This is a genomic window from Pseudomonas sp. NPDC088429 (genome assembly GCF_044753305.1).
GTDB lineage: Bacteria > Pseudomonadota > Gammaproteobacteria > Pseudomonadales > Pseudomonadaceae > Aquipseudomonas > Aquipseudomonas rustica.
On the sequence record NZ_JBIVMX010000034.1, the window covers coordinates 1 to 52491 of the forward strand.

The 52491-nt window shown below is 58.6% G+C and carries 56 protein-coding genes and 1 pseudogene; 34 read left to right on the top strand and 23 right to left on the bottom strand.

Annotated elements, in window-relative coordinates; genetic code table 11:
- Window positions 1–313 precede the first annotated feature (313 nt).
- Window positions 314–784 (top strand): DUF1289 domain-containing protein, encoded by a 471-nt coding sequence (locus ACIP66_RS17450; RefSeq protein WP_053121344.1) that lies wholly within the window; start codon window positions 314–316, stop codon window positions 782–784.
- A gap of 86 nt (window positions 785–870) precedes the next feature.
- On the opposite strand, the gene ACIP66_RS17455 is transcribed toward ACIP66_RS17450, so the two are convergent.
- Entirely contained in the window at window positions 871–1734 is an 864-nt protein-coding gene (locus ACIP66_RS17455) for a universal stress protein (protein ID WP_053121342.1), read from the bottom strand.
- A 158-nt stretch (window positions 1735–1892) separates the two neighbouring features.
- Here ACIP66_RS17455 and ACIP66_RS17460 point away from each other — a divergent pair, with 158 nt between their 5' ends.
- The 9 genes from ACIP66_RS17460 (at window position 1893) to dapF (ending at window position 8981) form a co-directional block, all read left to right on the top strand.
- Window positions 1893–2501 (top strand): tRNA-(ms[2]io[6]A)-hydroxylase, encoded by a 609-nt coding sequence (locus ACIP66_RS17460; RefSeq protein WP_159814136.1) that lies wholly within the window; start codon window positions 1893–1895, stop codon window positions 2499–2501.
- Between the two features lie 196 nt (window positions 2502–2697).
- Window positions 2698–3405 (top strand): response regulator, encoded by a 708-nt coding sequence (locus ACIP66_RS17465; protein ID WP_053121339.1) that lies wholly within the window; start codon window positions 2698–2700, stop codon window positions 3403–3405.
- A complete protein-coding gene (locus ACIP66_RS17470) occupies window positions 3406–4692 on the top strand; it encodes an ATP-binding protein (RefSeq protein WP_400649447.1) in 1287 nt (428 codons plus the stop codon).
- 133 nt (window positions 4693–4825) lie between these two features.
- The gene (locus tag ACIP66_RS17475) at window positions 4826–5173 is read left to right on the top strand and encodes a metalloregulator ArsR/SmtB family transcription factor (RefSeq protein ID WP_400649449.1); all 348 of its coding nucleotides are present in this window, start codon (window positions 4826–4828) and stop codon (window positions 5171–5173) included.
- A gap of 20 nt (window positions 5174–5193) precedes the next feature.
- Window positions 5194–5664: an arsenate reductase ArsC gene (locus ACIP66_RS17480; RefSeq protein ID WP_400649452.1), complete on the top strand. Its 471-nt coding sequence runs from the start codon at window positions 5194–5196 to the stop codon at window positions 5662–5664.
- Window positions 5665–5673: 9 nt separating this feature from the next.
- Complete coding sequence (gene arsH, locus ACIP66_RS17485) at window positions 5674–6372, top strand: arsenical resistance protein ArsH (RefSeq protein ID WP_400649454.1); 699 nt, start codon at window positions 5674–5676, stop codon at window positions 6370–6372.
- 117 nt (window positions 6373–6489) lie between these two features.
- Window positions 6490–7752: an MFS transporter gene (locus tag ACIP66_RS17490; protein ID WP_400649456.1), complete on the top strand. Its 1263-nt coding sequence runs from the start codon at window positions 6490–6492 to the stop codon at window positions 7750–7752.
- A gap of 155 nt (window positions 7753–7907) precedes the next feature.
- On the top strand, window positions 7908–8123 hold the full coding sequence (locus ACIP66_RS17495) for a DUF4287 domain-containing protein (RefSeq protein ID WP_212549220.1): 216 nt from the start codon (window positions 7908–7910) through the stop codon (window positions 8121–8123).
- A 42-nt stretch (window positions 8124–8165) separates the two neighbouring features.
- Window positions 8166–8981: a diaminopimelate epimerase gene (gene dapF / locus ACIP66_RS17500; RefSeq protein ID WP_400649460.1), complete on the top strand. Its 816-nt coding sequence runs from the start codon at window positions 8166–8168 to the stop codon at window positions 8979–8981.
- A 110-nt stretch (window positions 8982–9091) separates the two neighbouring features.
- Here the strand turns inward: dapF and ACIP66_RS17505 are convergent, their stop codons facing one another.
- Both ACIP66_RS17505 and ACIP66_RS17510 read right to left on the bottom strand, forming a co-directional pair.
- A complete protein-coding gene (locus ACIP66_RS17505; protein ID WP_400649462.1) occupies window positions 9092–9565 on the bottom strand; it encodes a GNAT family N-acetyltransferase in 474 nt (157 codons plus the stop codon).
- A gap of 785 nt (window positions 9566–10350) precedes the next feature.
- Entirely contained in the window at window positions 10351–10497 is a 147-nt protein-coding gene (locus ACIP66_RS17510) for a hypothetical protein (protein WP_400649465.1), read from the bottom strand.
- Window positions 10498–10715: 218 nt separating this feature from the next.
- Here ACIP66_RS17510 and ACIP66_RS17515 point away from each other — a divergent pair, with 218 nt between their 5' ends.
- From ACIP66_RS17515 to ACIP66_RS17540, 6 genes are all read left to right on the top strand, one after another.
- A complete protein-coding gene (locus tag ACIP66_RS17515) occupies window positions 10716–11009 on the top strand; it encodes a GNAT family N-acetyltransferase (protein WP_400649538.1) in 294 nt (97 codons plus the stop codon).
- Window positions 11010–11446: 437 nt separating this feature from the next.
- On the top strand, window positions 11447–11806 hold the full coding sequence (locus ACIP66_RS17520; RefSeq protein ID WP_400649468.1) for a DUF6124 family protein: 360 nt from the start codon (window positions 11447–11449) through the stop codon (window positions 11804–11806).
- A gap of 139 nt (window positions 11807–11945) precedes the next feature.
- Entirely contained in the window at window positions 11946–13487 is a 1542-nt protein-coding gene (locus ACIP66_RS17525; protein ID WP_400649471.1) for a phospholipase effector Tle1 domain-containing protein, read from the top strand.
- Window positions 13487–14143, top strand: coding sequence for a DUF2931 family protein (locus ACIP66_RS17530; RefSeq protein WP_400649473.1), 657 nt, complete (start codon window positions 13487–13489; stop codon window positions 14141–14143). Before ACIP66_RS17525 ends, ACIP66_RS17530 begins: the two co-directional genes overlap by 1 nt.
- Window positions 14144–14154: 11 nt before the next feature.
- Window positions 14155–14814: a DUF2931 family protein gene (locus ACIP66_RS17535; protein WP_400649476.1), complete on the top strand. Its 660-nt coding sequence runs from the start codon at window positions 14155–14157 to the stop codon at window positions 14812–14814.
- Window positions 14815–14841: 27 nt separating this feature from the next.
- Entirely contained in the window at window positions 14842–15498 is a 657-nt protein-coding gene (locus ACIP66_RS17540; protein WP_400649479.1) for a DUF2931 family protein, read from the top strand.
- Between the two features lie 592 nt (window positions 15499–16090).
- On the opposite strand, the gene ACIP66_RS17545 is transcribed toward ACIP66_RS17540, so the two are convergent.
- Together ACIP66_RS17545 and ACIP66_RS17550 are read right to left on the bottom strand one after the other, a co-directional pair.
- On the bottom strand, window positions 16091–17194 hold the full coding sequence (locus tag ACIP66_RS17545; protein WP_400649482.1) for a DNA alkylation repair protein: 1104 nt from the start codon (window positions 17192–17194) through the stop codon (window positions 16091–16093).
- Window positions 17195–17196: 2 nt separating this feature from the next.
- Window positions 17197–17802 carry a glutathione S-transferase gene (locus ACIP66_RS17550; RefSeq protein ID WP_400649484.1) on the bottom strand — a complete coding sequence of 202 codons (606 nt, stop codon included), beginning with the start codon at window positions 17800–17802 and terminating at the stop codon, window positions 17197–17199.
- A gap of 576 nt (window positions 17803–18378) precedes the next feature.
- Here ACIP66_RS17550 and ACIP66_RS17555 point away from each other — a divergent pair.
- The 3 genes from ACIP66_RS17555 to ACIP66_RS17565 all read left to right on the top strand — a co-directional run bounded on the left by ACIP66_RS17555 (window position 18379) and on the right by ACIP66_RS17565 (window position 20931).
- The gene (locus tag ACIP66_RS17555; protein ID WP_007907888.1) at window positions 18379–18783 is read left to right on the top strand and encodes a TraR/DksA family transcriptional regulator; all 405 of its coding nucleotides are present in this window, start codon (window positions 18379–18381) and stop codon (window positions 18781–18783) included.
- 607 nt (window positions 18784–19390) lie between these two features.
- Complete coding sequence (locus ACIP66_RS17560) at window positions 19391–20614, top strand: methyl-accepting chemotaxis protein (RefSeq protein ID WP_400649540.1); 1224 nt, start codon at window positions 19391–19393, stop codon at window positions 20612–20614.
- Between the two features lie 113 nt (window positions 20615–20727).
- On the top strand, window positions 20728–20931 hold the full coding sequence (locus ACIP66_RS17565; protein WP_053120974.1) for a hypothetical protein: 204 nt from the start codon (window positions 20728–20730) through the stop codon (window positions 20929–20931).
- A 6-nt stretch (window positions 20932–20937) separates the two neighbouring features.
- On the opposite strand, the gene ACIP66_RS17570 is transcribed toward ACIP66_RS17565, so the two are convergent.
- Window positions 20938–21174 (bottom strand): DUF2789 family protein, encoded by a 237-nt coding sequence (locus ACIP66_RS17570; protein WP_053120972.1) that lies wholly within the window; start codon window positions 21172–21174, stop codon window positions 20938–20940.
- Window positions 21175–21223: 49 nt separating this feature from the next.
- Window positions 21224–21475: a hypothetical protein gene (locus ACIP66_RS17575; protein ID WP_400649489.1), complete on the bottom strand. Its 252-nt coding sequence runs from the start codon at window positions 21473–21475 to the stop codon at window positions 21224–21226.
- A gap of 423 nt (window positions 21476–21898) precedes the next feature.
- Between ACIP66_RS17575 and ACIP66_RS17580 the strand changes: the two genes are divergently transcribed.
- From ACIP66_RS17580 to ACIP66_RS17590, 3 genes are all read left to right on the top strand, one after another.
- The gene (locus ACIP66_RS17580) at window positions 21899–22348 is read left to right on the top strand and encodes a hypothetical protein (RefSeq protein WP_053120970.1); all 450 of its coding nucleotides are present in this window, start codon (window positions 21899–21901) and stop codon (window positions 22346–22348) included.
- A complete protein-coding gene (locus tag ACIP66_RS17585) occupies window positions 22345–22542 on the top strand; it encodes a hypothetical protein (RefSeq protein WP_053120968.1) in 198 nt (65 codons plus the stop codon). The genes ACIP66_RS17580 and ACIP66_RS17585 overlap by 4 nt, the downstream gene beginning before the upstream one ends.
- Before the next feature lie 127 nt (window positions 22543–22669).
- The gene (locus ACIP66_RS17590; RefSeq protein ID WP_400649492.1) at window positions 22670–23683 is read left to right on the top strand and encodes an ABC transporter substrate-binding protein; all 1014 of its coding nucleotides are present in this window, start codon (window positions 22670–22672) and stop codon (window positions 23681–23683) included.
- 107 nt (window positions 23684–23790) lie between these two features.
- Here ACIP66_RS17590 and ACIP66_RS17595 read toward each other — a convergent pair whose 3' ends face one another.
- Window positions 23791–25923 carry a TonB-dependent receptor gene (locus ACIP66_RS17595; RefSeq protein ID WP_400649495.1) on the bottom strand — a complete coding sequence of 711 codons (2133 nt, stop codon included), beginning with the start codon at window positions 25921–25923 and terminating at the stop codon, window positions 23791–23793.
- Window positions 25924–26016: 93 nt separating this feature from the next.
- Complete coding sequence (locus ACIP66_RS17600) at window positions 26017–26406, bottom strand: DUF2946 domain-containing protein (RefSeq protein ID WP_159815167.1); 390 nt, start codon at window positions 26404–26406, stop codon at window positions 26017–26019.
- Between the two features lie 95 nt (window positions 26407–26501).
- On the opposite strand from ACIP66_RS17600, the gene ACIP66_RS17605 reads away from it, so the two are divergent.
- Complete coding sequence (locus ACIP66_RS17605; protein ID WP_053120960.1) at window positions 26502–26942, top strand: DUF3995 domain-containing protein; 441 nt, start codon at window positions 26502–26504, stop codon at window positions 26940–26942.
- Between the two features lie 187 nt (window positions 26943–27129).
- On the opposite strand, the gene ACIP66_RS17610 is transcribed toward ACIP66_RS17605, so the two are convergent.
- Window positions 27130–27744, bottom strand: coding sequence for a DNA-3-methyladenine glycosylase family protein (locus ACIP66_RS17610; protein ID WP_400649499.1), 615 nt, complete (start codon window positions 27742–27744; stop codon window positions 27130–27132).
- Between the two features lie 38 nt (window positions 27745–27782).
- Window positions 27783–28865 carry a bifunctional transcriptional activator/DNA repair enzyme AdaA gene (locus tag ACIP66_RS17615; RefSeq protein WP_400649502.1) on the bottom strand — a complete coding sequence of 361 codons (1083 nt, stop codon included), beginning with the start codon at window positions 28863–28865 and terminating at the stop codon, window positions 27783–27785.
- A 211-nt stretch (window positions 28866–29076) separates the two neighbouring features.
- On the opposite strand from ACIP66_RS17615, the gene ACIP66_RS17620 reads away from it, so the two are divergent.
- Window positions 29077–29490, top strand: a complete 414-nt coding sequence (locus tag ACIP66_RS17620) for a VOC family protein (RefSeq protein ID WP_400649504.1) — start codon at window positions 29077–29079, stop codon at window positions 29488–29490.
- Between the two features lie 3 nt (window positions 29491–29493).
- On the opposite strand, the gene ACIP66_RS17625 is transcribed toward ACIP66_RS17620, so the two are convergent.
- Entirely contained in the window at window positions 29494–30114 is a 621-nt protein-coding gene (locus ACIP66_RS17625) for a LysE family translocator (protein WP_212545909.1), read from the bottom strand.
- Between the two features lie 275 nt (window positions 30115–30389).
- Here ACIP66_RS17625 and ACIP66_RS17630 point away from each other — a divergent pair, with 275 nt between their 5' ends.
- The 3 genes from ACIP66_RS17630 to ACIP66_RS17640 all read left to right on the top strand — a co-directional run bounded on the left by ACIP66_RS17630 (window position 30390) and on the right by ACIP66_RS17640 (window position 34009).
- On the top strand, window positions 30390–31004 hold the full coding sequence (locus tag ACIP66_RS17630; protein ID WP_400649507.1) for a biliverdin-producing heme oxygenase: 615 nt from the start codon (window positions 30390–30392) through the stop codon (window positions 31002–31004).
- Window positions 31001–33238 carry an ATP-binding protein gene (locus tag ACIP66_RS17635; RefSeq protein ID WP_400649510.1) on the top strand — a complete coding sequence of 746 codons (2238 nt, stop codon included), beginning with the start codon at window positions 31001–31003 and terminating at the stop codon, window positions 33236–33238. Before ACIP66_RS17630 ends, ACIP66_RS17635 begins: the two co-directional genes overlap by 4 nt.
- Before the next feature lie 183 nt (window positions 33239–33421).
- Window positions 33422–34009 (top strand): LysE family translocator, encoded by a 588-nt coding sequence (locus ACIP66_RS17640; protein ID WP_400649513.1) that lies wholly within the window; start codon window positions 33422–33424, stop codon window positions 34007–34009.
- Window positions 34010–34113: 104 nt separating this feature from the next.
- Here the strand turns inward: ACIP66_RS17640 and ACIP66_RS17645 are convergent, their stop codons facing one another.
- From ACIP66_RS17645 to ACIP66_RS17665, 5 genes are all read right to left on the bottom strand, one after another.
- Window positions 34114–34947 carry an AraC family transcriptional regulator gene (locus ACIP66_RS17645; RefSeq protein ID WP_400649515.1) on the bottom strand — a complete coding sequence of 278 codons (834 nt, stop codon included), beginning with the start codon at window positions 34945–34947 and terminating at the stop codon, window positions 34114–34116.
- 35 nt (window positions 34948–34982) lie between these two features.
- Window positions 34983–35486: a VOC family protein gene (locus tag ACIP66_RS17650; protein WP_053119343.1), complete on the bottom strand. Its 504-nt coding sequence runs from the start codon at window positions 35484–35486 to the stop codon at window positions 34983–34985.
- Between the two features lie 92 nt (window positions 35487–35578).
- Window positions 35579–37936: a TonB-dependent siderophore receptor gene (locus ACIP66_RS17655; protein ID WP_400649541.1), complete on the bottom strand. Its 2358-nt coding sequence runs from the start codon at window positions 37934–37936 to the stop codon at window positions 35579–35581.
- A 141-nt stretch (window positions 37937–38077) separates the two neighbouring features.
- On the bottom strand, window positions 38078–39055 hold the full coding sequence (locus ACIP66_RS17660) for a FecR domain-containing protein (protein WP_400649518.1): 978 nt from the start codon (window positions 39053–39055) through the stop codon (window positions 38078–38080).
- Window positions 39048–39572, bottom strand: a complete 525-nt coding sequence (locus tag ACIP66_RS17665) for a sigma-70 family RNA polymerase sigma factor (RefSeq protein ID WP_159815664.1) — start codon at window positions 39570–39572, stop codon at window positions 39048–39050. The genes ACIP66_RS17660 and ACIP66_RS17665 overlap by 8 nt, the downstream gene beginning before the upstream one ends.
- A 289-nt stretch (window positions 39573–39861) precedes the next feature.
- On the opposite strand from ACIP66_RS17665, the gene ACIP66_RS17670 reads away from it, so the two are divergent.
- Window positions 39862–40113 carry a transmembrane sensor/regulator PpyR gene (locus ACIP66_RS17670; RefSeq protein ID WP_212549246.1) on the top strand — a complete coding sequence of 84 codons (252 nt, stop codon included), beginning with the start codon at window positions 39862–39864 and terminating at the stop codon, window positions 40111–40113.
- Window positions 40114–40232: 119 nt separating this feature from the next.
- Here ACIP66_RS17670 and ACIP66_RS17675 read toward each other — a convergent pair whose 3' ends face one another.
- Window positions 40233–40901: a class I SAM-dependent methyltransferase gene (locus tag ACIP66_RS17675; protein ID WP_400649521.1), complete on the bottom strand. Its 669-nt coding sequence runs from the start codon at window positions 40899–40901 to the stop codon at window positions 40233–40235.
- Window positions 40902–41118: 217 nt separating this feature from the next.
- Between ACIP66_RS17675 and ACIP66_RS17680 the strand changes: the two genes are divergently transcribed.
- Window positions 41119–42234: a sensor histidine kinase gene (locus tag ACIP66_RS17680; RefSeq protein WP_400649523.1), complete on the top strand. Its 1116-nt coding sequence runs from the start codon at window positions 41119–41121 to the stop codon at window positions 42232–42234.
- A gap of 200 nt (window positions 42235–42434) precedes the next feature.
- On the opposite strand, the gene ACIP66_RS17685 is transcribed toward ACIP66_RS17680, so the two are convergent.
- The 3 genes and pseudogenes from ACIP66_RS17685 to ACIP66_RS17695 all read right to left on the bottom strand — a co-directional run bounded on the left by ACIP66_RS17685 (window position 42435) and on the right by ACIP66_RS17695 (window position 44610).
- Window positions 42435–43208, bottom strand: coding sequence for a carboxymuconolactone decarboxylase family protein (locus ACIP66_RS17685; RefSeq protein WP_400649526.1), 774 nt, complete (start codon window positions 43206–43208; stop codon window positions 42435–42437).
- Between the two features lie 93 nt (window positions 43209–43301).
- Window positions 43302–43624 (bottom strand): annotated as a pseudogene (locus tag ACIP66_RS17690) (hypothetical protein).
- Entirely contained in the window at window positions 43621–44610 is a 990-nt protein-coding gene (locus ACIP66_RS17695; protein ID WP_400649529.1) for an aldo/keto reductase, read from the bottom strand. The pseudogene ACIP66_RS17690 and the gene ACIP66_RS17695 overlap by 4 nt, the downstream one beginning before the upstream one ends.
- Window positions 44611–44806: 196 nt before the next feature.
- On the opposite strand from ACIP66_RS17695, the gene ACIP66_RS17700 reads away from it, so the two are divergent.
- Entirely contained in the window at window positions 44807–45199 is a 393-nt protein-coding gene (locus tag ACIP66_RS17700; protein WP_400649530.1) for a GFA family protein, read from the top strand.
- A 385-nt stretch (window positions 45200–45584) separates the two neighbouring features.
- Here the strand turns inward: ACIP66_RS17700 and ACIP66_RS17705 are convergent, their stop codons facing one another.
- Entirely contained in the window at window positions 45585–46415 is an 831-nt protein-coding gene (locus ACIP66_RS17705; RefSeq protein ID WP_400649533.1) for an alpha/beta fold hydrolase, read from the bottom strand.
- 267 nt (window positions 46416–46682) lie between these two features.
- On the opposite strand from ACIP66_RS17705, the gene ACIP66_RS17710 reads away from it, so the two are divergent.
- The 4 genes from ACIP66_RS17710 (at window position 46683) to ACIP66_RS17725 (ending at window position 50931) form a co-directional block, all read left to right on the top strand.
- Complete coding sequence (locus tag ACIP66_RS17710) at window positions 46683–47138, top strand: (2Fe-2S)-binding protein (protein ID WP_003224136.1); 456 nt, start codon at window positions 46683–46685, stop codon at window positions 47136–47138.
- 22 nt (window positions 47139–47160) lie between these two features.
- On the top strand, window positions 47161–49323 hold the full coding sequence (locus tag ACIP66_RS17715) for a molybdopterin cofactor-binding domain-containing protein (protein ID WP_400649534.1): 2163 nt from the start codon (window positions 47161–47163) through the stop codon (window positions 49321–49323).
- Between the two features lies 1 nt (window position 49324).
- Window positions 49325–49903, top strand: a complete 579-nt coding sequence (locus ACIP66_RS17720) for a hypothetical protein (protein ID WP_053119368.1) — start codon at window positions 49325–49327, stop codon at window positions 49901–49903.
- A gap of 62 nt (window positions 49904–49965) precedes the next feature.
- Window positions 49966–50931, top strand: coding sequence for a sensor domain-containing diguanylate cyclase (locus ACIP66_RS17725; RefSeq protein WP_159815512.1), 966 nt, complete (start codon window positions 49966–49968; stop codon window positions 50929–50931).
- A gap of 770 nt (window positions 50932–51701) precedes the next feature.
- Here the strand turns inward: ACIP66_RS17725 and fabI are convergent.
- Window positions 51702–52491 (bottom strand): enoyl-ACP reductase FabI (fabI, locus tag ACIP66_RS17730; protein WP_400649536.1); only part of this gene is annotated, 790 nt, incomplete at its 5' end.

The window sequence follows — 52491 nt, forward strand, 5'->3', positions numbered from 1 at the left end:
CAGAATTACCGACCATTCCATACAGAAGCAGCTTTCCAAGTTTTACGCCTGCAGAACGGGGAGGTGATGAGGGTTGGCGTTGGGCTTTTCCCCGCTGGAAAAACCCTTCGCCAACACCGCTCTGAAGGAACGACTGTGCTCGTGACGCTTTGAAAACAGCTTCTAACGGACATTGGCGCCTTAAAAGGCTGGCTGATTCTACGGCAAAAAAAATTTAAAGGTAAGTTCACCCCTGAACTTTGAGGGGTGATGAATGTTAGACAAAGGGCTAACATGCCGACCTGTTCCGCGTTTCAGTGCCTTTGCCTACTTTATGCCCAATCAGACCATCAAGACCCCCTGCGTCGGCCTCTGCTCCACTGTTTACGGTGATCTGGTGTGCCGTGGCTGCAAGCGTTTCCACCACGAAGTGATCCATTGGAATGGGTACAACGAGGAGGAAAAACGTGCGGTGTGGTTGCGGCTGGAGCAATTGCTGTCACAAGTGATGGCGGGCAAGGTCGAGATTTTCGATTCGGCGCGCCTGCGCGAGCAGCTCGAACAGCGCAAGATCCGCTTCGTGCCGCATCAATCGGAATATTGCTGGGCGTATCAGCTGATTGCCCGGGGGGCGCGGGTGATCATTAATCTCGACGCGTACGGGATGGTGTTGCTGCCGGAGTTTCGTGACTGGAATTTGCCGGAATTGCGCGATGCCATTGATCGGGAATTTTTCCTGCTGTCGGAAGCGCATTATCAGCGCTACATCGCCCCCGGATTCCTCAAAGACGCCTTTGGCGCCTGAAGATCAAAAGATCGCAGCGTGCCGCAGCTCCTACATGGGAATGCGTCCTACCTGTAGGAGCTGCCGAAGGCTGCGATCTTTTGCACTTAATGCTTCACCGCCAACTCCACCAAATGATCCTCAACCTCCTGCGGTTTGAGTACCAGCACATCACTCTCCAGCTCATCCAGCACCACTTCCGCCGTATTGCCGATCAGCGCCCCCGACAACCCGGTGCGCGCCACCGTGCCAATCACGGTCACCGCTGCCTGCAGCTTGTGCGCCATAAACGGTATCAACACATCCGCCGGGCCTTCTTCGATGTGCAGATGCTCGTCATCAATATCAAATTCCGCCTGAAACGCCCGGCATTGCTCGCGATAACGCGCTTCGATGGTTTCGCTGAGCTGGAACGTCGGATCCGCCGCCGACAGCATCGGCGAGGGATGCGCCGCGATCACATGCAGATGCGCCTTGGCCAGGGCCGCGATGTCGTAGCCGTGATCAATGATCGTATTGTGCAAATGCCGGTGCTCGCCATCGGCATTGCCGACATCGACCGCCGCCAGAATCACTCGGTCTTTCCACGAGGTCGACGTTTTCACCAGCAGCACCGGGGTAGGGCAGTGGCGCAGCAGTTTCCAGTCCGCCGGAGTCAGCAGGGCTTTCTTCAGTGAGCTGTCCGGGAAATGCTGCTTGATCACCAGTCCGCAGCCCTCGGCCTGCTGCACATCGATGATGGTTTCGTGCAGGCTCTCGTTCCACGCCTGTTCGGTGGTGGCGCTGTAACCGTCCGCCAGCAGCGCGGCTTTGAGCACGCCGAGCATGCCGGCGTGGTCGTGCTTCTTGTCGCAGACCAGCAGGTGCAGATGGGCCTGGGTGACGCCCGCGATCAACTTGGCGCGCTTGAGCGCCAGGCTTTCCGAATGTTCGGGTTCGATGACCACCAGAATGCTGCGAATGGCTTGCATGAGCGGAGTCTCCAGCAAAGAAAAGGCACGGCGTTGCACAACTATAGTTGCTGCCAGAACGTGCGCGACTTGATGCATATCAACGCCAGCCGCTGGTGGTCTGCGGACAGGCCGGTATAATCGGCGCCCTTCGCTCGAACACCTTTACCGTGAGCCCCATGATCCTTCCCGAAATCCACGAATTCCTTGGCTGCCGCACCCCCGACGCGTGGGTTCAGGCCGCACTGGCCGATCAGGAGACCCTGCTGATTGACCATAAGAACTGCGAGTTCAAGGCCGCCAGCACCGCGCTGAGCCTGATAGCCAAGTACCATTCCCACGTCGACCTGATCAACATGATGTCGCGTCTGGCCCGGGAAGAACTGGTGCATCACGAACAAGTCATGCGCCTGATGAAGCGTCGCAAGATCGAACTGCGCCAGCTGCACGCCGGCCGATACGCGTCGAGCCTGCGCAAAGTGGTGCGCAGTCATGAGCCGGTGAAACTGGTGGATACGCTGGTGGTTGGCGCGTTTATCGAAGCGCGCAGTTGTGAGCGTTTTGAAGCGCTAGTACCGCATCTGGACGAAGAACTCGGCAAGTTCTATTTCGGACTGCTGAAAAGCGAGGCGCGGCATTTTCAGGGGTATCTGAAGCTGGCTTATCAGTACGGTGATGCCAAGGATGTTGAGCAGGTGATCGTGCGGGTTCGTGCGGCGGAGCAAGAGTTGATTGAATCGCCGGATGAAGAATTCCGCTTTCACAGTGGTGTGCCTGTAAACCGTTGAGATCAAAAGATCGCAGCCTTCGGCAGCTCCTACAGGGGAAACGCATTCCAAATGTAGGAGCTGCCGAAGGCTGCGATCTTTTGCGTGTGATTGTTAAAAACTCTTAAGAGTATGAAACATCACCGATAACCGGCTTCCGCCCGCGAATGCCGCCATAATGTCGACCACTTCACACATGGGTTGGCAGACGGTCGTTATGGATAACCTGGGTTTCGGCAAAGTCCTTCTGGTGGAAGACGACGAGCGTCTCGCGGCGCTGATCGCCCACTTCCTCGAACAACACGGCTACGAAGTGCGCACGGTGCACCGTGGCGATCTGGCCGTGGCCGCTTTTCTCGAATTCAAACCGAAAGTGGTGGTGCTTGATCTGATGTTGCCGGGGCAGAGCGGTCTGCACGTGTGTCGCGAAATTCGCAGCGTGTCGGACACACCAATCGTCATTTTGACCGCCAAGGAAGACGACCTCGACCACATTCTCGGTCTGGAGTCCGGTGCCGACGACTACGTGATCAAACCGATCAAACCGCCGGTGTTGCTCGCCCGCTTGCGCGCGTTGCAACGGCGTCAGGTGCCGGACAGCAGCGTGGTCAGTTCGCTGGAGTTTGGTCAGTTGAGCATCGACCGCAGTTGCCGCGAGGTACGTCTGGCCGGTGAGATCATCGAAATGACCACCATGGAATTCGAACTGCTGTGGCTGCTCGCCAGCGCCGCCGGCAAGATTCTTTCGCGCGACGACATCCTCAACCGCATGCGCGGGATTGCCTTCGACGGGCTTAACCGCAGCGTCGACGTGTACATCAGCAAACTGCGCAACAAACTCAAAGACAATCCGCGTGAGCCGGTGTGCATCAAGACCGTGTGGGGCAAGGGTTATCTGTTCAATCCGTTTGCCTGGGAGCTGTAGATGCTGCGCTTATTTCTCGGGCTGTTTCTGGTGATGACGGTGGGGCTGGTGCTGGCCTTGCAAACGGTCGAGCACACCTTTAACGCCTTGCTCGACAATCAGATGCAGGCCTACAACCGCGAGGCGGTGCGCGGTCAAGCGTGGTCGCTGGTCGAGCACATGCGCGATCAGCAAGGCGAAGCGCGCGAGCAGCAGCTTGAGGCGTTGCGCCCGCATTATGGTCTGTCGCTGGGGCTGATCGAGGCCGATCAGTTGAAACTGAGCGACGAAGAGAAAGCCGAACTTGCGCAGAATCTGTTGGTGATCCGCGACAACTACACGCAGTTCATTAGCAACATTGACGGTGGCTCGCAGTTGCTCAGCATCAAGCTGCCGCCCGAGCCGAGCCTGATGCCGTTCTACATCACGGCGGCGTACATGATGCTGGCGGTGCTGATCGGCATCGTGTTGTTCTTCTGGGTGCGCCCGCACTGGCGCGATCTGGAGAAGCTGCGGCTGGCCGCCGAGCGCTTTGGCGATAACGATTTGTCGGTGCGTATCCAATTGTCGAAGCGCTCGAACATTCGTGATCTGGCTGAACACTTCAACCTGATGGCCGCGCGTATCGAAGGCCTGATCGCCAATCAACGCGAGCTGACCAATGCGGTATCTCACGAACTGCGCACGCCGATTGCGCGGTTGTCGTTTGAGCTTGATCAACTGAAGCAGCAGCCGGACGCCAGCCAGAGCCGTGAGCTGATTGCCGACATGTACGCGGATCTTGGTGAGCTGGAGGAAATGGTCTCGGAGCTGCTGACTTACGCCAGCCTTGAGCGCGGTGCGACGGTGATCAAACGCGAGAACATTCAGGCGACCAACTGGCTCGACAGCGTGGTCGGCAGCGTCGCGCTGGAGGCGGAAGCGGCGGGCGTGCAGTTGCTGATTGGCGAATGCCGGCTCGACACGGTGCGCATCGAACCACGGTTTATGGCGCGGGCGGTGATCAACCTGCTGCGCAATGCGATTCGCTATGCCGAGCAAAAAGTCGAAGTGACACTGGTGCGCACCGGGGATTATTACGAGGTGCGGGTCAACGACGATGGGCCGGGGGTTCCGCTGGAAGGGCGGGAGAAGATTTTCGAACCGTTCTCGCGGCTGGATGCCAGTCGGGATCGGCGCACGGGTGGATTTGGTTTGGGCCTGGCGCTGGTGCGGCGCGTGTCGCAATCACATGGCGGGCAGGTTGAAGTGGGGGAATCGGTTTGGGGTGGGGCGTCGTTTCGGATGACGTGGGCGCATCTGGATTGATTCGCGGTGGTGGTCAGGGCCTCTTCGCGAGCAAGCCCGCTCCCACAGGGATTTTCGGCGCGCTTAATATTCTGGCTTGATTAATATATGGTAATCCGTATATTCGGTTTTCCATATGTGTCGAGGCCGCCCGATGATCAGCCCCACCGAAGTCTTCAAAAGCCTGGCCGATGAAACCCGTGTCCGCGCCATTCTGCTGATCGCCAGTCAAGGTGAGCTCTGCGTCTGCGAGCTGATGTGTGCGCTCGAGGACAGCCAGCCAAAAATCAGCCGCCACCTCGCGCAACTGCGCAGCAACGGTCTGCTGCTCGATCGCCGGCAGGGCCAATGGGTCTATTACCGCCTCAATCCGGATCTGCCGGCGTGGATTGGCGACATCCTGCAAGTGACGGCCAAGGCCAACACCGAGTGGCTCAAGGACAACGCCACACGCCTGCACAACATGGATGGCCGTCCCGTGCGCGACGCCGCTTGCTGCTGAATTTTCTACCGGAGCAACCCATGCGAATCCTGTTTATGTGCACGGCCAACAGCTGCCGCAGCATCCTCTCAGAAGCCCTGTTCAATCACCTGGCACCCGCCGGATTCGTAGCCGTCAGCGCTGGCAGTTTCCCGAAAGGGCAGGTGCTGCCGCGCAGTCTGACCACGCTGCAACAGGCCGGCATCGCCATCGACGGCCTGCACAGCAAAGGCAACGACGTCTTCGAAGATAACCCGCCCGACATCGTCATCACCGTCTGCGACAAAGCCGCCGGCGAGACCTGTCCGGTGTACTTCGGGCCGGCCCTCAAAACCCATTGGGGACTGGAAGATCCGTCCGAAGTGAACGGTGACGAAGCCGCGATCAACGCCGCTTTCCACGCCACCCTCGCGCGCATCGAACTGCGCTGCCAAGCCTTCCTCGAATTGCCCTTCGCCCGACTCAGCCGCGAGCAACTGCAACGCGAGCTCGACCGCATCGGCGCGCTCTAAGGAGAACTCATGTCCGACCATTTGCCCAACCTCGACCCAAGCCTGTTCGACGACGTCAAACCCTCGACCCCGGGCGAACACAAACCGCGCATCCTGCTGCTCTACGGCTCAACCCGCGAGCGCTCCTTCAGCCGCTTGCTGGTCGAAGAGGCCGCACGCCTGCTCGAACACTTCGGCGCCGAAACACGCATCTTCAATCCTTCCGGTTTGCCGTTGCCCGATGACGTCCCCGTCGATCATCCGAAAGTAGAAGAACTGCGCGAGCTGGTGCTGTGGTCGGAAGGGCAGGTGTGGTGCTCGCCGGAACGTCACGGCTCCATGTCTGCCGTGTTCAAGGCGCAGATCGACTGGATCCCGCTGGAACTCGGCGCCGTGCGCCCGACCCAGGGCAAAACCCTCGCGGTGATGCAAGTCTGCGGCGGTTCGCAGTCGTTCAACGTGGTCAACCAATTGCGCGTATTGGGCCGTTGGATGCGCATGTTCACCATCCCCAACCAATCCTCGGTGCCGAAGGCCTACATGGAATTCGACGACGCCGGGCGGATGAAACCTTCACCGTTCTACGACCGCGTCGTCGATGTGATGGAAGATCTGGTGAAATTCACGCTGTTGCTGCGTGGCCAACAAACGCATCTGGTCGACCGCTATTCCGAACGCAAGGAAAGCGCCGAGCAATTGATGAATCGCGTGAATCAGCGTTCTATCTAAACTCGCCCGGCCAGTTGAACGTAGCCGGCCCATGCAACTAAGTTCTCGCGCCACAGGTCACTCACTCAGCGGAGGTTGATTCAATTCCCACGACCTCGAACATTGAAGACGCTGCCCGTGGCCACACACCTCGATCGTCGCAACAACCTGTCACTCGACAGCCTCAACTTTTTCCTCGCGGACGTGCGCGACGGGCTCGGCCCCTATCTGGCGATTTACCTGCTGGCGGTGCATCACTGGGATCCGGCGAGCATCGGACTGGTCATGACCATCGCCGGCATCGCCGCGCTCGTCACGCAAACGCCGGCGGGCGCGCTGGTCGATAACACTTGGCGCAAACGGGCGATCATTGCGATTGCGGCGCTGCTGGTGACGGGCAGTTGTCTGTTGCTGCCGTTCGTGACGTCCTTCAGTCTGGTCGCGTTGACCCAAGCCCTCAGCGCCGTCGCCGCCTCGATTTTTGCGCCGGCCATTTCCGCGATCACCCTCGGCATTACCGGCCCGCGCGCCTTCACCCGCCGTACCGGGCGCAACGAAACCTTCAACCACGCCGGCAACGCCTGCGCGGCATTGTTGGCCGGGGTGTTCGCCTACCTGTTCGGCCCGGTCGCGGTGTTCTATCTGATGGCGGCGATGGCGATTGCCAGCGTCATCGCCGTCTCTTTCGTTTCGCCCAAAGCCATCGACCACGACGTCGCGCGGGGCCTCGATCCCGGCGGAGCAGGGCATGGCACGCAACCGTCGGGGCTTTCGGTGCTGCTCAAAAACAGGCAGCTGCTGTTGTTCGCCATTTGCTGTGCGCTATTTCACTTGGCGAATGCTGCGATGTTGCCGCTGGTGAGCCAGAAACTCGCGCAAGCCAATTTGCAGATGGCCACACCGTTGACCTCTGCCTGCATCGTCGCGGCGCAACTGGTCATGGTGCCGGTCGCGTTGCTGGTCGGGGCCAAGGCCGATGTCTGGGGACGCAAACCGCTGCTGCTTGCTGGCTTCATGATTTTGCCGTTGCGCGGTGTGCTCTACATCTTGTCCGACGACCCTTATTGGCTGGTTGCGGTGCAATTGCTCGACGGCATCGGCGCGGGGATTTTCGGCGCGCTGTTTCCGGTAGTGGTGAAGGACCTGACGTTGGGTACCGGGCACTTCAATGTCAGTCTGGGCGCGCTGTCGACCGTGTTTGGATTGGGCGCGGCGTTGAGTAATAGTTTGGCGGGGTTTGTGGTTCAGGCGGCGGGGTACAGTGCGGCGTTTTTGACGTTGGCGGGGGTGGCGGCGGTGGCGTTGGTGTTGTTGTGGGTGGCATTTCCGGAGACGTTGCTGCGTTCAATGGTTGAAATGAATGATCGGCAAAATGAGAGGCCTCCAGCTACTGTGCCTTGAAGATCAAAAGATCGCAGCCTTCGGCAGCTCCTACATTGATCGTGTGCAGGAGCTGTTGAAGGCTGCGATCTTTTGATTCTGGCGGCCTGAAAGCGCCAGAATCAGGTAGATTCTTCGGCAGCTTTATTGATGAATATTCACAGGGAGGCACCACCATGAGCGAAGACAACAAAGTAAAAGGCCCGGCGTCCTACTTCCCCTCCATCGAAAAGAACTACGGTCAGCCCATCGACCACTGGCTCAACCTGCTCGCCGGCCACACCGACAAAAAGCATATGGAACTGGTCGCCTGGCTCAAGACCGAACACGGCATGGGCCACGGCCACGCCAACGCACTGGTCGCGCATCATCTGGCCAACAGCAAAAAGTGAGGGCAGTTCTCATTCACACGACACACAGCCAAGGCGCCACCGATGCCGCTCAGCTTCCATAAAATGCACGCCAACGGCGACGACTTCATCCTCGTCGACGCCCGTCACAGCGCCAACCCGATCACCAGCGCAATTGCCCAACGACTGGGCGACCGCCACCGAGGCATCGGCTTCAACCAACTCGCCGTGCTGCTCGACTGTATGGACGCCGATGCCCGACTGGAATTCTGGAACGCCGATGGCTCGGTGCTCGACGTTTGCGGCAGCGCAACCCGTGGCGCTGCCGACCGATTGATGCGCGAGGCCAGCCGCAAATCGATCACCCTGCGCACAACGCGCGGCCTGCTCAATTGCGAACGCACACCCAGCGGATTGATCTCGGTCGACATGGGTGAGCCGCTTTTTCACTGGATGGACATTCCGCTGGCCGAGGCACACGACACGCTTGCATTGCCACTGCCCGGCAATCCAGTCGCGTGCAGCATGGGCAATCCGCATTGCACATATTTTGTTGATGACCTCAGTAAGGTCGACATCGCCGCGCTTGGCCCGGCGATTGAAAGCAATCCGTTGTTTCCTCGCAAAACCAATGTGCACTTCGTGCAGGTGATTGATCGTCAGCACATTCGCTTACGGATCTGGGAGCGTAACGGCGGTATTCCGCTCGGCTCCGGTTCATGCGCCTGCGGTGCAGCGGTCAACGGCATCCGCAAAGGCCTGCTCGATCAAAACGTCGAAGTCGAATGCGACGGCGGCAGCGTTCACGTCCATTGGAACGGCAAAGGCAGCGTCACCCTCAGCGGCCCGGTAGAACCGATCTACTCCGGCACAATTCCGGATGGCCAACTAAAACCCTAAAGCTGCTGCGAAATTGCTGCTTATGCTGGTCGGCCAAACGACGCGGGGGAACACCCTTTGATTATGGGCGAGGTCGTTGACACTTAAGAGCTCTGATCCAACCCGAGCATTCATGTGCCGCGCTTTAGGTTTTTCTGCATGAATGCATTCTGAAGCGTTATTCCCCTACGGATCGGAAATCCTCGTCGCACTACATGAAAACCATGCAATTCAAAGAACGGTTCAGCAGTCATGCTTACATCTGACGTGAGTTCGTCAATGCCAAGAAACCTGGCTTCTTCATGAATTCGGTTCATGAGTAAGGTGCCTATTCCTTTCCGAGGATGAGTACCCGACACGAAAAAGTGGTCGATGTAACCGTTCGGTTGAAGGTCGGCATAGCCCACTATTTTTCCGTCTGACTCGGCAACGAACGGGCGAAGATTTCGAAGGTGCTCCGCCCATAGCGCCTGATCAAGATCAGCAGGGGCCCAAGCATCTATTTGATCGACAGTGTAATCGCGTGACGCAATTGTATGAATTGCAGAGTAAAAAACTTGTAACAACGCAATCTCATCCCCGATTCTGAACTTGCGAATCTCCATAGTTTACTCGTGAGGCGTCCGCGAAAAACGAGGAGTCTGCCATACCTTGAAAAAATCGGAAATAAACGATCTCAGGTTCCATAGGAACGAGTGAGTGGTCGCTTTGGATCGCTCTCTACCGGTCATGACCACGCAGCGTGATGGTCAAATAGAATGCAAATGATTGGTCAGATCGAATGCAAATGGTTGGGCAAGTCCGTGCAGTTATTAAGTTGCCAATGGCTGCGATTTTTGATCCTGAACACGATCCCCTGTAGGAGCGAGCCTGCTCGCGATGACGTCGTTTCGGTCAATAGATAAAATCGTGAGTGGCCTAAAACGGCAAAACATCTATCGTTCCAAACGATCCACCCATGTAGTGAGAAAAAATGGACACACTCAACGACAGGAAGCGCGCACCAGAAGTGCATAAGGCGTGGCAATCGCTCACAAACCATATGCTCAGCACCCAATCAGTGCACCGTGTCGAACATCTGTTTTCAAAGAGTCACACGACCACCGTACCGCCGAGCGCAGGCGTTTACGCATTCTGGTGGGTTGGATGCCGCGATCAACTAATGCGCGCGAATCGGCATATCATTCTGAAGGGCCCCGGTGGTTCTGACGTCAATGTGCATTACCACGATTGGTGGCCGACTGATGCACCGTACCCTTGTTTATATGTCGGTAAGGCGACCAATTTACGGCGTCGGCTGGGGCAGCACCTTTTGCGCGCGTCCGCTGGCCGCGCGCACCCACCCTTAACGGGGAACAATAAGGCAAAGCCTCGAACGTCCTCATGCCAGTTACGATTTGGCATCGAGCACGTTTTCCCACGTGAAGACGCTCCCCTGACATTGATAAACAACAACGTCGGTTTTTCCTGGTGCGATGAGTTTCCGGATAACGCAGTCGCCGAGCGTTTCTTTGCCGAAGACAGGCTTGTCGGGCATCTTCGTCCGTGGTTCAACATTGACTCAGAGCGTTGACACTATACGACTGCCCTTCTTTAAAAGGCTGGATATGAGTCTGTTTTTATAAAGGATAGATTTATGTCAACTACCCCCTCGCGCTTGAATTACAGACAACCCCGGCACGCAGATCTGCCTGCTGTGTTCGCGGTTTTCGGCGATGGATCGACGCCCCTGATCGCATACTGGGGTTTGCGGGCATCGCGGCTCATGACTATCTCGGTAAACGGGTAATAAACCTCGGATATCGCTTCGCCGTCGAGGCATGGGGGCACGGTTATGCGACAGAGGCTGCTCAAGCGGCATTGATCCATGCATTTGAAAACCTTTGTTTGCCAGAGGTCTTTGGACTGGTCAGGCCTGATCATGAAGCGTCAATCAGGGTTCTGGAGAAAATAGGAATGTGCCGCTTCGGTGTGCTGGACGATGTGCCGGGCCAAGCACCGAGCGTGGTGTTTAGGGTTCAACGAACACTGTCTATATCTCGCCAATGATCCATTAGGTGTAGTCGCCGAAGAAACTGCGTCGAGAGTAAGGATCAGTGACGTTTATCAATTGGATCATTCCCCGTTTAAACGGAAAAAGCGCGCCTGTTTAACCGAAGCCTCCAGTAACCACCCAAGCCCTACAACGCCTTGCGCCTTTGCCTACGACTAAGCCAGAATCGCCCGGCTTGTGCGTCTGGCGCTCACTCCGTACCTTGATTCCTGTCACTGCTCATCAGTGAACGGGTCTGCAAGCCCGCCGGAAAATCAGACGCATAGCCCTGCCAAAGGACGCGTGATCGTGTCCACTCAATGGCGGCTTTGTGCGGGAGACCTTAGGGTCTGCCGGGTTCCTGGTTTCCCGGTCTTGCAGACCCGCGCATAGCTGCCACCCATCATCTGCAAGTGATGCCGGTAGCTCCTAGTGAACAATCAGGAGTTTCACCATGTTCAAAGTAACCCCCAACCCACCCGCAACCGACACCACATCCCCCTACGAATCCCTGGACTCGAAAAAACTCCACGAAGCCGCCGAACGCGCCCTCGACCACTACCTCGGCCCCGCCGACATCATGGCCAGCACCAACGAACCCGAATCCATGTTCCTCGCCAACCCGGCGTACAACACCGAATCCCTGCTGGCCAACGCCAGCGAATCCCTCGGCTGCGCCACCACCATGCTCAACGACTTCGCAGCCGTTCTGAACACCTCGCATCGCAAGACATTGCTCGGCATCGCTCAGGTCGTGATGCTCGGTGAACTGGCCGTCAACCAAGCGCTGGACAACGTCGAAATCGCTAAATAGCCAGCCACCCGGTCGAGGAGGAAACCCTCCTCGACACACGGTGTCTGACGGTGGCTGGCACAGGGCCACGCCTTGCGCCCCCCGGCCTCGACTGTCACCCTTCGGGCCGTTCTTCAAGGATCAGAACAAGGAATCATGGATGAGTGGATACGTTCCCAACCCGCCTAAAAACTACCGCTACGAAGAAGCCAAACCCGTCGATATTCATGCCCAGCGTTGGGCTGAGTATGAGAAATATGGGAAAGCGCCTGCGCCTGAACCTGAGAAAATCGGGATCGCGTTGAGGATTGGGGTTTTCTTTGATGGGACGGGTAATAACGCGAATAACACAGCGGCTGGCTTGCTGTGTGGCGCGCAGCATCCGATTGCGCCGCAGGATATTCCTGCGAGTTGCAAACCGTATATGGGGGATCCGGATAGTAGTTACGGAGCCGGCCTCACCAATGTTAAGAAATTATATTCATTGTACAAAAAGGCCCAAAAAACTGAGGCTGATGGTTCCTTTAAATATCTCTCACGCCCCGTCTATGTCGACGGCATCGGCACTGAGAGCAATGAGAAGGACAGTGTATTAGGTGCTGGAACGGGGCGGGGCGATACGGGTGTCGCTGCACGGGTTCAGTCTTCGTTCACTGAAATCAAACAGATTATTGAAGAAGCCCTGCAAGACAAACCCAATTGTGAAATAACCTCTCTGACTTTCGATACATTTGGTTTCAGTCGTGGAGCCGCAGCTGCTCGGCATTTTTCAAACGAAATCGTGCGTGGGAAACGCGGGCCATTAGGTGATTTGCTTAACGGCTATTCGAGCGAATTCAGTGGCAGTTTTGATAGCCAGTACGGAAATGGCATCAAAATGGGGTTTGTCGGGCTATTCGATACGGTGCCTTCCATCGCCGGTTTTACTAACTTTGGTCGAGTGAAAAGTGCTATTGCGCCAGGTGTGAGGCTTTATCTGGATCGTAGATTTTTTAAGGATGTTGTACACCTCGTGGCGCGTGATGAATGCCGCGCCAACTTCGCGCTCAGTCGAGTGAAGCCTGATCACCCGGAATATACATTTCCCGGTGTTCACTCGGATATCGGCGGCAGCTACTTAGACGAAGTCGAGGAGTGCGTGCTAGTCAGCCCTATGCAAACACTCGCGGTTTCTGTATTCACTGATGTCACCACCACGTCGATCTATCATGATGCTGCGCGCGTGAGAAATGAGTGGATCGCAAAGGGATGGCCCGCCCAACTCCTGGAAGTTGTCACTCCCGCGGCAATTGAATTACTACAAGAACATCAGGACAGACTTTCTCCCGGACAAAAGCGTGTGTACGCAGCGGTTCAACTCAAACGGCCAGTCAGTGGCAAGCTCTCAAGGGTTTACCTGAGAGTCATGCATCAACTTGCAAAAGAAAAGGGTGTTGATTTCATCGACATTCCCGAAGATGACGAGCATTCCGTTCCACAGGAGTTGCAGGAATTATGCGACCGTTTTGTCGCCGGTGACTACAGCACGACTCCCGAAGAGGAAGAATTGCTGAAACTGAAATATATCCATACCTCCGCAAACTGGAATTATCCCCTCGGAAGACAAGATGGCAGTGGCATCGAAGCTGTTTACATCAATGCTCCGACGGAAAACTCGATTCGAGTGCAACACCCACACGTACCTGATTGGAAGCTTTGGTAATGAAAGCAATGATTGCACTGATGGGCGTTTTACTTTTGGCGGGTTGTCAGACTGGAGGCAGTCAAACCGGCGAAAACGACCCAAAATCTCCATGGTGGGAAATGGGATTCATTGAGCCGGACTATATGAAAGTTTGGGTAGAAGACAGCTCAGTTCTTGATATCAACAACAGAGTGTTTTTCAGAGCGGGTGGAAGTTCAGCGGCTGGAGGTGAGCCGGAGGATGGCATGGAGTCTGCCCGTGGTTGGGGGCCTGTTAGCGGATCCGGGATTTCAGTAACCGGTGCCGATCTTCCAAAAATGATCTTTGTGCGCTGGCAGTCCATCTCCGAGCAGAAAACCTATAAAGGATTCATAGAGATTCCAGAAGAAGCGAGGCAACTGATGGTGAAGTCAACACATCAGCGCTGCCCGAAAACACCCGAAAGAGACGCGCGGTACAAGGCAACGCTTTATGTAGGTCTAGCGCCGGGAGGAATACTTCAAGCTTGGGTCAGAGACTCGTGCCACCGTCCAGTCAAGGTGGCTAGAGCTCAAGGCGAAATTGAACCGCTAGGCCCCGAACAGGGGAAGAACGGTGGTCGCTATGCCTATCCAGTGAGCGAAAAAGCCAAGCGTTATATCGACCAGTACGGTATCCCGTACGGGAGTTGGTGAGCCGTACATTAATGAAGAAAATTATTTATCTGCTAGGCGCGATTTCCATTACTGGCTGCCAATCTGCTGATTCGCTTTCAGCAAAAAATGACCCGAAATCTGAATGGTGGGAGCTGGCGTTCACTGAACCGGACTATATGAAAGTTTGGGTAGAGAACAGCTCTGTGCAAGACATTAATGGCAAGATTTTCTTAAAGGTTGGCGGCGGCACCGCTGCGGGCGGAGAGCCTGAGGACGGAACAGAGTCAGCCCGGGGTTGGACTGGGGGAGTCGGGGGCAGTGGCAGGAGAGTAGTGGGGGCAGATTTGCCCGTTCGGATATGGGTTCGCTGGCAATCGATCGTCGAACAGAAAACGTGGCAAGCCTGGGTAGATATTCCAGAGCAGGCCAGGCAGTTGATGGAGCAATCCGTCAACCAACGTTGTCCGCAAGCCCCTGATCAAGAGGCCAGATCTATGGCATCGGTCTACTTAGGTCTAGCTCCCGGTGGTGTCGTGCAGGTTTGGGTAAGAGACTCTTGTAATCACCCGGTTAAAGTCGCGCGAGGGCAGGCCGAGATCGAGCCTCTGGGGCCGAGCCAAGGAAAGAACGAAGGACGTTATGCTTATCCGGTAAGTGAAAAAGCTAAGCGCTATATCGAAAAATTCGGGATTCCTTACGGTAGCTGGTAGTCGTTACAAGTGATTGGAAGCTTCGAAATGAAAGGATTCGTGACACTGCTGGGCGCATTACTTCTGGTGGGATGCCAGTTGGCAGGCCCCGAGACTGGCGAAAACGACCCTAAGTATCCTTGGTGGGAGTTGGTGTTCGTGGAGCCGAACTACATGAAAGTCTGGGTCGAGGACAGCTCCGTCCAAGATATTAATGACAGGGTCTTTTTCAGGGCTGGTAAGAGCACTGCCGCCAGTGGACAACCAAGCCTGGAAGCCGAGTCGGGCCGAGGTTGGGGCGTCGTAACTGGATCCGGAATGCCGTTGATTGGCGCCGATTTGCCCAAACTCATCTTTGCGCGTTGGCAGTCCATAACAGAGCAAAAAACCTACAGGGGTTTCATTGCCATTCCAGAGGAGGCGAGACAACTGATGGTGAAGTCGACGCACCAGCGCTGTCCAGAAACACCTGAGAAAACCGCTCGATTCATGGCGTCGCTTTACGTAGGGCTCGCCCCAGGCGGTGTGCTTCAAGCGTGGGTCAAGGACTCATGTCGAGAACCGGTCGTGGTCGCTAGGGGGCAGGGCGAGATTGAACCGCTAGGCCCGGAGCAGGGAAAGCATGGTGGCCGGTATGCGTATCCCGTCGGTGAAAAGGCGAAGGCATATATCGACAAGTACGGTATTCCGTATGGGAGTTGGTAGTTTGCGCGTTCCTGAATAGAACGCTTTACGAGCTCCCCCCTCATTCGGTTTTCGGAGTGACGGACTATCATCGGTTCACGCTCTGTGGATTCTGAGAAAGCAATTTTGAGAATAGAAAGCACTACACGCTTTGACGATGTCGACCACGAAGTGGGTTATGACTACCGTGGTTTCAACTACGTGATTCGGAATGAATTGGAAGAGTTTGTCGTCAGGATTTACGACGACGAGTCGGATAAGGCAATAGTGGTGCGACCGACTACGATGTCGACAAACAACCGCCTCAGTATGCTGGTTGAATTCTTACAATCGGTGCTCGCCGTGTCTGCGATCTCCCTCTACAAGGGTGAGCGAGGGATTTATGTCGAGATAGATCTCGATAGCTTAATATTCAAAAAATAAATCTGTTCCCATGTTCATCATGGGAGAAAAAATCATCTGCTAAAAACCGTATCTCTCCACCGATGTCCATCTACGCAAAGACTGTTGATGGCAATGCGATCGTTTGGCTATAGGGGTCGCAGGCTTGAGGTTGCAAGCCATTGGTACATACGGGAGCTGATCCGGGCGCTCATTTCAATCATGACTTTCCTTAAACAAGGATTTCAAACTCACTACTCCCCAAAACCTCCCCATTAACCATCACCCAAACCCCATGCACCCCACCAAAATGCTTCCGCGTCGTAAAATCCTTAATCACCTGCCTCCTACCCACAACCAACTCCTCAAACCCCACCAAATCCACCACCTTCAACTTAAAAACCTTCCGCGAAACCCCGCCATTCGCTTTCATATAGTCAATCGCATAATCAATCACCAGCCGCTGTTCAAGTGCCACCGTCGACTTCACCGAAAACGATAAACCAATCGCATCCCCCAACCTCACAACACCCGGCTCAACCCGCACATCGATCAACTCAACCTCAGCCTTCTTCCCCGCACCAATTACCGCCAACGCGCGCATATCCCCCTGCTTAATCAAACTCCTCAGCGCATGCTTGGCAATCCAGGCTGTATGCTTTTCCTCCAGCGACCACCCCTCAATCACGTCCAGCACCCAACCCGGATGTTCCTTCGTTACATCATTGAAATGATTTGCCACGGACTTGCGCACGTACAAACTCTCGTCCGCCTTCAACCGATCCAATATCCCCGCCGCTAAATTCGGATTCGCCTGCACCGCTTCCAGTCGAAACGACCAGGGCAGGCGAGGGCGGCTGCCTTCGCTGGCCAGGCGGCGTACATGGTGATTTTCATCCAGCGCCCAGTCATGCATCAGTTCCAGCGAGCGTTCCAGGTCACTGCGCAGAAAGTGGCGGATGGCGAATTCAGAAGAGCCAAACGTGGTGAAGTACTTCAGCGCCTCCATCGAGGTATCGAACGCATGTCCGCCATAGCTGGCGACATAGTGCGGCAGGCACATGCTGACGAATCCGCTATTCAGTCTCGGAGCAAGTTCAAACAGCACTTCGAGGGAATCTTCGTACCCGAGCGGCAAAACAGCGTGCAGGCTTTCGCTGACGCGGGCCATGCGCTGCATCACCGATAATTCGGCGAGTCCTTGATTGGCATGTTTGAGAAACGCTTTGGCTTTGAACGCGGGGTACACCGTGCTCATTTCGTCGGCGATGTGTTGCAGGCGTTCGGCGTTGAAGATTTCTTTGAGCGCGGGTGCGGCGGTGTCGGTTGTGCTCATGGTCAGGTCATCGGGGTGTTGATGAAGGCTTCGAGGCTTTCCGCGTAGGCGGTGTATTGGGCGATGCGCGGGTAGCGGTGGTTGTCGATCTGGTCGGGCACGACGAGGCCGGTGAAGCTCCACGCGACCGCGAGGCTGATGCCATCCTGGGCGAGCGTGCCGTCGGTGGGCAGGTGGTAGGTTTCGAGTTGTTTTTCGAGGGCGGTGAAGGCGGCGGCGAGTTGGCTTTCGACGCGTTCGACCCACGGTTGGTATTGGATGTCGGCCGGGCGCAGGTTGCGTTCGTAGTAGAGCTGCACGGCTTTTTCGCAAGCGGCGAGGCTGAGGCCGATCAGGCGCAGGGCTTGGGCGCGTTGGCTCAGGTCTTTCGGCAGCAGGGTTTTGCCGGTGGCGGCTTCGAGGTAGTCGAGGATGAGCGTGGAGTCCATCAGTACGACGCCGTCGTCGAGGATCAGTGTCGGCGCTTTGACCACCGGGTTGATCTGCTGGAATTGTTCGAAGTGGCGGAACACCGAGACCGACTCGTGTTCGAGGACGATGCCCAGGCGCTTGGCGGAGATCGCCACGCGCCGCACGTAAGGGGAGTCGAGCATGCCGATCAGTTTCATGACGCGTTCCTTCAAGTCGAACCGGTGGGAAGGCATAACCTAGCCGAGCTTGAAGCAATTGTCAGTCGCCGAAGTCTACCTGTTGGTGAATTCGTCGACCCTGATCCGCTCGCTTTGCGGGCGCCTGTCGCTGGCGATGCGTTTGGTGCAGATCTGTACTGGATATGGGCAATCCTTCAGATCTGTTCTTTTATATGGACGGCAGCGCCCCTGAATCCGGGGGGATGCGAAGGCTACAGGGCGGTTCTGAATGAAAACTCTGGCGGTCGAGAGTCATCGGTCGCAGGTCTTCGTTAGCCGTTTGTCTTCTATATACAGCCGCTCGATTGAATTTCTTGCTATAAACGCACTCCGAGTACCGCCATGAAGCCTGTGTCAGAGCAGTTTCCAGGCTTTGTCGGACGAATTCGCTGGATTTTCTGTTGCTGAGGTCGCAAGTCGGCCTTAGACTGCCGCCCCTCGTAAATTGAGTGCCGGGTGGCATTTGCAATAAACGATGCCTTTTCGACGGCCGCACGCGGTTTGCCGAAACGCTCCCTAATTCGCCTTAATGCACGTTTTTTTATAGAGATATCAATGACAAAGGACAAGTTGCTGGCCATGCCGGCAGATGACTACATGAATGCCGAGCAGCACGCTTTTTTCTCTGAGCTGTTGCAGAACATGAAAGTCGAAACCCACGAGCGCATTGAGCAAAATCGCATCGCCATCGAAAGCCTGGACACTCCGGCTGATCCGGCGGACGCGGCTTCGGTTGAAGAAGAGCGCACTTGGCTGGTGAACGCGATCGATCGCGACCAGCGCATGCTGCCGCAACTGGAACAAGCCCTTGAGCGCATCAAGGAAGACAGTTTTGGCTGGTGCGACGACAGCGGCGAGGCCATTGGCCTGAAGCGTCTGCTGATCAGCCCGACCACCAAGTACTGCATCGAAGCTCAAGAGCGTCACGAGCAGATCGACAAGCACCAGCGTCAGGCTTGATGCTGTGCGGTGACCCATGAATGTGGGTCGCCAGCAAAAGATCGCAGCCTTCGGCAGCTCCTACACGGAGATGTCGGGGCTGCGATCTTTGCTTTTGCTCGTCCGCAACATTTCCCGCCGATTCATTCGCCTGCTGCAAGACCCCACGACTAACGGACCATAGATAATGGCGTTGTAGTGGCGTTTAATGCAGTCACAACAATGAAAACAAGCGTGGGGTGATGATATGACGAGAGATGGATCTCTGGTTGGGGCTCTGCCTGCACCAGTGCTGTTGCCGAAAAACCGCTGGCTCGCACCGACCCTGCAAAGCATCGCCCTGATGCTGTTGTTGGCCGGCATGACCCTGGGTGAGTGGTCGCTGTACCTCGCAATGCCGTTGGCGGTGCTGATTGTCTGGCTGCCGCGCCTGCGTTCCCGAGCCGTCCCCGCTGCACAGCCTGCCGATTCCGGCAGCGCTATTTCTGAATTGACCCGCGACCTTTCCTACACGACCAGCCATAACGCCTTGTCGGCGGCCGGCGTTGCCTTTTCGGTGAAGGAACTGGCGAGCAAACTCGAATCGCAACTGAATGCCGCCGCGCAAATCGTCAGCAACGCCGAAGTGATGATCGCCACTGAACACGCGACCTCGCAACTCAGCCGCGAAGCGCTCAGCGCTGCCAGCGAAGCCCATCACAGCAGTGCGGCGGGGCGCACGCAATTGCTCGATTCGATCTCGCGCATGCACCAACTCAGTCAACGCGCCAACGCCAGCCGTGAGTTGATCGAAGCCTTGAGCGTGCGCAGCGATGACATCCAGCGGGTGACGCTGGTGATTCAATCCATCGCCAGCCAGACCAATCTGTTGGCACTCAACGCCGCCATCGAAGCAGCCCGCGCTGGCGAACACGGGCGCGGTTTTGCCGTGGTCGCCGATGAAGTGCGTGGACTAGCAGCGCGAACCGCGTCGGCAACCGGCGAAGTCGGCGAGATGGTTGCCGACATTCAGCAACGCACCGCGCAAGTGGTCGAGCAGATTCGCGAGCTGTCCAGCGACCTGCGCACCGGCGTCGAGCAGGTCGAGCACACCGGTCAGCACCTGGAAAACATCGCGCGACTGGCCGCTGGCGTGGAAACCCAGGTCGGCGAAATCGCCCGAGGCGCGGAAACCAACCGCGAGCAACTCGACAGTCTGTTCAAAGCCATCGAGCAGATGCGCAGCGATCTGGCGATCAGCGATCAACAAACCCGCCGCCTCGCCGACGCCGCTGTGCAGATGGAAGGGCAGGCGGAAACCATCAGCGAACGGCTCGCCGAAGTCGGCCTCGATGACTATCACCAGCGTATCTACGACCTGGCGCGCGAAGGCGCTAATCGGATTGCTACGCAATTTGAGGCCGATGTAGATCAGGGCCGGGTCAGTCTGGAGGATCTGTTTGATCGCCATTACCAACCGATCCCGAATACTCAACCGGCGAAATTTCAGACCCGTTTCGATCGCTACACCGATCAGGTGCTGCCCGCGATTCAGGAGCCGTTGCTGCCGCGTCATGAAGGGCTGGTCTTCGCCATTGCCTGCACGCAACAGGGCTATGTGCCGACGCACAATCAGGCATTCAGTAAGCCGTTGACTGGCGATGCGCAGGTCGATGCGCTGAACAATCGCACCAAACGCAAGTTCGCCGATCGCACCGGGATTCGTTGTGGCAGCCATCAGCAACCGGTGCTGTTGCAAACCTATACCCGCGACACCGGTGAGTTGATGCATGACCTGTCGGTGCCGATCATGATCAAGGGCCGGCATTGGGGTGGTTTGCGTCTGGGCTATAAACCCGAAGGTGCGCGCTGAGCGATTGTTACCTTTGCTGCAATGAATCTGTGCACGGCCGTTGCTGTTTCCTCCCGTAGAAAACCATTAATCTAACTACGTAGTTAGCTAGCTAATGATTTTGGGAGGTCAGCATGCAGTGCAGAGTTGATGTCGCCGTGATGATCGGCAGCGGTGTGCCCGAGGGTTTGCGCGCGATGGGGCAGAGCGTCTGCTGGGTGGTGTTATTGAATGGAGAGCGGCGCGGCACCGCGTTCGCCAGTCGCGATGAAGCGGAAGAGTGCAAGGCCGCATGGCTTGCAGAATTACAAGCCAAGGCGGGTGACAGCCTGCACTGATCGGTTTTACTTGCCGCGGTGCAGGCGTACGTTCAATTCATCGACCATGACCGCTTCATCGCCGTCGGCACGTAACCATTCCTTGAGCAATTGCGCTTGTTGTGGCGACCAGAAGTCGGCGTCGATCAATTTGACGTCCGCAGGCAGCGGATGGGCCTCGATGAAATCGTCGATAGCGGAGCCTTCCGAAGGCAATCCCAGTTGGTCGAACAGGGTCGTCAGATTGTTTGCTGTCAGTTCCATCGTATGCTCCTTGGTGTGGGCGCCGGGGTGACGCAATCGAACACTCTCTTTATCTGAGGCAGTCGTTCGCCAGGAGTTCGATTTTCGATTCAAGTGATCGGGCTAGCGCACAGGCTTCGTTATGGTCTTCGCGGAAACCTCTTACACGACCCGTCGATTTTTCCTTGATGTGAAAAAACGAGTTGCCAGCCGGTACCACTTGAAAACGAGGTGTCTGATCATCTGGTGTGGTGATACGCAGGATCAGCGGCGATGTGGTGCGTGCATCAGAGGGCAGGGCAAAGTGGGTTAGAGTACACATATGAAGTCCTTTTCATCGTTCGACCCCTATTTACAGGTCGTTTCGGGTAGTCGTAATGAGCATTGCTGCTCTAGAATCGCCAATACCTGTTGACGACGGGGGTTATCTAAAGCAATTTTTCATTTGCGATATGTCGGAAAAGTGCTTTTTTTCGTGAGAATTTTCCCTAAAGTTCGTAGTCAGTTTTATCTGTCGGCCACTGAGGATTTTTCCTTCAAGCTCTGGCGACAGTTGAGGCAAGTTTCGCGAGTGACATTCCAGTAGTCTAAGAACCTCGCGAACGATGAGCTGTCTGCTCGCTTCGGACTTTTATTTGAGTTATTTGGCAACACTGTCGGCCTGGCCGTTTTTTTGCCGTGCGCGTTTTCCGTGTGCGGCTTTTTCAGATGTGGGGATGTTTCTTTGGCAGTCAGTAACCTCGATATGCATGCTTTGTTCGTGCTGGGTGATTTGCGCGCGAAGCTGGTCAAGCTGTTTCAATCGCGTTTTGTTTACATCACCGAGCAGAGCGCCGAAGGCATTTACGTCGCCGAAATCGACACCGAAAGTGCCTTGGTGGTCGATGACAAACCCGGGCTCAAGCTCAAGGTTGGCGATCATTTCAGTGCGTCGGTCTTGCCCAGTCGTGAAGGCGGCAAGATGGACATCCGTTTTCGCGAAATCAAACTGACGGTCTATGGCCTGGGCGATTACGCTTTTGTCACGACGGCTGATGGCCAGGCGATTCTGTTCAAAGAAGGCCACAGCGTAGTCACGGTGTTCGCCGCCAATGAGCAACTGCAGGAAGGCTTGACCAAGACACTGAAAGCCGTCACCGCCAAAGCCGCCAAGTGGCGCAAGGGCGAACTGGTGACGTTCAAGGCCAGCGAGTGAGCCGGGCGGACTTCCACTCGCAGAACCTCGACACGGCGCGCGAGGAAGCCCAGCGTTTGTACGCGGCGAAGGCGCCAATGCAGGGCGCCTGGCTGGGCTGGGTGGCGTCGCAGATCTACACCTTGCGGCCGGCGGAATACGCCGCCATGGTCAGACGCGAGCTACAAAGCTTGCAGGAAAAATCTGAAACATAACCTCGACCGGATCATCTACCTGAAAACACTGGAACCTCGGCTACAGTCAGTTGACTGAGTATTCAGAGGCTTGCGGTCTTCTGTCAGGCCATCCTGCCAATGCTGTGAACAGCACGAGGGGTAATAGATGAACGGATTTCGACGGTTATTGGCCGCCAGCGTGGCGACATTCGGGATGCTGACGTCGGCGCAAGCGGTGATGGCGGCCGAGACGCCGATCCATTTCGCTGACCTGAACTGGGAAAGCGGCAGCCTGATCACTGATGTGTTGCGCATTATCGTCGAGAAGGGCTACGGGCTGCCGACCGACACGCTGCCCGGCACCACCATCACGCTGGAAACCGCGCTGGCCAACAATGACATTCAGGTCATTGGCGAGGAGTGGGCCGGGCGCAGTCCGGTGTGGGTCAAGGCTGAGGCGGAAGGCAAAGTCGTCAGCGTCGGCGATACCGTCAAAGGCGCCACCGAAGGCTGGTGGGTGCCGGAATACGTGATCAAGGGTGATCCGGCCAAAGGCATCAAGCCGCTGGCGCCGGACTTGCGCAGTGTCAGTGACCTGAAAAAATACAAGGACGTGTTCAAGGATCCGGAAAACCCGAGCAAGGGCCGGTTCCTCAACAGCCCGATCGGCTGGACCTCGGAAGTGGTCAACAAGCAGAAGCTGACGGCGTACGGGTTGCAGGACGACTACACCAATTTCCGCAGCGGTTCGGGCGCGGCGCTGGATGCCGAAATCAGTTCGTCGATTCGTCGCGGTAAGCCGGTGTTGTTCTACTACTGGTCGCCGACGCCGCTGCTGGGCAAATTCAAACTGGTGCAACTGGAAGAGCCGGCGTTTGATGCCGAAGCGTGGAAGACGCTGACGGATGCTGATAATCCCAATCCAAAACCGACCCGTTCGCTGGCTTCGAAGCTGTCGATTGGCGTGTCGACGCCGTTCCAGAAACAGTATCCGCAGGTTACCGAGTTCTTCAGCAAGGTCGATTTCCCGATTGAGCCGTTGAACAAGGCGTTGGCCGAGATGAGCGAGAAGCACACGGCACCACGGGAAGCGGCGGTGGCGTTTATGAAGGCGCATCCGGATGTGTGGCAGGCCTGGTTACCGAAGGATGTGGCTGAAAAAGTATCCGCAAGTCTATAGCCGACGCGATCCTGTAGGAGCTGCCGAAGGCTGCGATCTTTTGATTTTGATTGTTTTAAAAGCAAGATCAAAAGATCGCAGCCTTCGGCAGCTCCTACAGGTTTTTTTTAGAATTTCGTTGCCACCGCCAATTCAAAAGTACGCGGCGTCCCGAGGTAATACGCCGGCGACACATGCGCAAATTCGGCATACACCTCATTGGTCAAATTGCGCACCCGCCCGGTCACGGTCGTGTGCGAATCGACTTTGTAGCTGAGGAAGCTGCCGAACAACGTGTACGACGGCACCGTCATCGTATTGGCCGTATCGGCAAACACCGACGCCACATACCGCGCATCAACCCCACCTTGCCATTGCGGCGAAAAATCATAAGTCAGCCACAGGTTCCCCACGCGATCCGGTACGTTGGTCGGCGTGTTGCCCTTGCGCGACACCACCACGCCGGCAGCGTTTTTCTCGGTGAAATCGTCGTACTGCGCATCGACCCAGGCGAAGTTGCCTTCGGCCAATAACTGGTCGGTGATCCGCAGCGAACTGGCGATCTCAATGCCTTTCGACGTTTGCTGGCCCACCGGAATGCTGCTAATCGGATCCAGTGGATCGGTCACGGCGAAGTCTTTGCGCTCAATCGTATACGCCGCCAACGTCGCCGAACCGCGCCCGTTCAGATAATCGAACTTGCTGCCGATCTCCCATTGCTTGCCCGTCGAGACGTCGAAGTCCTGGGTGCCGTTCGGTTGCTCGGCGGCGGTGCTGTATTGCACGTAAACGTTGGCCGACGGGATGAACTGGTACGTCAGGCCGGCGCGTCCGGTGAGCGGCTCCCAACTGCGCTTGAGGTGCTTGGGATTAGCGGCGGTCAACACTCGGTGGTTGGTCACGTCGAGGTCGATATCGTCATAACGCAGACCGGTGAGCAGCGACAGTTTGTCGGTCAACGCCAAGCGGTTTTCCATGAACAGCGCTTTGGTGGTGACCTCGTTGGTCTTGTCGCTGATCAACGCCGGGTTGGTGCCGGGTATGTCGTAGAAATGCCCCGGCCGGTAGTTGTTCGGATCAACCGTGCTGGCGCCTTTGACGTTCAGCGGGTAGTTGGTGGTCTGGTTGACCTTGTATTCGAAACCACCCGACCACGTCGTCTCAAGTCCCAACAGCGTGTTGTCGTGGCGCAGTTCGAACTGGTTGCCGTTCTGCTCGCCCTGATGGCGCACTTGATACGCGGTTGAGCGGTTCACCGCCGTGTTGTCGGCGTTGTACTGGTAGGTTTCGAGGTTGCGGTAATCGCGCTGGCTGTCGAGGTGATACAGCGTGTTGCGCAGGGTGGTGCTGTCGTTGATGCGGTAGTCGATGATCGAGCGAGCCCAGATGGTGCGCTGCTCGTAGCGACCATCTTCGACGTTGTAGTTGTTGAGGCGGTTGTGTTTGTCGATCTTCAGCTCGCCGGCCTTGGGATTGAGCACTGGGGTTCCCCAATACGGGCTGTCCTCGTGCTCGTCCTGGTATTCCAGCGCCAACGTATGTGACAGATCCGGCGTCAGGTCGCTAAGCAACGAGAACGCCACGCTCCAGGCATCGCGTTCCTGGCGGTCGATGTAGCCGTTGCTGGTGTTGTGGCTGACGTCGAGTCGGGCGTAGTGCTGGATGTCGGCGCTCGGGGCGGTCAGCGCATGGTTGAGGCCGAACGCGGTTTCGGTGGTGTCGTAAGTGCCGTAGCTGACCCGGCCTTCGATGGCTTGTTCATCGCGCGTGGCGAGTTTGGTCACGTAGTTCAGCGAACCGCCGACCGAGCCTGCGCCGTTGATCAGCGACGACGGGCCGCCGACCAGTTCCACCCGGTCGTAGATCCACGCGTCCACCGGTCGGGCGAGACCGCCGGAGACGTTGATGCCGTTGAACATCTGGGTGATCTGGCTGCTGGTGAAGCCGCGATAAGAGACGAAGCCGCCGAAACCCGGCGGCGCGCTGGCATTGACGCCGGGCAAAGTGTTGGCGGCGTCCTGGAAGTTCTGTGCGCCATGGCGCTCGATGTCGTTGCGGTTGGCGATGGCCACCGAGGCCGGGGTGTCGCGCACGCTCAGGCCGAGGCGCGAGGCCATGCCGCTGGACTGGTCGAGGCTCAGGCCCGGTTCTGCGCCGGATTCGCCATCGATGGTGATGGGCGCCAGATCCACGGTGGATTGCGCCCAGACGTTGACGGACAGGCAGCCGCACAGGCTCGCCAGCAAAGTGAGTTGTTTCATCATTGAATCCTGAATGCTTGTCTAGGCGTCAGCGCACAGGCACACGCCGCGCGTTGGCGCAGTGGGCTGACAGATCAAAAAAGGCAGAAACACTCAGGCGAGCGGTGGGGCGCGAGGGTTGGCCGAGGGCCAGGTGAAGCGGGCAGGGAGGTCGGCGCTGACGATGGGTGCCAGCGGCGGGCTGTGTTGCTCCGGCAGAACGGCGAGGGTCAGGCTGGAGTTGAACGCCGGGCCCATGCCGCCGCCGACCGAGCACAGCGGACAACCGAACGCCTTGGACAGGGTCGGCAGTTTTTCTTCGGTGGGGTTGTTGGCGATCGGCGCTTGCGTGGCCGGGTCGACCGTACAGAACTGGCCGCCGATACCGTTCAGCTGCATGCCGACCATTTGTCCGTGACCGATGCTGCAGGCGAACACGTTGAACAGGACGCAGCAATAGAGCATCCAGGCCAGCAGTGAGCGATCGGTACGGGAGAATTTCATGGGGCGGCACTTTACCGTACCGCCGATCGGTCGTGCACTTCAAAAAATGCCAACTAGGATGATTTGTTCAAATCCCTTTCCAAGGATTCTCGACCATGACCTTTGTGTTGGCTCAATGGCTGGTGACGGTTTTTGCGGTGATCGCCCTGGTGCATGTGTACTGGGCGCTGGGCGGGCAATGGGCGGCGGTGGCGGCCGTGCCGCAAGTGCCGGTGCAAGGTTTGGTGGCGACGGTGCGCCCGGCGTTCAAACCTTCCGGCTGGATCACGTTGCTGGTCGCGGCGGCGCTGTTGGTGATTGCGGCGCTGGTGTGTATGCGCGTGGGTTGGGGCTTCGCGCCGGTGCATCACTGGTCGCTGCAATGGGGGATCAGCGCGATTGCGCTGCTGCTGTTCGCCCGGGCGATTGGTGATTCGAACCTGGTGGGGTTTTTCAAAGAGGTCAAAGGCTCACGATTTTCACGGCTTGATACGTGGGTGTATTCGCCGTTGTGCGTGGTGCTTGGCGCGGGATTGCTGGCTGTTGCGTGGGTGTGAGCAGACGCCCACCCAGAGGCCGAACTCTCATTTCCACTGTAGGAGCTGTCGAGTGCAACGAGGCTGCGATCTTTTGGCTATTAAAAGATCAGGATCAAAAGATCGCAGCCTCGTTGCACTCGACAGCTTCTACAGACCCACAATCACACAGTCCCATGATTCCGCAGCACCTATAAGCGTTGGGGTTTCAGGGTTTGGCCACGCGCCATAGGTACCATGCGGCGACTGTGCGGTGCGGGCTCCAGGCCTGGCCGATGTCGATCATTTGTTTGCGTGTCGGTTGTAGGTCGAGGCTTTTCAAGCGCCGATAACCTTCACGCACGCCGAAGTCGTCCGCCGGCAGAATGTCCATGCGTTCAAGGCTGTAGATCAGCAGCATTTCCACCGTCCAGCGACCGACCCCGCGCAGGCTGATCAAGCGTTCGATCAGCGCCTCATCGTCCATCGCCAAGGCCGTCGCGTAATCCGGCACCACGCCGTCCAGCGTGGCTTGGGCGATCCCTTGAATGGTCGCGATCTTGCCGCCCGAAAAGCCGCAACTGCGCATTCGATCAAAGTCAGTCGCGAGGATCTGCTCGGGGCGCGGAAAGGATTGCCCGCCAAACAACCCCACCAGCCGCCCTACAATTGCATCCCCAGCCTTGGCGTGCAGTTGCTGATAGGCGATCGCCCGCACCAGCGACTCGTACGGATCACGCGCCGGATGCGGTTGATGCAGGCATGGGCCGACAGCGGCGATGTGCCGCTGCCAGTCTTCGTCGAGCGCGGCCAGAAACTCGCTGGCCGCATGATAGGAGAGCATGCTTTTCAAAAATTCCCTTTTGTTGATCGATCAATTGGTCAGAAGGCCAAGGGTTGCGTGAGCTGTACCGCGGCGTTTTCCAGCCTGAGCAGAAATGCCTTGCGCGGCTGTCCTCCACCATAGCCGGTGAGCGAGCCGTCCGCGCCAATCACCCGATGACACGGCACCACAATCGATAAACGATTGTGTCCGTTGGCCAGGCCCACCGCGCGACTCGCGCCGGGTTTGCCCAGCGCGGCGGCGATGGTGCCGTAGGTGCTGGTCTGCCCGTAGGGGATTTGCCGCAGCGCCGACCAGACCTGCCGGGCAAACTCGCTGCCGGGCAAATGCAGCGCCACGGTAAATTCGCTGAGTGTGCCGGCAAAGTACGCCGCCAGTTGCTGTTCGATCTGCTGCAGATGTCCGTTGTGTCCCGGCACGACCGCATAGCCGTAGCGGTTCTGCAATTCCTCGACTTCGCGGGTCAACGCCGGGCGATCAAGAAACTCCAGCAACACCAGCCCACGACGTTCGGCCATGGCGATCATCGGCCCCAGCGGCGTGGTCAGGCGGGTGAACAGCAACGGTTCACTCTGCGCCGCGCGCCCCGGCGTGATGTGGAATGACTTCTGAAACGCATCACGAAAACCGCTGAGCGATTCATAGCCCGAGTCGAACGCGGCGTGATCAATCGACGTGCCTTGCTTGATCCCGCCCAACGCCGTGCCCAATCGACGCGTGCGCAGCCAGGCATGGAAGGTCATGCCGAAATGTTGTTTGAACCAGCGCCGCAGCTTCAGCGGTTCGATGCCTTCGGCGAGCAATTGCGCATCGCTCCAACGCACCTCGGGATCGGCTTCGACTGCTTTGAGCAACCTCTGCACCCAGTCCGGCGCAATGGCGGCGGCGTCCAGCGGTTTGCAGCGCAGACAGGCGCGATAACCGGCCGACATGCATTCGTCGGCATGGGCGAAAAACTCGACGTTCTCCGGTTTCGGCTTGCGCGCCGTGCAGCTCGGGCGGCAGAAAATCCCGGTGGTTTTCACGGCCGTAAAGAACACGCCTTCATAGGCAGTGTCGCGTTCAAGCATGGCGCGAACCATTTCGGCGTGGGGCGGCAGGACAGCGGTTTGTATGTTCATGGCTTGAGAGTAAAACCAGATTGTCGATGGCTCCACCGAAAAATCGACAGTGAATTCCCACTTCACCTGAACTACCGTGTAGGAGCTGCCGAAGGCTGTGATCTTGATCGTTCCCACGCTCTGCGTGGGAATGCAGCCGCGGACGCTCCGCGTCCAAAGATCAAAAGATCGCAGCCTTCGGCAGCTCCTACACTGTGTGAGGCGTTGAGTTATGCATCCGTTTTCCATTCATCACATCGATCACATCGTCCTGCGCGTCAAAGATCTGCAACGCAGCATCGATTTCTACGGCCAGGTTTTCGGCGCCGAGGTGGTCAAGCGCAACGAGCCGCTGGGCCTGATCCATCTGCGCGCCGGCACCTCAATGATCGACCTCGTCGACCTGCAAGGCGAACTCGGCCGCAAGGGCGGCGGGGCGGCCGGGGCCGAGCGGCGTAACGTCGATCACTTCTGCCTGCGCATCGAACCGTTCGATGAAGCGGCGCTGACCGAACATCTGCAATCCTTCGGCCTGACCGTGGCCAAAGCCGAATCGCGTTTCGGCGCCGAAGGAAAAGGTCTGTCGCTGTATTGTTTCGACCCTGACGGCAATCAGGTCGAACTCAAAGGCCCGTCCGAGGCGTAAACCTCACGCACGTTTAGCCAGCAGCAGCACCGAAGCCGCCGCCGACAACAGTCCCGCGCAGCACCGATTGAAAATACGCTTGCCGCGCGGCTCGGCGAACCAGCGGCGCATGTGCAGGCCCATGTAGGCGTAGGCGCTGATGGCGATCCACTCCAGCGACAGAAACAGCACGCCCAACACGGCGAACTGTGCTGGCACCGGGCGGCCAGGGTCGACGAACTGCGGCAAAAACGCGGTGAACAACAGGATCGCTTTCGGATTACCGGCGGCCACCAGAAACTCCTGTCGCGCCAACGCCCAGAATCCCACCGAAGCCCCGGCTATTTCCTCCTCGGTTTCGGTGTTGGCGCGCCACAGTTGCCAGGCCATGTACAACAAATACCCCGCGCCGACGATCTTGATCGCCTGAAACAGCCATTCCGACGTCTGCAACACCACCGACAGACCGGCGCCCGCGAGCGCAATCATCCCGGCAAACGCCAGAATCCGCCCGACGCCCGCCGAGCAGGCACGCTGAAAGCCGTAACGCGTGGCGTTGCTCACCGACAGCAAATTGTTCGGGCCGGGAGCCATGTTCAGGGCGAAGCAGGCGGGGAGAAACAGCGACAGCGTGGCGAGATCCATGACAGCACTCCAGAAACCAGAAGCGCATTTTTATCACAGCCCCCGTGCGGCCCGACCCGTACAGTCAGGCAGTGCTGTCACGATACAGCGCCCGGCGGTACTGGCGAAACCGTTCGAACTTTTTACGAAATCTGAAACTCTGAAAGGTCAGAGGGCAGTGGTTTCGTCTGAAAAAGCTAGTCGTCGGGTCAGAAAAATGACCTGTGCCGTGTAAAATCCCTCGATGCTATGCCAACCCCGAATGGCCCCAGGCGGCCTCACCAAGAGCGATCTACATGCAAGCAAAGGCCCGTGAAGTTTATGTGCCACCGGTGCTGCAAGATCTGCGAGCCGGCACTGCCGACCTGCACATCGCGCTGGAAAAACGCCTTCCTTTTTTCTCCGACGCCCTCGATATTCAGGCTTTTCAACGGCTGATGCAGGCTTACTACGGCTTCTACCTGCCGCTGGAAAGCGCATTGCTGGACAGCCACTGCATCCCCGCCGATTTTGATCTGACGCCACGTCTCAAAACCGCCACCTTGCGCGGCGACCTGCAAGCGTTGGGCGTCGCGGATGAAGCGATCAACCGCCTGCCGATCTGTAGCCAATTGCCGCAGATCAATTCTGGCGCTAGCTGCCTCGGCATACTGTACGTGCTCGAAGGCGCAACGCTCGGCGGGCAAATCCTGCGCCGGGAAATTTCTGCGCGGTTAGGCCTGGAAGCCGATAACGGCGCGGCTTTTCTCGATGTCTACGGCGCCGCCACCGGCCGTCGCTGGCGCGATTTCATGGAATACCTGGGCAGTCGACCGATGGATGCGGACGAGCGCAAGGCCGTAGTGGCGGCCGCACACACCACATTCAGCTGTTTTGAGCGCTGGCTCGAAAGCCGGGAGGTACTGGCATGACTCCGCAAGACAAACAAGCCTTTGAAGAACTGCTGGCCAACTGTGCCGACGAACCGATTCGGTTCCCCGGCGCGATCCAGCCGCACGGGTTGCTACTGACCTTGAGCGAGCCCGCGCTGGAGATCATTCAGGTCAGCGCCAACGTCGAGAGCCTGCTCGGCCGTCCGGCGCTGGCGCTGATCGGTCAACCGCTGCAAAGCCTGATTGGCGATGAACACGCCGCGCAAGTACGCGAGACGTTGCAACAGCCGACGCTGTCCGACTCGGCGCCATTGCTGTTTCGACTCAACGACATGGCGTTCGAAGGCTTGCTGCACCGTCATCAAGGCGTGTTGATTCTCGAACTGGAAATCCACGTCGAAAACTTCCAGCCGCGTAACGTGGCGGGCAGCGAAACCCATTTGGGCCGCATGCTCCAGCGGCTGCAGGGCGCGACGACGTTGCAGGCGCTGTACGACATCAGCGTCAAAGAAATCCAGGCGATGACCGGTTACGACCGGGTGCTGATTTATCGCTTCGAAGAAGAGGGCCACGGCCAAGTCATTGCCGAAGCGTCCGATCCGTCGATGGAAGTGTTCAACGGTCTGTTCTTCCCGGCGTCCGACATTCCCGAGCAGGCCCGCGAGCTGTATCGCACCAACTGGCTGCGGATCATCCCGGATGCCGCGTACGAGCCGGTGCCGCTGGTGCCGAAGCTGCGTCCGGACACGCAAACGCCGCTGGACTTGAGTTTCGCCACGCTGCGCAGCGTGTCGCCGATTCACTGCCAATACATGAAGAACATGGGCGTGCTGTCGTCGATGAGTATTTCCCTGCTCAAGGGCGACAAACTCTGGGGCCTGATCAGCTGCGGCAACCGCGAACCGCTGCATGTGCCGCATGAATTGCGTGCCGCGTGCCAGACCATCGGCCAGGTGCTGTCGCTGCAAATCAGTGCGATGGAGGCGCTGGAAGTCAGCCGTCAGCGCGAAGCAAAAGTCGACGCGCTGGCGATGCTCAATCAAGCGATGATCGACTCGCCGCAGAATGTCTTCGACGGTCTGGCTAACCAGCCTGAAGTGCTGATGGCGCTGACCGGCGCCGGCGGCATTGCGATCATCGAAGACAAGCAATTGCACCGTTACGGCAACTGCCCGGAGCCGGACGAAATCCGCGCCCTGCACAAGTGGTTGCAGGACGGCGGCGAGGCGGTGTTCTCCAGTCATCACCTGGCCAGCGTTTACCCGCCGGCCGCGCACTATCAGCAAGTCGCCAGCGGCGTGCTCGCCATGAGCCTGCCGAAACCGGTCGACAACGGTGTGCTGTGGTTCCGCCCGGAGGTGAAGGAAAACATCAATTGGAGTGGCGATCCGCGCAAGCCGCTGGATCTGGAAAACTCTGACGCCGGCCTGCGGCTGCGCCCGCGTACGTCGTTCGAAATCTGGAAAGTCGAGATGGCCGGGATCTCCACCAAATGGAGCCACGGCGATCTGTTTGCGGCCAACGATCTGCGGCGTTCAGCGCTGGAAAATGATCTGGCGCGACAAGTGCGCCGCGAGCAGGAAGCGGTGCGTGCCCGTGATGAGCTGGTGGCGGTGGTTTCCCACGATCTGCGCAACCCGATGACGGTGATCTCGATGCTCTGCGGCATGATGCAGAAGGCCTTCAGCTCTGACGGCCCGCATACGTCGCGACGGATCTCCACGGCCATCGACACCATGCAACAAGCGGCCGGACGCATGAACACGCTGCTGGAAGACTTGCTCGACACCTCGAAAATCGACGCCGGGCGCTACACCATCACCCCGCAGAAGCTCGACGTCGGGCAGATGTTCGAGGAAGCGCAGTCGCTGCTCGCACCGTTGGCAATCGACAAGGACATCAGCATTTCCTTTGAGGCCGACGCGGATCTGAGCATTCATGGCGATCCTGAGCGGCTGTTTCAGGTGCTGTCGAATCTGATCGGTAACGCGATCAAATTCACTCCGCGTCTGGGCACCGTCGGCGTGCGTGCGAAGTCGGTGGGCGATGAAATTGTCTTCACCGTGCGCGACAGCGGCGAGGGTATTCCCAAGGAGAACCTGCCGCACGTGTTCGATCGTTACTGGACGGTGAAGGACGGCAACCCGACTGGCACCGGCCTGGGTTTGTACATCACCCAAGGCATCGTCGAGGCCCATGGCGGGCGGATCGTCGCCGAGAGCGAACCGGGGCAGGGCAGCGAATTCCGCTTCACCGTGCCACGCCTGGACTAACCCACAAAATCCCCTGTAGGAGCTGCCGAAGGCTGCGATCCTTTGATCCTGTTTTCAAAAGACAAGATCAAAAGATCGCAGCCTTCGGCAGCTCCTACAGGGGCAGGGGCATTTTCTTCAATACTGGGGATCGGACGCTGGTTAGGGTGGGCGCCTTGTTCCTTGTTTTGAAGCAGGTGTGCGATGAGTCTGATTGTTTCGATGGCGGCGTTTGCGCTGGCGGCGTCCATCACGCCGGGGCCAGTGAATATTGTGGCGTTGAGTTCGGGGGCGCAGTTCGGCTTTCGCGCCAGTCAGCGGCATGTCGCCGGGGCCACGTTAGGGTTTGTGTTGCTCTTGGTGCTGATGGGGTTGGGGCTGCATGAAGTGCTGCAGCTGTGGCCGTTCCTGACCCGCGTGGTGCAACTGGCCGGGGTGGCGTTTTTGCTGTTCATGGCGTGGAAACTGGCCACCGATGACGGGCAACTGAACGCCAAGGATTCAGCGCGGGCACCGTCGATGCTGTACGGCGCGGTGATGCAATGGCTCAACCCCAAGGCGTGGCTGGCCTGTGTAGCGGGGATGGGCGCGTTTGTCGCCGATGGTGAGGCGCGGTTGGTCTGGCAGTTTGCGGCGGTGTACCTGGTGATCTGCTATGTGTCGGTGGGTTGCTGGGTGTATGCCGGGACGTTCTTGCGCGGGTATCTGAGCAATGCGGCGGGGATGCGTTGGTTTAACCGGGTAATGGCTGGGCTGTTGGCGATCAGTGCGGGGTATTTGTTGTTGCCCTAAACCTTGAAAGGCAAAAGATCGCAGCCTGCGGCAGCTCCTACAAGGGAATGAGTACACCCTGTAGGAGCTGCCGAAGGCTGCGATCTTTTGATCTTGCCCCAACTTCAGCCACGATATTGGCCGGGGGTTGCGGCCAGGTGTTGTTTGAACGCGCGCTGAAAATGCGCTTGATCAGCAAACCCAGCCTCCAGCGCCACATCGGCAATCAACTGCCCGCCACGCAAACGCTCGCGGGCAAACTGGATGCGCTGATTGACCAAAAACGCATGCGGTGTCATGCCGTAATGCTGCTTGAACGCGCGGATCAAATACGACGGTGACAGCTGCGCCGCCGTGCAAATATCCTCAAGGCTGAGCAGTTCCGTGCAGTGCTCCCGAATAAAATCCGCCGCCCGTTCCAGTTTGAAATTCGGCTCGCGCAACGCTTGCCCGGCAGGGTTCAGGCGCCATTGCAGATCGCTGAAAAACTCCACCGCCGTGCTCTGTTTACGCAGCACATCCTGCTGATCGTCGACCAACACCTCGTACAGCGCCATCAAGCCGCGAAACAGCGCCGCATCCTGCAAGTGCGTGGCGGCAAACCGGCGAAATTCCAGATCCTCACCAAACCCCAACTGATGCTGCAAATCCGTCAGCCACGGCGTCTCGACGTACAGCATCACGTACGACCACGGTTGATCATCAATCGGATTGCAGGCATGCACGTCGCCCGGATTCATCAACACCACCGTGCCCGCCGCGACCTCGAATTGCGCCTGTTCATGCACATAAGTACTGCGCCCGGCAGTGATCGCGCCGATGGAAAAGTGCGCGTGGGAATGCCGGGCGTAACAGACTTCGCGACCATCGGCGATGGCCCGCGCTTCGATAAAGGGCAGGGCGTCGTCGCGCCAGAAGCGCGGGGCTTTTTCAGGGTTTTTGGCGGCAGCGTGTTTCATTATGGTTATTCCCGGCAGGCCAGTGCCCGAGTGTATTAGCTCTGGCCGGCAAAGGCCCGTTCCAGTTCGGCAATGTCGAGTTTTTTCATTTTGAACATCGCCTGCATGGCCCGCTGCGACTTGCTGGTGTCGGCGTCCAGCATCATTTGCATGAACGCCACCGGGACGATTTGCCACGACACGCCGAACTTGTCCTTGAGCCAACCACACTGCTGCGCCTCGACCGGGCCGCCCGCAGACAGTTGGCCCCAGAAATGGTCGACTTCTTCCTGATTCTGACAATTGACCTGAAACGAAATCGCTTCACTGAACGTGAACATCGGCCCCCCGTTGAGTCCAGTGAAGGTATGGCCATCGAGCTCAAAACTGACGGTCATCACCGCGCCTTCCGGCTTGCCGTGAAATTCCTGACCGACCTTGCTGTAGTGGGTCAGGCCGGTGATTTTCGCGTGATCGAAGATCGAGCAATAGAACTTCGCCGCCGCTTCGGCCTGATCGTCGAACCACAGGCACGGCGTGATTTTTTGAAAGCGTTGCATGGCAGTCATCCTCGGCAGGTTAGACACGCTGGACTTTCAGCGTAGACAGTCCTTGGTCGAATGGCAGTGCCGTAGATCGACAAGTCGCGGCGTCAAAAATCCCAGCGCGCCGCCAGTTGCAGGCTGCGCGGTTCGCCGTAGAAGCCGGTGCCGAAGTTGCCGAGGCCGGTGTAGTAGGTTTTGTCGAAGAGATTTTTCACATTGAGCGTGGTGCTCAAATGTTCATTGAAACGGTAGCGTGCCATCGCGTCGACCAGGTAATAACTGTCCTGAGTAATGCGCACGTTCTGATCGGCACCGGGCTGGAACACGTTGCCGAAGAATTCGCTCTGCCAACTGACGCCGCCGCCCAGGGTCAGGTTTTGCCAGACACCGGGCAGGCGATAGCTGCTGAACAGGCGGACTAACTGCTCCGGCGCGGTGGTTTGCAGGATCGAGGCATAGACCGGATCGCCGTTGGCATCGCGTGTGTGGTTGTAGGCGTAACCGGCGGAGAGGTTCCAGCCGTCGGCGACTTCGCCAGCCAGTTCCAACTCGAAACCTTTGGTGGTCGCGCCTTGCACCGCGCGATAAACAGCCTGCGTGTCGAAGCCGCTGACCTGCTCGGCGACGTTGTCCTGCTCGATGCGAAACACGGCAAAACTGGCGTTGACCCGACCGTCGAAATACTCGGCTTTTATCCCCGCCTCATAGCTGTCGCCTTGCACCGGGTCGAGCACTTGGCGCGCGGCGTCCTTGCTCAGTTGCGGCTGATAAATGCGCGTGTAACTGGTGTACAGCGAGTAAGTATCGTTGAGGTCGTAGACCGCGCCGGCGTAAGGCGTGACCACCCCGGTCTGGCGGTAGCCATCGCACACATCGACCGTGGCCGGGTCGCTGTAGTCGAGGTGGTCGCTGGCGGTGAAATCACTGACGCGTCCGCCGAGGATCAGCGCCAGGTCGTCGCTGACCTTGAAGCGGGTCGAGACGTAGGCGCCGGTCTGGCGCTGGCTGATGTCGTCAATGCCGATCTGCGGGATATCGGGTTTGGCGAACTCGCCGTGCCAGTCGAAGATACTGCCGTCCAGCGGCGGATAAACCGAGCCGTACACCGGGTTGTTCTGGCGAGTGTTCATCGACATGAAACCGACGATCATCTGGTGCTCGCGACCGAACAACGAGAACGGCCCGCCGAGGTTGAGATCGACGTTGTCCTGCACCTCGTCGCCCTTGAATTTGCCCATGTAGAGGAACATGCCATCGCCGGTCACCGGATCTGGATTACCGCCGCTGGCCGAGCCGAGCAGGGTGTCGTGCTCGCGGTGTTTGCGGTCGTAGCTGAGTTTCAGCGTCCAGTCGTTTTTCAGTTGTCGGGCGACGGAAGCGAACAAGGTTTGGTTGCTGAAATCGCGACGGCTCCAGTCAGTGGCCGGGTTGAACGAGCGAGAGAAATTCGTCCGCGAACCATCGCTGTAGAACATCGGAAAACCCGTCCAGCTCGCGCCGCGTGAGCGAGTGTTTTGCTGGTCGAAACCGAAGGTCAGCAGAGTGTCCGGACTGAGATCGGCTTCGACGATGGCGTAGGCGATGTCCTTGGTGTTCTGGTAGTGATCGGCGTGGGCGCTGCGCTCCTGATGAACGCCGACAAAGCGTGCACGCAGGTTGCTGTTCAGAACGCCGGAGATATCGGCTTCGCTGCGGTAGTTGTCCCACGACCCGACGCTGCCACTGAGCGAGGCTTTGAACGCCGGAGTAGGGCGTTTGCGGATCAGGTTCACCGTGGCCGAAGGGTCGCCCGAACCGGTCATCAATCCCGTCGCGCCCTTGATGATTTCAACGCGGTCGAAGGTTGCCATGTCGGTGCTGGTGGTGCCGTAATCGTAGACGCCGTCGTAGTCGGTATTGACGCCGTCGTACTGGAAATTGGTGATCGGCGCGCCACGGCTGGAAAACTCCCAGCGCTCGCTGTCGTAGTTCTGCACGCTGATCCCCGGTGCACGGCGCAGCACATCGGCGATGCCGTTGGCGCCTTGGTCATCGATTTGCTGGCGGGTGATCACGGTCACCGATTGCGGGGTTTCGCGCAGCGACAGCGCCAGTCCGGTAGCGGATGCGCTGACGCCGGTGGTGTAGGCGTGAGTGTCCTCGGTGATCGCGCCGAGGGTTTTGCCGTTGATGGTCGTGGCGTCCAATTGCAGCGGATTTGCAATGGCTGTGCTGCGCAAAACGTAACCGCCGCCCATTTGCCGCTGAGCTTGCAGGCCGCTGCCCTTGAGCAGGATTTGCAGCGCCTGTTGTGGCGTGTAGTCACCGCTGAGGCCGGGGCTGCGCTTGTCCGCTGCAAGGTCATTGTGCCCGGCGATAAACACGCCGCTTTGTTCGGCGAAGCGGTTGAGCACTGTGACCAACGAACCGGGCGCAACCGAATAATGCTGAATCTGCCCCTCCGCTAACGCACACATCGCCGGCATGGCAGACGCCAGGGCCAAGGCAAAACGAGTGCGGGCGAGGGTAGAGCGCAACATGGAGTTCCCGGGGCAATCAACGAAATGAGGGGGCTAGTGGTTAACCAAATGAACCCGCCAAAAGGGAACCGCGATATGAAAAAAACCTCAGGCTTTCGGCCCGACGCTGACCCACCAATCGAAGGTTTTGTTGATGCGGATCGGCAGCGCCGCTTCCAGCAGACGCAAGGCTTGATCGGTGTCCTTGAGCGGGAATGAACCCATCACCGGCAGCGCGGCCACGACCGGATCGCAATGCAGATGCCCCGCTCGATAGCGGCTGAGCTCCTCGATCAACTTGCCCAGCGGCAGGTTATCAGCCAGCAACACACCCCGGCGCCAAGCCTCGCGGGAGGGATCGGCAGCGCTGGTGATGTTCATTCGTCCCGTGCTGAAGTTGATTTGCTGGCCGGCCTGAATCACGGCGGTTTCGCCCTGACGATTAGTGGCTTCGACTGCACCTTCGTAGACATTCAGTACGGTGTTGTGCTCGTTCTGCCGTACGCTGAATCGCGTGCCCAGCGCACGCATGCGGCCATGTTCGGTCTCGACCCAAAAGGCTCGGTCGAGGTCTTTGGCGGTGTCGATCAGCACTTCGCCGGCGCGCAGTTGCAGCAGGCGCTGGTGCGCATCGAAACGCACATTCAGGGCACTCAAGGCGTTGAGCCAGATTCGGCTGCCGTCGCTTAACGTCGTTTCGCGGGTTTCGCCGGTGCCAGTGGAAAGGTCGACAGTCAACCGCTCGACTGAATCAATCAACGGCGTGTTGCGTCCGATTGCCCATCCGGCCATGCCGGTCGCGGCCAAAATCAACAAACCTTTGAGCGACTGACGACGGCTGATCGACGTGCGCGCGCTGCTGCGCAAGGTGTGGCTGACGGCTTCAGTCTCTTGCTGCAACGGCGTAAAACGCTGGCCAACCCGTTCGATATAACGCCAAGCCGCCTGATGCTCAGGGCTTTGTGCCAGCCAGGCCTGCCAGCGCAGATGTTCCTGTTCGGCGACCGGCTCGTCATGCAATTGCACGTACCAGTGCGCCGCTTGTTCGAGGCTGGCGTGGCTGAGTGTTTGCGTGGCGTTATTCAATCAGCAGACCATCGAGTTCGGCTTCAAGAATGGCGCAATGCATCATTGCCTGCGCCAGATATTTCTTGATCATCCGCTCGCTGACGCCGATCTGTTCGGCGATCAGTTTGTAGGGCATGCCGTGCAATTGCGCGAGGATGAACGCGTCGCTGACCCGCTGCGGCAGGCGCTGCAGCATGGCGTCCACTTCCAGCAGGGTCTCGACGATGATCGCCTGTTGCTCGGGCGAGGGCTGCAGGGCCGGCGGGCGATTGGCGAGGGTTTCCAGCCAGGTCTGTTCCAGTTGCCGACGGCGCCAGTGATCGACGCACAAGCCGCGGGCAATGGTCGCCAGATAAGAGCGTTCGTGGACTTCGCCGTTGAAGGTTTGCGGACGCTTGAGCACGCGGATGAAAGTGTCATGCGCAAGGTCGGCGGCATCCATTGCGTTGCTCAGGCGCCGACGCAATAGCTCGTGCAGCCAGCGGTGATGGCTGAGGTAGAGATTCTGCACGAGTGAGGTGTCGGCGACCGTCATCAGAGCAAGCGTCCAGAGCGACCGTTACGGGTCTAAATAGGAATGGGTCGCGATTAAAGCAAAAGGACGCAGGTCGCGCAAATGATATTGGTTTGCTTTTAGGCGATGGCGTTGATGGTTTGAGCTGAATGCAGTCTTAATGACAACTACCCGAGTCAAAAAGACCTTTATTGATCTGTGTCAATTTGACTCTGGTTTTTGCAGGTGGCTGATTTTGTTGAATTATAAAACTGGCACGAGACTTGATGTGGTCAAGGTACAAAACTGAACAGCCCAGGAGTCCGTCACCATGCTCACTTTCTTCGAAAGCCCGCTGAACGTTCTGCACCTGTCGAGCAAAGTCCTCGTCGCCGGTCTGGTCATGTTGTTGGCTGGCATCTACGGCGCGTACTTATATGACGGCCACATGCCGATTGCGCTGCTGGTGGCGATGCACGCGCTGACTATCCTCGGCCCGACCCTGATCAAAATCGGCTACGTCATGCGTTTGTTGGCGCAGTATCGTCTGCGCGGCCCGCGATTGATCCTGCAAACCGCGTAACCCTTGTAGGAGCCGAGCTTGCTCGCGAAGGCGGCGTATCAAGCAACACAGGCTCAAGCTGTGCCGACGCCTTCGCGAGCAAGCTCGGCTCCTACAGGGTTAGCGGTGTTTTTTGGATATCAGTTGCGCTCAGCCACCATCAGTAGTGACTGCGGCACCGGGCTTTGCGGGTGCTGCGGTTCTTGTAGGCTGACCAGCCGCAACCCGGCCATGTCGAGCGCATTGAACCAACTCGACAACGTGCGGAAATACCACGGCATCGGCTGCCACTGGCCCTTGAACCCGGCGAACGATTCTTCGCGCCAGCCGTCCTGATAATCGCCTGCCGCAACGGCCCATGGGTGCAAGGTCTGGATGATCAGGGCGCCGCCCGGAGCCAGCAGGGCATTCATCGCAGCCAGCAATGGAATGATGTCCTGATGCAGCAGCGAAAAATTCGCGCAGATCAAATCGTAATCGCGGCCGACATCAACCTTCGCCTCGACCAACGCGTCGTAGTCAGCGACATGCACGGTGCAAGTGCCGGCCAGACGTGCCGCGTCCACCAGCGTCGCATCGCCATCGACGCCTACCGCCTCAATCCCCCGATCCGCCAACGCCCGCAGCAACCAGCCTTCGCCGCAACCCAGATCAAGCACACGCGCCGGCTGACGCCCGATGATCGCCAGTAGAACGGCTTGATCAGTCACCTGCTGCCGGCTCTCAATGGCACCGCTGCGGATGACGTCGATCCACGCGTCGGCGTTGGCGTGCCAGCTCTGTAGCAGGGCGGATTCAGGGGTGGGCATGTCGGTCTCCGACAGGGTTGAAAGAAAGCAGTCCGGGACAACCACAGTATGGACGCCGCGCCGCATTCAGCGAGCTTACCAACGGGCATCAGTCTGCACGGCGGGCAGGTACCGATTGCGTGTATGCTCTGCTCCTTTCCTGTCTCACTCCGCACGCCTGCATTCGATTCCTTGCGTTTTGAACCCATGGCGCGCGCCTCCCTATGCTGGAGCCCTAATGATTTCGCAGAGCTTCATCGACCCGTGCGACTCGTCCGAACGTCTTGCCGTGCTGCACGGCTATGAAATCCTCGATACCCCACGCGAAGCGGATTTTGACGAGCTCGTGAGCCTGGCCGCCGCCATCTGCGACGCGCCAATTTCGGTGATGAACCTGATAGACCGCCACCGCCAGTGGTTCAAGACGGAAACAGGCTTGGGAATCCGCGAAACACCCTTGGACGTTTCCATCTGCCGTCACGTCCTTCTGCAGCCCGGCATCACCGTCATACCCGATCTGCGCGCTGACCCGAGGATGAGCTCCAACCCGCTGGTGACGGCCGATGAGGGTTTGCGCTTCTACGCCGGCTGCTTGCTGGAGACGGCGGAAGGCTACGGCCTCGGGACGCTGTGCATTCTCGACCGACACCCGCGACAGCTGAGCCCGCAACAGCAAATCGCCCTGGTGACGTTGGCCAAACAGGTCATGGCGCAAATGGAGCTGAGGCGCTCGCTGCGGCAGAAAAATCAGCTGCTTGAGCAAAAGGACATGCTCCTCAAGGAAATCAACCATCGGACGAAGAATCACCTGCAACTGATCATCGGGCTGATCCAGCTGCAAATACGCCAATTGGCAGATCCCGTCGCCCGCGCGGCACTCGTCGATACCAGCCGGCGGATCATGAGCATCGCCGCCGTCCACGAAAAGCTGTATCAGGCCGATCAAGTGGAAACGGTCAACGCAGGTATTTATCTGGCCGAGTTGATCGATGGGCTGCGCGGTTCAGCCTCGGCGCAAACACGCTTCGTGATCGACCTGGACGACGTCATCCTGCCGCTGGACAAGGCGATCCCGTTGGCGCTGGTGCTCAACGAACTGGTCACCAATGCCCTTAAATACGCCTACGCCGACAAGTCGGCGGGGGACGTGTTTATCGAGCTGAAGGCGGCTGCTGGTCAGGTGCTGTTGAACGTGACGGATAAGGGCGCGGGGCTGCCTGCGGGGTTTGATCTGAAACAGCATTCGTCCGTGGGAATGAAGATCATCAAATCCCTGACCCGCCAACTGCGGGGCGAGATGTCGATGCTCAATATGAGCCCGGGTTTGCAGTGTTCGCTGAGATTTCCGTTTTAAGGCCATAAGTATCGCCTTGCAGGTCGTTGAGGTTGGCGCGGGACATTGATGAGAATCTCTCATGAGGGGCGCGGGATTAATCCATGAAAGCAGGTTGCGCACGGATCCGCGACCCCCGAGAGTTGCTTGCAGTGCGAAAGTGTTTGGCTGAGTCCGGCTATGTTTCCTTGAGAAATTGCTGCGTCAGGTCAATCGGACGATCACTTTTTTGAAGCCGCGAGTGCCTCTTTCAGCGCCCCATCTGCACGTTCAGCCGTCTGCGCGTCGCCGTGTTTTTTCAGCAGTTCACTGACCTCGTGCAACTGTGCTGCGCTGAGTCCCACGCGCAGGCTCGCCGCCATGTGCGAGCGCAATTGCGATTCCACCCCCGGCGTTGCCGCCAGCGCCCCGACGGTCGCCAGTTCGCGGCTTTGCCAGTCGAGGTTGTCGCGCTCGAAGATGTCGCCGAACAGGTGGGTTTGCAGGAACTGGTTGGCTACCGGGGCGAACTCGAACACCGGGCCTTTGACCGGAGCGCCGGAGATCTTCGTTTGATTGGCGGTGCCGGCGGCCAGCAGTTCATCACCGGTCGGAATCGCCCGGCTCGGTTCACGCCCCGGCGCATCGTCAATGCCGCGCTGTTTGCGCGCTTGCACCACAGTCATCAATTCGTTCAAGGCGTTCAGGCTGCGCGGGAAGCCGACATAGGCGTAGAGCTGCACGAGAATTTCCCGGGTTTCGCTGATGGTCAGGCCGGCATCGAGTCCCTGGTTGAGCGCCGTGTTGAGGTTGGGCATGTCGCTGGTCGCCATGAACGCGGCGATCAGTGGAATCGATTGTTGTTGGCTGGACAAAGTTGCTGCGCTTGCTGGCGTGCTGGTCATGGGTTGCGATGCCTCGGCTGCGTGAGTGGTAACACTGAACATTGCCCCGACACTCAGACAGAGCGCCATGAGTGCGGGGCGGGCGGTGTGGTTGCGGACGTCGATGTTCATCAGATCAACTCCCTTCAGGTCGTGCCGCGGTGCCGCGCGGTGGGCGTGGCCAGCGTGCGGATTTTCAAGATGTCACTCGGTACAAAAATTCAATTATCGCGAGACAGGGTGATCGCTCAGCCAGCCGTTCACGCGTTCCATGGTCTTGCGCTCCTGCTCACCCTCCATCACAAAACCTTCCAGCACCTTGGCTTTCGGCGCGTGCTGGACGAGGATGCTGCGGCTATACCCAGTCCACGTTGAATCAGCCCGGCGACCACGCGGGTATTGCCGGAGCGCGAGAAGTACGCGACCAGAATCCGCGAGCCTGAGCGCGGTGTTTCACTGGCACTCTGCGTGTCGGCGAGCGACAGCAGTGGGGCGCTGGCCAATGCGGCGATCACCGTGCGCCGCAGCGGATCGTGATCGTTACTCATCGGCCGACGCGCGCCTTGAGGGCTTCGGGATAACGCTCGCCTTCGATACGGATTTGCGCCAGTGCGGTGTCAATTGCCTTGAGTTCAGCAGCGTCGAGCGTGATGTCAGCGCCGCCGAGGTTTTCTTCCAGTCGATGCAGTTTGGTCGTGCCCGGAATCGGCACAATCCACGGTGCCTGTGCGAGCAGCCAGGCCAGCGCGATCTGCGCCGCTGTGGCTTGTTTCTGCGCGGCGATCTGACGGATCAACACCACCAGGCCCTGATTCGTTTGCAGCGCCGACTGGCTGAAGCGCGGGACGATGCTGCGGAAGTCATCGCTGCCGTAAGTGGCCTCGGCCGACACCGTGCCGGTAAGAAAACCCTTGCCCAGCGGGCTGAACGGCACGAAGCCGATGCCCAGCTCCCAAAGCGTCGGCAGGATTTCCTGCCCGGGCTCGCGCCACCACAACGAGTATTCGCTTTGCAGCGCGGTGACTGGTTGTACTGCATGGGCGCGGCGAATGGTTTGCGCACCGGCCTCCGACAGGCCGAAGTGCTTGACCTTGCCTTCGCTGATCAAATCTTTCACCGCGCCGGCGACGTCCTCGATTGGCACGTCCGGATCGACGCGGTGCTGGTAGAGCAAATCGATGTAATCAGTCTTCAACCGCTTCAACGAACCCTCGACGGCCTCCCGAATGTGCTCGGGGCGGCTGTTGAGAATCTGCTGCTTATTGTCGTCACCGAAGGTGAAGCCGAACTTGGTGGCGATGACGACTTTGTCACGAACGGGCGCCAGTGCTTCGCCGACCACTTGCTCGTTCAGGTAAGGGCCGTAGACCTCGGCGGTGTCGAAGAACGTCACGCCTCGGTCAACGGCTGAACGGATCAGTGCGATGGCTTGCTGGGTATCCGTGGCCGGGCCATAACCGTGACTCAAGCCCATGCAGCCAAAGCCGAGGGCGGATACTTCGAGTGAGCTGTTGCCGAGTGTGCGCTTGTGCATGTCGATCTCCCGTTGGCGTTGGGAGAACAGTAAGCGAGCTGACTGGTGAGGACTAGACGGGTAAAGCAGGATGGCTTGATGAATTCTGCTCATTAATAGACTGGGAGACGCACGGCGAAGACCGTTCGTGGCAACCGAGCAAACCTTTTCCAGACTGAATGATCTCTAACTTGAAGTTGAATAGCTGAGGTGCACCATGAATAAATCAACCGGCGGCTGCCTGTGCGGCGATGTCCGTTTCGAAGTGTCCGGCCAGCCTTACCGCGTCGGCATCTGCCATTGCCTCGACTGCCGCAAACGCCACGGCGCGCTGTTCCACACCTCGGCCATATTCCCCGAAGACGCGCTCAAGGTCAGCGGCGAAACCCGCGACTACAACGGACGATTCTTCTGCCCGCGCTGCGGTTCTCCAGTGTTTACGCGTTCGGAAGATGAAGTCGAGGTTAACGTCGGATCGCTCGATGAGCCGGATCAGTTCAAACCCACTTACGAACTCTGGACGATACGCCGGGAGGCGTGGTTACCGGCGTTGCCGCTTGCCCACCACTACGAACGTGACCGGGAAAGCACGGGCCGCACAGAGGAATAGGGAGCCCTTGTGGGAGCGAGCTTGCTCGCGAAGGCAGTGGATCAGTCACCCCAACATTGACTGACAGACCGCATTCGCGAGCTCGCTCCCACATGGGGTGGGTGTGGATCTCAGAAATGAGGATTGGCACACATCATTGTGAGAGCGAGCCTGCTCGCGAAAGCAGTGGGTCAGTCAGCACAGCAATTTCTGATTGAATGCTTTCGCGAGCAGGCTCGCTCCCACAGGGGATGGGTGTGGATCTCAGAATTAAGGGTTGGCACACATCATTGTGGGAGCGAGCCTGCTCGCGAAAGCAGTGGGTCAATCAGCACAGCAATGTCTGATTGAATGCTTTCGCGAGCAAGCTCGCTCCCACAGGGGAGAGTGTGTATGACCAGCAATTTTAGCCGCGAATAAAGGCCAGCAGATCCGCGTTAATGGTATCGGCCTCCGTCGTCGGCATTCCGTGTGGAAACCCCGGGTACGACTTCAGTGTGCCGTTGGGCAGCAACTTCGCCGACAACGGCGCCGAGTTGGCGTACGGCACAATCTGGTCATCCTCACCGTGCATCACCAACACCGGCACGGTGACTTTCTTCAGGTCTTCGGTGAAGTCCGTCTGCGAAAACGCCACGATCCCGTCGTAATGCGCCTTCGCCCCGCCAATCATGCCCTGGCGCCACCAATTGGCGATCACCCCTTCGGACGCCTTCGCCCCTGGCCGGTTGTAGCCGTAAAACGGCCCGGTCGGAATATCCCGATAGAACTGCGCGCGACTCGCCGCCAAATTCGCCTGAAACTCATCGAACACCGATTTCGGCAACCCACCCGGATTGCTCTCGGTCTGCACCATCAACGGCGGCACCGCGCTGATCAACACGCCTTTGGCGACGTTGTCCTGGCCATGCGGGGCGATGTAATGAATGACCTCACCGCCCCCGGTCGAGTGGCCGACGTGCACCACGTTCTTCACGCCCAAGTGATTAACCACCGCCAGCGCATCATCCGCGTAGTGATCCATGTCGTGGCCGTCCCAGACCTGGCTCGAACGCCCGTGGCCACGGCGGTCATGGGCAATCACCCGAAAGCCTTCGCCAAGGAAAAACAGCATCTGCGCATCCCAATCGTCCGAGCTCAGCGGCCAGCCGTGGTGAAAGTGGATCACCGGCGCGTCTTTCGGGCCCCAGTCTTTGTAGAAGATTTCGACGCCGTCTTTGGTGGTGACAAATCCCATGTTCGCTACTCCAGACCAATGTGATGGATAACCCGCGCGGTGGGCGCGGACCGGTTTCACTCATGACGCGTTTTTTAAGGTGATGGCTCGGGTGCGAGCCGTTATCAACTGTAGGATTAAAGTCGACATCTGCATGACCGGTGGTCGCAACGTCTGGCTTCATGCGCAATTTAGGCTTTGCTGAAAGGGATAAGCCGAGGCGCGCGTAGGCATGTTTGGCCACAGCGGCGCCCCTTCAGAACACCGTGAGTCTGAGGAAATTCCCCGATGCTGACCTTGAATATCAATGGCAAGGATCAGGAGCTCGATGTCCCCGCGGACATGCCGTTGCTCTGGGTCCTGCGCGATGTCGCGCACCTTACCGGTACCAAATTCGGCTGCGGCATGGCCCAGTGCGGAGCTTGCACTGTGCACGTTGACGGTGCGCCGTTGCGCGCCTGCATCACCCCCGCAACCGCCGTGGCCCACGGGCAGAAAATTCTCACCATCGAAGGCCTGTCCACCGACGGTTCGCACCCGGTGCAGCAAGCCTGGGCTGAACTTGACGTGGTGCAGTGCGGTTACTGCCAGTCGGGGCAGATCATGTCTGCCGCCGCTTTGTTGGCGAAAATCCCCAAACCCACCGACAGCGATATCGACCAGGCGCTCTCCGGCAATATCTGCCGCTGCGGCACCTATCCGCGAATCCGCGCAGCGGTGAAGCGTGCATCGGAAATCGGCTGATTGATTACGTGGGAGTCGGGTGATGAACAGTCCTGTATCGCGTCGGGGTTTTCTCAAGGGCAGCGCCGTGTTGGGCGGCGGCTTGGTGGTGGCGTTCGTCGTCCCCGGCGGACATAAGTTTGCCTATGCGGCCGAGAACGAAGGCAAGGTCTTTGCGCCGAATGCGTTTTTGCGCATCGCGGCGGACAACAGCGTCACCGTGTTGCTCGGGCATTCGGAGATGGGCCAGGGCATCTGGACGGGCCTGACCATGCTGATCGCCGAAGAACTGGATGCCGATTGGTCGAAGATCCGCGTCGAACATTCGCCCGCATCAGCGGCGGATTACGGCATGCCGGGGTTTGGCGGCATGCAGATTACCGGCGGTTCGACGTCGACATGGATGGAGTTCGATCGCTATCGGCTGGCAGGCGCGACCGCTCGGCAAATGTTGGTTGAAGCAGCGGCGAAGCGTTTTGAAGTGGCGCCCTCGGCGATTCGCACCGAGTCAGGCGTGGTGATTGCCGGCGACAAACGTGCGACTTACGGCGAGCTGGCGGACGCCGCCGGGCAACTCCCCGTGCCGGATCCGAAATCGATCACCTTCAAGGAAGCCAAGGACTGGAAAGTCATCGGCAAACCGACCAAGCGCCTCGACACGCCGGAGAAAATCACCGGCCGCGCCAAGTTCGGCATGGATGTGCAGTTCGAAGGCTTGATGACGGCGATGGTCGCGCGCGCCCCGGTGTTTGGTGCCAGCGTCAAATCCTTCGAAGGCGCCGAAGCGTTGGCGGTGCCGGGCGTGCACAAAGTGCTGCAAGTACCGACCGGTGTCGCGGTGATTGCCGAGCATTATTGGGCGGCGAAGCTCGGGCGGGATGCGCTGAAGATTGACTGGGATCTAGGCCCGCATGCGGATCTGAGCAGTGAAAAATTGCTGGAGAGTTTCCGCAAACTGGCCACGACGCAAGGCACGTCAGCCAGTCAGGCCGGGGATGCCAAGGGCACTTTTGGCAAAGCCACGAAGAAAATCGACGTTGAATACAGCGTGCCGTATCTGGCCCACGCGCCGATGGAACCGCTCAATTGCACGGTGAAGATCAGTGCCGAGAAATGCGAGATCTGGACGGGGACGCAGTTTCAGACGCTGGATCAAATGGTCGCCGGCAAGATCACCGGGCTGAAGCCTGAACAAGTGGAAATCCACACCGAGTTTCTTGGCGGCGGGTTTGGACGTCGAGCCAATCCCACCTCAGATTTCGTCGCTGAAGCGGTGCAAGTGGCGAAAGCCGCCGCCATGCCGGTGAAAACCGTGTGGTCGCGGGAAGATGACATTCGTGGCGGTTACTACCGGTCGATGTTCCTGCATCAGGCGAAGATCGGTTTGGGCGCTGATGGTTTGCCGTCGAGTTGGCAGCATGTGTTGGTCGGGCAGTCGATCATGGCGGGCACCATGCTGGAGCAAACCATGGTCAAGAACGGCATCGATTCGACGTCGGTCGAGGGCGTGGCCGACAGTCCTTACGTCAAAGGTCTGGCCAATCATCAAGTGGATCTGCATTCGCCACAGACTGGCATCAATGTGTTGTGGTTGCGCTCGGTGGGCCATAGCCACACCGGTTTTGTCATGGAATCGTTGATCGATGAAATGGCCACGGCGGCGGGCAAGGATCCGGTCGAGTACCGACGAACCTTGCTCAAGGATCATCCTCGGCATCTAGGTGTCTTGAATCTGGCGGTGGAGAAGGCCAATTGGAAGGCTCCGTTGCCGGATGGTCATGCACTCGGCGTGGCGGTGCACGAATCGTTCGGCAGCTACGTGGCGCAGGTCGCCGAGGTGTCGCAGGACAATCTGGCGATTCGCGTGCACCGCGTGGTTTGCGCGGTGGACTGCGGGATCGCGGTGAATCCGCAGAGCATCGCCGCGCAGATGGAATCGTGCATTACCTTCGGCCTGGGCATGGCGCTGCACAGCAAACTGACGCTCAAGGACGGCGCGGTGGTGCAGTCCAACTACCATGATTATCAGGTGCTGCGGCTCAACGAGATGCCGGTAGTGGAAGTGCACATCGTGCCCAGCAGCGACAAACCCGGCGGCATCGGCGAGGCCGGTGTACCGCCGACTGCGCCAGCGGTGGCCAACGCGGTGTTCGCCCTGACCGGGCAGCGTCTGCGCGAGTTGCCGCTGCAACTGTCGGGGGTGTGAGATGAAACGACATCTAGTGTTGGGCACGGTGGTTTTGCTGGGGCTCGGCGGTTATGCCTCGGACTTGTTTGCCGATGATCAGGAAGCATTGAAGGCGTTCGGCACGGTGCAGAAAGTCTTCCAGAGCCCGCGATGCCAGAACTGCCATATCCCCGGCGATTCGCCGCTGCAGTTCGACGCGGGCATTCCGCATGCGATGAACGTGGTGCGCGGCATGGACGGCAAGGGCGCGGCCGGTTTGCCCTGCGCCACCTGTCACGCAGAAAACAATCCGCCGGCCAGTTACGGCCCGCATGCACCGCCGGGTGCGCCACATTGGAGCCTGCCGCCGGCGGCGCACAAAATGGCCTGGATCGGCCTGCCACCGGACAAACTCTGCGCGATGATCAAGGATCGTTCCAGCAACGGCGACCGCGATTTTGCTGCGCTGATCAAACACGTCAGTGAAGACAAACTGGTGCTGTGGGGCTGGAATCCCGGGGCAGGGCGCGCGCCGGTGCCGGTGCCGCATGACATTTTTGTCGAGCAATTCAAGCTCTGGGCCGACGCGGGCGGGCCGTGTCCGGTGGCGGGCATCTGATGGGGTGACCCTGCGCTGATTTGCGCTACGCTGAAAGTCATTGATGCCAACGGAGTGTGCGAATGCTGGTTCCAGGAAAACCTGCCAATGAAGCGGCGCGAATTCAGGTGCTGCACGGCCTCGACCTTCTCGATTCAGCGCCGGAGGAGCGTTTCGATCGGCTGACGCGGCTGGCCAAACGACTGTTCAATGTGCCGATTGCGCTGGTGACGCTGGTCGACAAGGATCGTCAGTGGTTCAAGTCCTGCGTGGGCCTGGCGGCTACCGAGACACCACGGGATATCTCGTTCTGCGGGCATGCGATTCTCAATGACGGTCTGCTGCTGGTGCCCGATGCGCGGGAGGACGTGCGCTTCCACGATAATCCGCTGGTGACCGGCGAGCCGAATATTCGCTTTTATGCCGGTTACCCGCTGACCGTGCCCAACGGCAATAAAATGGGCACGTTGTGCCTGCTCGACACCAAACCTCGCGAACTTGATGACGAAGAACGCGCGCTCTTGCGTGATCTGGCGGAAATGGCCGAGCAAGAACTGACGGCCGTGCAGATGGCGAGCATGGACGAACTGACGTTGCTGTCCAATCGTCGCGGGTTCAAGCAACTGGCGCAGCATGCGCTGGACGCCTGCGCACGGCTGGAGCGGCCGGCGACGTTGCTGTTTTTTGATCTGAATGATTTCAAGCAGATCAACGATCTTTACGGGCATGCCGAGGGCGACAGCGCGCTGAAGACCTTTGCCGATGTGCTGCGAATTGCCTTTCGCGAGAGCGATGTGGTCGGGCGCTTGGGTGGGGATGAGTTTGTCGCGCTGCTGACGGGGTCGAGTCATATCGAAACCACGGCGATCATGGCGCGGCTCAAGGAAATCCTTGAAGAGCGTAATGCCACGCTGCATCGGGGTTATGCGATTCGCTTCAGCGTCGGGCAGATCGAGTACGACGCCAAACGCCATGAAACCGTGGATCGCTTGCTCGCCGACGCGGATGGCGCGATGTATGCGCACAAGCAGGCCCTGAAGCGCTGTTGATTCGGGCCTCATCGCTGGCAAGTCAGCTCTCACAGGTTTCTCGGGTGCTCTCGTTATCCCGTCTCACCACAAATCCCTTGTAGGAGTGAGCCTGCTCGCGAAGGCGTTCATCCATTCAATATCTCCACGCCTGACCCACCGCCATCGCGAGCAAGCTCACTCCCACAGGTTTCTCGGGTGTTCCCAAAACCCCGTTTCACCACGAATCCCTTGTAGGAGTGAGCCTGCTCGCGAAAGCGCCCGGCCATTCAACATCGTCATCGCCTGACCCACCGCCTTCGCGAGCAGGCTCACTCCTACAGGTTACACGGGTGTTCACAAAAAACCGTTTCACCACAAACCCCCTGTGGGAGCGAGCCTGCTCGCGAAGGCGTCCATCCCTTCAACATCATCATCGCCTGACCCACCGCCATCGCGAGCAGGCTCACTCCCACAGGTTTCTCGGGTGTTCACATAATCTTGTTTCACCCCAAATCCCTTGTAGGAGTGAGCCGGCTCGCGAAGGCGCCCGGCCATTCAACATCGTCATCGCCTGACCCACCGCTTTCGCGAGCAAGCCCGCTCCCACAGGTTTCGCGGGTGTTCACAAAAAACCGTTTCACCCTAGATCCCTGTGGGAGCGAGCTTGCTCGCGAAGGCGTCCGTCCATTCAACATCATCATTACCTGACCCACTGCCATCGCGAGCTGGCTCACTCCCACAGGAGGCGGGGTTGCGGGCATAAAAAAACCCGCCAGGTTGGCGGGTTTTTTTTATCGGCTAAGCGAAGTTCACTCTTCGATGTTGCCCATGGCGGTGGTGTTGAAGCCGCCGTCGACGTACATGATTTCGCCGCTGATGCCCGACGCCAGGTCGGAGCACAGGAAGGCGCCGGCGTTGCCGACTTCGTCGATGGTGACGTTGCGACGCAGCGGAGTTTGCGCTTCGTTGGCGGCCAGCATTTTACGGAAGTTCTTGATGCCCGACGCTGCCAGGGTACGGATCGGGCCAGCCGATACGCAGTTGACGCGGGTGCCGTCCGGGCCCAGGGAGCCGGCCAGGTAACGCACGCCAGCTTCCAGCGAAGCCTTGGCCATGCCCATCACGTTGTAGTTCGGCATGGTGCGCTCGGCGCCCAAGTACGACAGGGTCAGCAGGCTGCCGTTGCGGCCTTTCATCATTTCGCGGCCGGCTTTGGCCAGGGCTACGAAGCTGTAGGCGCTGATGTCGTGAGCGATGCGGAAACCGTCACGGGTGGTGGCTTCGGTGAAGTCGCCGTCCAGTTGGTCGCCCGGGGCGAAACCAACGGAGTGGACGATGCAGTCCAGGCCATCCCACTTCTTGCTCAGTGCTTCGAAGACCTTGGCGATTTCTTCATCGCTGGCCACGTCGCACGGGAAGCACAGCTCAGGGCTCGAACCCCAGCCTTGGGCGAATTCTTCAACACGACCTTTCAATTTGTCGTTCTGATAAGTGAAGGCAAGCTCAGCGCCCTCGCGATGCATGGCGGCAGCGATGCCGGATGCGATGGACAGCTTGCTGGCGACACCGACGATCAGTACGAGCTTACCGGCGAGAAAA

What these genes read in the sequence shown, in the direction of transcription:
- ACIP66_RS17465 (WP_053121339.1), top strand. Translation starts at nt 2,698, where the DNA reads ATGGATAACCTGGGTTTCGGCAAAGTCCTTCTGGTGGAAGACGACGAG.
- ACIP66_RS17630 (WP_400649507.1), top strand. Translation starts at nt 30,390, where the DNA reads ATGCAAGCAAAGGCCCGTGAAGTTTATGTGCCACCGGTGCTGCAAGAT.
- ACIP66_RS17560 (WP_400649540.1), top strand. Translation starts at nt 19,391, where the DNA reads ATGATCGCCACTGAACACGCGACCTCGCAACTCAGCCGCGAAGCGCTC.
- ACIP66_RS17665 (WP_159815664.1), bottom strand. Translation starts at nt 39,572, where the DNA reads ATGACGGTCGCCGACACCTCACTCGTGCAGAATCTCTACCTCAGCCAT.
- ACIP66_RS17475 (WP_400649449.1), top strand. Translation starts at nt 4,826, where the DNA reads ATGATCAGCCCCACCGAAGTCTTCAAAAGCCTGGCCGATGAAACCCGT.
- ACIP66_RS17615 (WP_400649502.1), bottom strand. Translation starts at nt 28,865, where the DNA reads ATGAACATACAAACCGCTGTCCTGCCGCCCCACGCCGAAATGGTTCGC.
- ACIP66_RS17655 (WP_400649541.1), bottom strand. Translation starts at nt 37,936, where the DNA reads ATGCCGGCGATGTGTGCGTTAGCGGAGGGGCAGATTCAGCATTATTCG.
- ACIP66_RS17530 (WP_400649473.1), top strand. Translation starts at nt 13,487, where the DNA reads ATGAAAGCAATGATTGCACTGATGGGCGTTTTACTTTTGGCGGGTTGT.
- ACIP66_RS17550 (WP_400649484.1), bottom strand. Translation starts at nt 17,802, where the DNA reads ATGAAACTGATCGGCATGCTCGACTCCCCTTACGTGCGGCGCGTGGCG.
- ACIP66_RS17625 (WP_212545909.1), bottom strand. Translation starts at nt 30,114, where the DNA reads ATGGATCTCGCCACGCTGTCGCTGTTTCTCCCCGCCTGCTTCGCCCTG.
- ACIP66_RS17595 (WP_400649495.1), bottom strand. Translation starts at nt 25,923, where the DNA reads ATGAAACAACTCACTTTGCTGGCGAGCCTGTGCGGCTGCCTGTCCGTC.
- ACIP66_RS17620 (WP_400649504.1), top strand. Translation starts at nt 29,077, where the DNA reads ATGCATCCGTTTTCCATTCATCACATCGATCACATCGTCCTGCGCGTC.
- ACIP66_RS17505 (WP_400649462.1), bottom strand. Translation starts at nt 9,565, where the DNA reads ATGGAGATTCGCAAGTTCAGAATCGGGGATGAGATTGCGTTGTTACAA.
- ACIP66_RS17575 (WP_400649489.1), bottom strand. Translation starts at nt 21,475, where the DNA reads ATGTGTACTCTAACCCACTTTGCCCTGCCCTCTGATGCACGCACCACA.
- ACIP66_RS17565 (WP_053120974.1), top strand. Translation starts at nt 20,728, where the DNA reads ATGCAGTGCAGAGTTGATGTCGCCGTGATGATCGGCAGCGGTGTGCCC.
- ACIP66_RS17635 (WP_400649510.1), top strand. Translation starts at nt 31,001, where the DNA reads ATGACTCCGCAAGACAAACAAGCCTTTGAAGAACTGCTGGCCAACTGT.
- ACIP66_RS17540 (WP_400649479.1), top strand. Translation starts at nt 14,842, where the DNA reads ATGAAAGGATTCGTGACACTGCTGGGCGCATTACTTCTGGTGGGATGC.
- ACIP66_RS17600 (WP_159815167.1), bottom strand. Translation starts at nt 26,406, where the DNA reads ATGAAATTCTCCCGTACCGATCGCTCACTGCTGGCCTGGATGCTCTAT.
- ACIP66_RS17610 (WP_400649499.1), bottom strand. Translation starts at nt 27,744, where the DNA reads ATGCTCTCCTATCATGCGGCCAGCGAGTTTCTGGCCGCGCTCGACGAA.
- ACIP66_RS17455 (WP_053121342.1), bottom strand. Translation starts at nt 1,734, where the DNA reads ATGCAAGCCATTCGCAGCATTCTGGTGGTCATCGAACCCGAACATTCG.
- ACIP66_RS17535 (WP_400649476.1), top strand. Translation starts at nt 14,155, where the DNA reads ATGAAGAAAATTATTTATCTGCTAGGCGCGATTTCCATTACTGGCTGC.
- ACIP66_RS17710 (WP_003224136.1), top strand. Translation starts at nt 46,683, where the DNA reads ATGCTGACCTTGAATATCAATGGCAAGGATCAGGAGCTCGATGTCCCC.
- ACIP66_RS17525 (WP_400649471.1), top strand. Translation starts at nt 11,946, where the DNA reads ATGAGTGGATACGTTCCCAACCCGCCTAAAAACTACCGCTACGAAGAA.
- ACIP66_RS17545 (WP_400649482.1), bottom strand. Translation starts at nt 17,194, where the DNA reads ATGAGCACAACCGACACCGCCGCACCCGCGCTCAAAGAAATCTTCAAC.
- ACIP66_RS17670 (WP_212549246.1), top strand. Translation starts at nt 39,862, where the DNA reads ATGCTCACTTTCTTCGAAAGCCCGCTGAACGTTCTGCACCTGTCGAGC.
- ACIP66_RS17695 (WP_400649529.1), bottom strand. Translation starts at nt 44,610, where the DNA reads ATGCACAAGCGCACACTCGGCAACAGCTCACTCGAAGTATCCGCCCTC.
- ACIP66_RS17720 (WP_053119368.1), top strand. Translation starts at nt 49,325, where the DNA reads ATGAAACGACATCTAGTGTTGGGCACGGTGGTTTTGCTGGGGCTCGGC.
- ACIP66_RS17605 (WP_053120960.1), top strand. Translation starts at nt 26,502, where the DNA reads ATGACCTTTGTGTTGGCTCAATGGCTGGTGACGGTTTTTGCGGTGATC.
- ACIP66_RS17705 (WP_400649533.1), bottom strand. Translation starts at nt 46,415, where the DNA reads ATGGGATTTGTCACCACCAAAGACGGCGTCGAAATCTTCTACAAAGAC.
- ACIP66_RS17470 (WP_400649447.1), top strand. Translation starts at nt 3,406, where the DNA reads ATGCTGCGCTTATTTCTCGGGCTGTTTCTGGTGATGACGGTGGGGCTG.
- ACIP66_RS17675 (WP_400649521.1), bottom strand. Translation starts at nt 40,901, where the DNA reads ATGCCCACCCCTGAATCCGCCCTGCTACAGAGCTGGCACGCCAACGCC.
- ACIP66_RS17680 (WP_400649523.1), top strand. Translation starts at nt 41,119, where the DNA reads ATGATTTCGCAGAGCTTCATCGACCCGTGCGACTCGTCCGAACGTCTT.
- ACIP66_RS17520 (WP_400649468.1), top strand. Translation starts at nt 11,447, where the DNA reads ATGTTCAAAGTAACCCCCAACCCACCCGCAACCGACACCACATCCCCC.
- ACIP66_RS17480 (WP_400649452.1), top strand. Translation starts at nt 5,194, where the DNA reads ATGCGAATCCTGTTTATGTGCACGGCCAACAGCTGCCGCAGCATCCTC.
- ACIP66_RS17580 (WP_053120970.1), top strand. Translation starts at nt 21,899, where the DNA reads ATGCATGCTTTGTTCGTGCTGGGTGATTTGCGCGCGAAGCTGGTCAAG.
- ACIP66_RS17570 (WP_053120972.1), bottom strand. Translation starts at nt 21,174, where the DNA reads ATGGAACTGACAGCAAACAATCTGACGACCCTGTTCGACCAACTGGGA.
- ACIP66_RS17715 (WP_400649534.1), top strand. Translation starts at nt 47,161, where the DNA reads ATGAACAGTCCTGTATCGCGTCGGGGTTTTCTCAAGGGCAGCGCCGTG.
- ACIP66_RS17555 (WP_007907888.1), top strand. Translation starts at nt 18,379, where the DNA reads ATGACAAAGGACAAGTTGCTGGCCATGCCGGCAGATGACTACATGAAT.
- ACIP66_RS17725 (WP_159815512.1), top strand. Translation starts at nt 49,966, where the DNA reads ATGCTGGTTCCAGGAAAACCTGCCAATGAAGCGGCGCGAATTCAGGTG.
- ACIP66_RS17640 (WP_400649513.1), top strand. Translation starts at nt 33,422, where the DNA reads ATGAGTCTGATTGTTTCGATGGCGGCGTTTGCGCTGGCGGCGTCCATC.
- arsH (WP_400649454.1), top strand. Translation starts at nt 5,674, where the DNA reads ATGTCCGACCATTTGCCCAACCTCGACCCAAGCCTGTTCGACGACGTC.
- ACIP66_RS17645 (WP_400649515.1), bottom strand. Translation starts at nt 34,947, where the DNA reads ATGAAACACGCTGCCGCCAAAAACCCTGAAAAAGCCCCGCGCTTCTGG.
- ACIP66_RS17510 (WP_400649465.1), bottom strand. Translation starts at nt 10,497, where the DNA reads ATGCCCGACAAGCCTGTCTTCGGCAAAGAAACGCTCGGCGACTGCGTT.
- ACIP66_RS17460 (WP_159814136.1), top strand. Translation starts at nt 1,893, where the DNA reads ATGATCCTTCCCGAAATCCACGAATTCCTTGGCTGCCGCACCCCCGAC.
- ACIP66_RS17495 (WP_212549220.1), top strand. Translation starts at nt 7,908, where the DNA reads ATGAGCGAAGACAACAAAGTAAAAGGCCCGGCGTCCTACTTCCCCTCC.
- ACIP66_RS17590 (WP_400649492.1), top strand. Translation starts at nt 22,670, where the DNA reads ATGAACGGATTTCGACGGTTATTGGCCGCCAGCGTGGCGACATTCGGG.
- ACIP66_RS17685 (WP_400649526.1), bottom strand. Translation starts at nt 43,208, where the DNA reads ATGAACATCGACGTCCGCAACCACACCGCCCGCCCCGCACTCATGGCG.
- dapF (WP_400649460.1), top strand. Translation starts at nt 8,166, where the DNA reads ATGCCGCTCAGCTTCCATAAAATGCACGCCAACGGCGACGACTTCATC.
- ACIP66_RS17650 (WP_053119343.1), bottom strand. Translation starts at nt 35,486, where the DNA reads ATGCAACGCTTTCAAAAAATCACGCCGTGCCTGTGGTTCGACGATCAG.
- ACIP66_RS17450 (WP_053121344.1), top strand. Translation starts at nt 314, where the DNA reads ATGCCCAATCAGACCATCAAGACCCCCTGCGTCGGCCTCTGCTCCACT.
- ACIP66_RS17700 (WP_400649530.1), top strand. Translation starts at nt 44,807, where the DNA reads ATGAATAAATCAACCGGCGGCTGCCTGTGCGGCGATGTCCGTTTCGAA.